The sequence below is a fragment of the Aquimarina algicola genome, from assembly GCF_006443095.1.
Classification (GTDB): Bacteria; Bacteroidota; Bacteroidia; order Flavobacteriales; family Flavobacteriaceae; genus Aquimarina; species Aquimarina algicola.
The window spans coordinates 634,385-692,055 of record NZ_VFWZ01000001.1; the positions used below are offsets into that span (position 1 = coordinate 634,385).

Annotated in this window: 60 protein-coding genes and 1 tRNA gene (2 of these 61 running past the window's edge); 10 read left to right on the top strand and 51 right to left on the bottom strand. The window is 31.3% G+C overall.

Annotation, left to right across the window (positions count from 1 at the left end):
* The 4 genes in view from FHK87_RS02890 to FHK87_RS02905 are tightly spaced (at most 11 nt apart) and all read right to left on the bottom strand, a layout consistent with a single transcriptional unit that may run on beyond the window.
* Window positions 1-390 carry the 5' portion of a nucleotidyltransferase family protein gene (locus FHK87_RS02890; protein WP_140589546.1) on the bottom strand. Its footprint begins 228 nt before the window's first position, so only the first 390 of its 618 coding nucleotides appear in the window; it begins with the start codon at window positions 388-390; its stop codon lies off the left edge, out of view.
* Window positions 374-1,426 carry an XdhC family protein gene (locus tag FHK87_RS02895; RefSeq protein WP_140589549.1) on the bottom strand — a complete coding sequence of 351 codons (1,053 nt, stop codon included), beginning with the start codon at window positions 1,424-1,426 and terminating at the stop codon, window positions 374-376. Before FHK87_RS02895 ends, FHK87_RS02890 begins: the two co-directional genes overlap by 17 nt.
* A 4-nt stretch (window positions 1,427-1,430) precedes the next feature.
* A complete protein-coding gene (locus FHK87_RS02900; protein WP_140589551.1) occupies window positions 1,431-3,587 on the bottom strand; it encodes a xanthine dehydrogenase family protein molybdopterin-binding subunit in 2,157 nt (718 codons plus the stop codon).
* A gap of 11 nt (window positions 3,588-3,598) precedes the next feature.
* Window positions 3,599-4,069 (bottom strand): (2Fe-2S)-binding protein, encoded by a 471-nt coding sequence (locus tag FHK87_RS02905; RefSeq protein WP_140589553.1) that lies wholly within the window; start codon window positions 4,067-4,069, stop codon window positions 3,599-3,601.
* A gap of 165 nt (window positions 4,070-4,234) precedes the next feature.
* Here FHK87_RS02905 and FHK87_RS02910 point away from each other — a divergent pair, with 165 nt between their 5' ends.
* The 5 genes from FHK87_RS02910 to FHK87_RS02930 all read left to right on the top strand — a co-directional run bounded on the left by FHK87_RS02910 (window position 4,235) and on the right by FHK87_RS02930 (window position 8,801).
* The gene (locus FHK87_RS02910; RefSeq protein ID WP_140589556.1) at window positions 4,235-4,789 is read left to right on the top strand and encodes an AAA family ATPase; all 555 of its coding nucleotides are present in this window, start codon (window positions 4,235-4,237) and stop codon (window positions 4,787-4,789) included.
* A gap of 6 nt (window positions 4,790-4,795) precedes the next feature.
* Window positions 4,796-6,694, top strand: coding sequence for a RecQ family ATP-dependent DNA helicase (locus FHK87_RS02915; protein WP_140589558.1), 1,899 nt, complete (start codon window positions 4,796-4,798; stop codon window positions 6,692-6,694).
* A 5-nt stretch (window positions 6,695-6,699) separates the two neighbouring features.
* Entirely contained in the window at window positions 6,700-7,647 is a 948-nt protein-coding gene (gene fmt / locus FHK87_RS02920) for a methionyl-tRNA formyltransferase (RefSeq protein WP_140589560.1), read from the top strand.
* Between the two features lie 187 nt (window positions 7,648-7,834).
* A complete protein-coding gene (locus FHK87_RS02925) occupies window positions 7,835-8,107 on the top strand; it encodes an HU family DNA-binding protein (protein ID WP_140589563.1) in 273 nt (90 codons plus the stop codon).
* 133 nt (window positions 8,108-8,240) lie between these two features.
* A complete protein-coding gene (locus FHK87_RS02930; RefSeq protein WP_140589566.1) occupies window positions 8,241-8,801 on the top strand; it encodes a YqgE/AlgH family protein in 561 nt (186 codons plus the stop codon).
* On the opposite strand, the gene FHK87_RS02935 is transcribed toward FHK87_RS02930, so the two are convergent.
* Together FHK87_RS02935 and FHK87_RS02940 are read right to left on the bottom strand one after the other, a co-directional pair.
* Window positions 8,798-9,646 (bottom strand): aminotransferase class IV, encoded by an 849-nt coding sequence (locus FHK87_RS02935; RefSeq protein WP_140589568.1) that lies wholly within the window; start codon window positions 9,644-9,646, stop codon window positions 8,798-8,800. The genes FHK87_RS02930 and FHK87_RS02935 overlap by 4 nt on opposite strands.
* Before the next feature lie 60 nt (window positions 9,647-9,706).
* Window positions 9,707-10,099, bottom strand: coding sequence for an START-like domain-containing protein (locus tag FHK87_RS02940; protein WP_140589570.1), 393 nt, complete (start codon window positions 10,097-10,099; stop codon window positions 9,707-9,709).
* A 145-nt stretch (window positions 10,100-10,244) separates the two neighbouring features.
* Between FHK87_RS02940 and FHK87_RS02945 the strand changes: the two genes are divergently transcribed.
* A tRNA-Met gene (locus FHK87_RS02945) sits at window positions 10,245-10,318 on the top strand.
* A 325-nt stretch (window positions 10,319-10,643) separates the two neighbouring features.
* Here the strand turns inward: FHK87_RS02945 and FHK87_RS02950 are convergent.
* The 6 genes from FHK87_RS02950 to FHK87_RS02975 all read right to left on the bottom strand — a co-directional run bounded on the left by FHK87_RS02950 (window position 10,644) and on the right by FHK87_RS02975 (window position 14,663).
* On the bottom strand, window positions 10,644-11,315 hold the full coding sequence (locus tag FHK87_RS02950; protein ID WP_140589573.1) for a hypothetical protein: 672 nt from the start codon (window positions 11,313-11,315) through the stop codon (window positions 10,644-10,646).
* Between the two features lie 55 nt (window positions 11,316-11,370).
* The gene (locus tag FHK87_RS02955; RefSeq protein WP_140589575.1) at window positions 11,371-11,739 is read right to left on the bottom strand and encodes an immunity protein Imm33 domain-containing protein; all 369 of its coding nucleotides are present in this window, start codon (window positions 11,737-11,739) and stop codon (window positions 11,371-11,373) included.
* Window positions 11,740-12,032: 293 nt separating this feature from the next.
* Window positions 12,033-12,689, bottom strand: coding sequence for a hypothetical protein (locus tag FHK87_RS02960; protein ID WP_140589578.1), 657 nt, complete (start codon window positions 12,687-12,689; stop codon window positions 12,033-12,035).
* Between the two features lie 154 nt (window positions 12,690-12,843).
* Window positions 12,844-13,284 (bottom strand): SMI1/KNR4 family protein, encoded by a 441-nt coding sequence (locus FHK87_RS02965; RefSeq protein WP_140589580.1) that lies wholly within the window; start codon window positions 13,282-13,284, stop codon window positions 12,844-12,846.
* Window positions 13,285-13,444: 160 nt separating this feature from the next.
* On the bottom strand, window positions 13,445-14,035 hold the full coding sequence (locus FHK87_RS02970) for an SUKH-4 family immunity protein (RefSeq protein ID WP_140589582.1): 591 nt from the start codon (window positions 14,033-14,035) through the stop codon (window positions 13,445-13,447).
* 124 nt (window positions 14,036-14,159) lie between these two features.
* The gene (locus FHK87_RS02975; RefSeq protein WP_140589585.1) at window positions 14,160-14,663 is read right to left on the bottom strand and encodes a hypothetical protein; all 504 of its coding nucleotides are present in this window, start codon (window positions 14,661-14,663) and stop codon (window positions 14,160-14,162) included.
* Between the two features lie 531 nt (window positions 14,664-15,194).
* Between FHK87_RS02975 and FHK87_RS02980 the strand changes: the two genes are divergently transcribed.
* Window positions 15,195-16,334, top strand: coding sequence for a DUF2891 domain-containing protein (locus tag FHK87_RS02980; protein ID WP_226294029.1), 1,140 nt, complete (start codon window positions 15,195-15,197; stop codon window positions 16,332-16,334).
* A 274-nt stretch (window positions 16,335-16,608) separates the two neighbouring features.
* Here the strand turns inward: FHK87_RS02980 and FHK87_RS02985 are convergent, their stop codons facing one another.
* The 4 genes from FHK87_RS02985 to FHK87_RS03000 all read right to left on the bottom strand — a co-directional run bounded on the left by FHK87_RS02985 (window position 16,609) and on the right by FHK87_RS03000 (window position 21,468).
* Window positions 16,609-18,705 carry a leucine-rich repeat domain-containing protein gene (locus FHK87_RS02985; RefSeq protein ID WP_140589587.1) on the bottom strand — a complete coding sequence of 699 codons (2,097 nt, stop codon included), beginning with the start codon at window positions 18,703-18,705 and terminating at the stop codon, window positions 16,609-16,611.
* Window positions 18,706-19,003: 298 nt separating this feature from the next.
* Window positions 19,004-19,777, bottom strand: a complete 774-nt coding sequence (locus FHK87_RS02990; protein ID WP_140589589.1) for a hypothetical protein — start codon at window positions 19,775-19,777, stop codon at window positions 19,004-19,006.
* A gap of 139 nt (window positions 19,778-19,916) precedes the next feature.
* Window positions 19,917-20,678 (bottom strand): nuclear transport factor 2 family protein, encoded by a 762-nt coding sequence (locus FHK87_RS02995; RefSeq protein WP_140589591.1) that lies wholly within the window; start codon window positions 20,676-20,678, stop codon window positions 19,917-19,919.
* 430 nt (window positions 20,679-21,108) lie between these two features.
* Window positions 21,109-21,468, bottom strand: a complete 360-nt coding sequence (locus FHK87_RS03000; protein ID WP_140589594.1) for a hypothetical protein — start codon at window positions 21,466-21,468, stop codon at window positions 21,109-21,111.
* Between the two features lie 383 nt (window positions 21,469-21,851).
* Between FHK87_RS03000 and FHK87_RS03005 the strand changes: the two genes are divergently transcribed.
* The 3 genes from FHK87_RS03005 to FHK87_RS03015 all read left to right on the top strand — a co-directional run bounded on the left by FHK87_RS03005 (window position 21,852) and on the right by FHK87_RS03015 (window position 26,461).
* Complete coding sequence (locus tag FHK87_RS03005; protein ID WP_140589596.1) at window positions 21,852-22,703, top strand: polysaccharide lyase family 7 protein; 852 nt, start codon at window positions 21,852-21,854, stop codon at window positions 22,701-22,703.
* Between the two features lie 686 nt (window positions 22,704-23,389).
* A complete protein-coding gene (locus tag FHK87_RS03010) occupies window positions 23,390-24,931 on the top strand; it encodes a polyamine aminopropyltransferase (protein ID WP_226294030.1) in 1,542 nt (513 codons plus the stop codon).
* Between the two features lie 9 nt (window positions 24,932-24,940).
* Window positions 24,941-26,461 carry an NAD(P)-binding protein gene (locus FHK87_RS03015; protein WP_140589601.1) on the top strand — a complete coding sequence of 507 codons (1,521 nt, stop codon included), beginning with the start codon at window positions 24,941-24,943 and terminating at the stop codon, window positions 26,459-26,461.
* Window positions 26,462-26,465: 4 nt separating this feature from the next.
* Here the strand turns inward: FHK87_RS03015 and FHK87_RS03020 are convergent, their stop codons facing one another.
* The 35 genes from FHK87_RS03020 to FHK87_RS03185 all read right to left on the bottom strand — a co-directional run.
* Window positions 26,466-28,001 carry a polyamine aminopropyltransferase gene (locus tag FHK87_RS03020; RefSeq protein WP_140589603.1) on the bottom strand — a complete coding sequence of 512 codons (1,536 nt, stop codon included), beginning with the start codon at window positions 27,999-28,001 and terminating at the stop codon, window positions 26,466-26,468.
* Window positions 28,002-28,022: 21 nt separating this feature from the next.
* Window positions 28,023-28,892 (bottom strand): DUF350 domain-containing protein, encoded by an 870-nt coding sequence (locus FHK87_RS03025; RefSeq protein WP_140589606.1) that lies wholly within the window; start codon window positions 28,890-28,892, stop codon window positions 28,023-28,025.
* Window positions 28,893-28,931: 39 nt separating this feature from the next.
* Complete coding sequence (locus tag FHK87_RS03030; protein ID WP_140589609.1) at window positions 28,932-29,636, bottom strand: hypothetical protein; 705 nt, start codon at window positions 29,634-29,636, stop codon at window positions 28,932-28,934.
* Between the two features lie 10 nt (window positions 29,637-29,646).
* Window positions 29,647-30,180 carry a DUF4178 domain-containing protein gene (locus tag FHK87_RS03035; protein ID WP_140589611.1) on the bottom strand — a complete coding sequence of 178 codons (534 nt, stop codon included), beginning with the start codon at window positions 30,178-30,180 and terminating at the stop codon, window positions 29,647-29,649.
* A gap of 2 nt (window positions 30,181-30,182) precedes the next feature.
* Window positions 30,183-30,986, bottom strand: a complete 804-nt coding sequence (locus tag FHK87_RS03040; RefSeq protein WP_140589614.1) for an ion transporter — start codon at window positions 30,984-30,986, stop codon at window positions 30,183-30,185.
* On the bottom strand, window positions 30,987-31,355 hold the full coding sequence (speD, locus tag FHK87_RS03045) for an adenosylmethionine decarboxylase (RefSeq protein WP_140589616.1): 369 nt from the start codon (window positions 31,353-31,355) through the stop codon (window positions 30,987-30,989). It lies immediately after the preceding gene.
* 244 nt (window positions 31,356-31,599) lie between these two features.
* Window positions 31,600-32,283, bottom strand: a complete 684-nt coding sequence (locus FHK87_RS03050) for a DNA alkylation repair protein (RefSeq protein WP_140589619.1) — start codon at window positions 32,281-32,283, stop codon at window positions 31,600-31,602.
* A gap of 15 nt (window positions 32,284-32,298) precedes the next feature.
* The gene (locus FHK87_RS03055; RefSeq protein ID WP_140589621.1) at window positions 32,299-34,680 is read right to left on the bottom strand and encodes a penicillin acylase family protein; all 2,382 of its coding nucleotides are present in this window, start codon (window positions 34,678-34,680) and stop codon (window positions 32,299-32,301) included.
* 284 nt (window positions 34,681-34,964) lie between these two features.
* A complete protein-coding gene (locus FHK87_RS03060; RefSeq protein ID WP_140589623.1) occupies window positions 34,965-35,363 on the bottom strand; it encodes a hypothetical protein in 399 nt (132 codons plus the stop codon).
* A 4-nt stretch (window positions 35,364-35,367) separates the two neighbouring features.
* Window positions 35,368-37,374, bottom strand: coding sequence for a hypothetical protein (locus tag FHK87_RS03065; RefSeq protein ID WP_140589625.1), 2,007 nt, complete (start codon window positions 37,372-37,374; stop codon window positions 35,368-35,370).
* Between the two features lie 44 nt (window positions 37,375-37,418).
* A complete protein-coding gene (locus FHK87_RS03070; protein WP_226294032.1) occupies window positions 37,419-39,794 on the bottom strand; it encodes a hypothetical protein in 2,376 nt (791 codons plus the stop codon).
* 169 nt (window positions 39,795-39,963) lie between these two features.
* Window positions 39,964-40,638 (bottom strand): lipocalin family protein, encoded by a 675-nt coding sequence (locus FHK87_RS03075; protein WP_140589627.1) that lies wholly within the window; start codon window positions 40,636-40,638, stop codon window positions 39,964-39,966.
* A gap of 92 nt (window positions 40,639-40,730) precedes the next feature.
* The gene (locus FHK87_RS03080) at window positions 40,731-41,093 is read right to left on the bottom strand and encodes a helix-turn-helix domain-containing protein (RefSeq protein ID WP_140589629.1); all 363 of its coding nucleotides are present in this window, start codon (window positions 41,091-41,093) and stop codon (window positions 40,731-40,733) included.
* Window positions 41,094-41,839: 746 nt separating this feature from the next.
* The gene (locus FHK87_RS03085; protein WP_140589631.1) at window positions 41,840-42,118 is read right to left on the bottom strand and encodes a hypothetical protein; all 279 of its coding nucleotides are present in this window, start codon (window positions 42,116-42,118) and stop codon (window positions 41,840-41,842) included.
* A gap of 103 nt (window positions 42,119-42,221) precedes the next feature.
* Window positions 42,222-42,680, bottom strand: a complete 459-nt coding sequence (locus FHK87_RS03090; protein WP_140589634.1) for an SMI1/KNR4 family protein — start codon at window positions 42,678-42,680, stop codon at window positions 42,222-42,224.
* An 83-nt stretch (window positions 42,681-42,763) separates the two neighbouring features.
* Window positions 42,764-43,144: a hypothetical protein gene (locus FHK87_RS03095; RefSeq protein ID WP_140589636.1), complete on the bottom strand. Its 381-nt coding sequence runs from the start codon at window positions 43,142-43,144 to the stop codon at window positions 42,764-42,766.
* Window positions 43,145-43,447: 303 nt separating this feature from the next.
* Window positions 43,448-43,717 (bottom strand): hypothetical protein, encoded by a 270-nt coding sequence (locus FHK87_RS03100; protein WP_140589639.1) that lies wholly within the window; start codon window positions 43,715-43,717, stop codon window positions 43,448-43,450.
* A complete protein-coding gene (locus tag FHK87_RS03105; protein ID WP_317133534.1) occupies window positions 43,714-44,160 on the bottom strand; it encodes a deaminase domain-containing protein in 447 nt (148 codons plus the stop codon). Before FHK87_RS03105 ends, FHK87_RS03100 begins: the two co-directional genes overlap by 4 nt.
* A 98-nt stretch (window positions 44,161-44,258) precedes the next feature.
* Window positions 44,259-44,648 (bottom strand): hypothetical protein, encoded by a 390-nt coding sequence (locus tag FHK87_RS03110; RefSeq protein ID WP_140589643.1) that lies wholly within the window; start codon window positions 44,646-44,648, stop codon window positions 44,259-44,261.
* Between the two features lie 63 nt (window positions 44,649-44,711).
* Window positions 44,712-45,071 carry an Imm3 family immunity protein gene (locus FHK87_RS03115; protein ID WP_140589645.1) on the bottom strand — a complete coding sequence of 120 codons (360 nt, stop codon included), beginning with the start codon at window positions 45,069-45,071 and terminating at the stop codon, window positions 44,712-44,714.
* 10 nt (window positions 45,072-45,081) lie between these two features.
* Window positions 45,082-45,462 carry a deaminase domain-containing protein gene (locus tag FHK87_RS03120; RefSeq protein WP_226294034.1) on the bottom strand — a complete coding sequence of 127 codons (381 nt, stop codon included), beginning with the start codon at window positions 45,460-45,462 and terminating at the stop codon, window positions 45,082-45,084.
* Between the two features lie 119 nt (window positions 45,463-45,581).
* Window positions 45,582-46,097: a hypothetical protein gene (locus tag FHK87_RS03125; RefSeq protein WP_140589649.1), complete on the bottom strand. Its 516-nt coding sequence runs from the start codon at window positions 46,095-46,097 to the stop codon at window positions 45,582-45,584.
* A 1-nt stretch (window position 46,098) separates the two neighbouring features.
* A complete protein-coding gene (locus FHK87_RS26010) occupies window positions 46,099-46,263 on the bottom strand; it encodes a hypothetical protein (protein WP_226294035.1) in 165 nt (54 codons plus the stop codon).
* 104 nt (window positions 46,264-46,367) lie between these two features.
* Window positions 46,368-46,796 (bottom strand): hypothetical protein, encoded by a 429-nt coding sequence (locus FHK87_RS03130; protein WP_140589651.1) that lies wholly within the window; start codon window positions 46,794-46,796, stop codon window positions 46,368-46,370.
* Window positions 46,796-47,224, bottom strand: a complete 429-nt coding sequence (locus FHK87_RS03135) for a hypothetical protein (protein ID WP_140589653.1) — start codon at window positions 47,222-47,224, stop codon at window positions 46,796-46,798. Before FHK87_RS03135 ends, FHK87_RS03130 begins: the two co-directional genes overlap by 1 nt.
* Window positions 47,225-47,382: 158 nt before the next feature.
* Window positions 47,383-47,964 carry a hypothetical protein gene (locus tag FHK87_RS03140; RefSeq protein WP_140589656.1) on the bottom strand — a complete coding sequence of 194 codons (582 nt, stop codon included), beginning with the start codon at window positions 47,962-47,964 and terminating at the stop codon, window positions 47,383-47,385.
* A gap of 102 nt (window positions 47,965-48,066) precedes the next feature.
* Entirely contained in the window at window positions 48,067-48,552 is a 486-nt protein-coding gene (locus FHK87_RS03145; protein WP_140589659.1) for an SMI1/KNR4 family protein, read from the bottom strand.
* Window positions 48,553-48,561: 9 nt separating this feature from the next.
* Window positions 48,562-48,753: a hypothetical protein gene (locus FHK87_RS03150; protein WP_140589661.1), complete on the bottom strand. Its 192-nt coding sequence runs from the start codon at window positions 48,751-48,753 to the stop codon at window positions 48,562-48,564.
* Window positions 48,754-48,812: 59 nt separating this feature from the next.
* Window positions 48,813-49,292 carry a hypothetical protein gene (locus FHK87_RS03155; RefSeq protein ID WP_140589664.1) on the bottom strand — a complete coding sequence of 160 codons (480 nt, stop codon included), beginning with the start codon at window positions 49,290-49,292 and terminating at the stop codon, window positions 48,813-48,815.
* Window positions 49,293-49,433: 141 nt separating this feature from the next.
* Entirely contained in the window at window positions 49,434-49,979 is a 546-nt protein-coding gene (locus FHK87_RS03160) for a hypothetical protein (RefSeq protein ID WP_140589666.1), read from the bottom strand.
* Between the two features lie 135 nt (window positions 49,980-50,114).
* Window positions 50,115-50,750 (bottom strand): hypothetical protein, encoded by a 636-nt coding sequence (locus tag FHK87_RS03165; RefSeq protein WP_140589668.1) that lies wholly within the window; start codon window positions 50,748-50,750, stop codon window positions 50,115-50,117.
* Window positions 50,747-54,799 carry a fibronectin type III domain-containing protein gene (locus FHK87_RS03170; RefSeq protein WP_226294037.1) on the bottom strand — a complete coding sequence of 1,351 codons (4,053 nt, stop codon included), beginning with the start codon at window positions 54,797-54,799 and terminating at the stop codon, window positions 50,747-50,749. The genes FHK87_RS03165 and FHK87_RS03170 overlap by 4 nt, the downstream gene beginning before the upstream one ends.
* Before the next feature lie 10 nt (window positions 54,800-54,809).
* Window positions 54,810-55,925 carry a hypothetical protein gene (locus FHK87_RS03175; protein ID WP_140589672.1) on the bottom strand — a complete coding sequence of 372 codons (1,116 nt, stop codon included), beginning with the start codon at window positions 55,923-55,925 and terminating at the stop codon, window positions 54,810-54,812.
* A 24-nt stretch (window positions 55,926-55,949) separates the two neighbouring features.
* Window positions 55,950-57,299 (bottom strand): PKD domain-containing protein, encoded by a 1,350-nt coding sequence (locus FHK87_RS03180; protein WP_140589674.1) that lies wholly within the window; start codon window positions 57,297-57,299, stop codon window positions 55,950-55,952.
* 21 nt (window positions 57,300-57,320) lie between these two features.
* A protein-coding gene (locus FHK87_RS03185) for a T9SS type A sorting domain-containing protein (RefSeq protein WP_140589677.1) crosses the window boundary here: on the bottom strand, window positions 57,321-57,671 show its final stretch. Its footprint extends 3,114 nt past the window's final position; only the last 351 of its 3,465 coding nucleotides appear in the window; its start codon lies beyond the right edge, outside the window; its stop codon occupies window positions 57,321-57,323.

A 57,671-nucleotide genomic window follows, 5' to 3' on the forward strand; every position in this document is an offset into this window, starting at 1 on the left:
TGTTTCATCCTTATAAAAATATTCTTTCATGATTTTATAATGCTCATAACCTAGTAATGGTTGATCAATGAGAGAAATTAAGATTCCTTGATAAGAAACACCTTCTTGTATACATTCTCGTACTGCACATCGTATTGAAGATCCCATTCCAGATTGCCAATCTTTATTTTGGACTATTTTTATAGGGTGATGATCAATATGATCACGTAAGGTTTTGTAATTAGCTCCCAGCACTATACAAATATTAGTATTAGCAACCTTTAAGGCTTCTTTGATCGCATGCTCTATAAAAGTGGTATCACCTATAGTAAGAAGTTGCTTAGGTGTACCCATCCTACTTGATGAGCCTGCTGCCAAAATAATATGCAAGATTTTAGGTATTGAGCGCATCGATATTAATACCCTTATTTATTCTGTCATCATGAATCGCTCCTTTTTTATTCGAAAGTGAAATAGGGTCTTGATTTCGTATTACTGACAAAATTTCTGCAATGATCGAAATTGCAATTTCTTGTGGGGTTTCTGCTCCAAGATTTAATCCCGCCGGTCCATGTATTTTATCTAAAAAATCATCTTGTACGTCTGGAAAGTACTCTATAAACGCAGATAGTAATTTCTCTCGTCTTCTTGCAGGTCCTAACAACCCTATATAAGTTGGACTTGTATCTTTTAACGCTTGTAGATACAATAAATCCTTTGCAAAATTATGTGTCATTAAGATGATTGCTGTTTGATCATCTATATTTTCAACATGTAATTCTTCTGGAGCTTGATATATAATATTCTCAGCTCCCCGAAAATCATCTATTTGTTTATTACTTTTTGAAGAGCAAACAACTTCTACCTGCCATCCTGTAGCATTGGCTAGTTCAGATAATTTAGATGCATCATGTTCTTCTCCTATTATAATGAGTCTAAAACAAGGCAACAATTCTCTCTGAAATTGTTTTGACTGACCATCTGATAAAACATTTTTCGAAAATGTAAAGGTTTCTTTATCAAATTTAATATAAGATCCTAAACCTTCATTGTGATTTTCAATTTTATTGTAGAAAGAAATAATCTCAAAAGGTTTCCTTTTTTTTAGATAGGTATCGATCGTATTAATAGTAGTTGTATTTATAGAAAAAGGTTCTATTAAAATATAGAGTAACCCTTCGCAACCTAATCTGTATTTACCATCATAAGTCATTATTTTTGGTTTTCCTGTTTTAAATACAGATATAGATTGTCTAAAAACTTCTTTTTCTACACATCCTCCACTTACAGCTCCTCTTGTTTGTCCGTTTTGTAACAGCAACATTCCTACACCCGGTCTTCTATACGACGATCCTTCTACATCAACAACTGTAGCCATTACAGCAGGAATCCCCTGCTGTTTGGCTACATGATATGCTTCTATAATTTCTTTGAATTCGTGAGTCATATTTTTACCCTAACGGAGCTTTTTCTTTCTTCATGTTTTCTATAAAAGGTTGTTTGTATAAACGTATCCCTTTAGCTGCTTTTATTGCATTAGAAACTGCTGCTCCTGCTGGTGGTAAAGTAGGTTCTCCTAATCCGGTTGGTGCCACATCACTTTCTATAAAATGTGTTTCGACAACAGGTGTTTCATTTATTCTAATCAAACGATAACTATTAAAGTTTTTATCTTTGGGTTCTCCATCTTTAAAAGAAAAATTACCATACATAGCATGACCTACTCCATCTATAATTCCTCCTTCAATTTGGTTTTTTGCTCCTAATGGATTTACAACAATACCACAATCTACCACACAGGTTACTTTTTTTACTACCGGCATTTCATTTTCAAGCACGACATCTGCTACTTCTGCTACATGAGTATTGTGACAGTAATAGGCACTAAACCCTTGAAAAACGCCTTCTTTGCTATTTCCCCATCCAGATTTTTCAACGGCTACTTTTATAACATTTTCTAGTCTTTCTGGTGAATATTGGATTCTCTCGTCTGTAGTACCTTTTACTTTTTGCAATAGATCCAATCGCAATTGTATTCTGTCTACTTCTAATATTTCTGCGAGTTCGTCAAAAAAACTTTGCTCTGCAAACGACAAAAAGTTAGTATATGGAGCTCTCCAGGCTCCTGTTGTGATTTTACTTTGATAACTGGCAACATCTACCTGATAATTTTCTATAGCACCTGCTGGAAAGAAATTAGGGATCAATCCGTACATATTAGAATTTATGGAAGCTTCTTTAAGGTGATATCCTGTGATTTTACCTTCTTTAATAGATGCACTTATTCTATATTTGATGGCAGGACGATAAATTCCTGCAGACATATCATCTTCTCGTGAGTATACAACTTTTACAGGTTTTTTTGCTACCTTGGAGATTTCTGCCGCTTCTAAAGCAAAATCACCATACAAACGTCGACCAAATCCACCTCCCATTCTTGTCATTTCTACAGAAACATCTTTTAGATCTCTTTCTAATAACTCTGCGACAGCTCCTGCTGTTCTTTCGGGAGTTTGTATAGGACCAACCAGCCTAACTTTTTCATCAGTAACATCTGCAAAGAAATTCATGGGTTCCATACAGTTATGTGGTAAAAAAGGAGACTCATAAGTACGCTCAATCACTTGATCTACATCTTCAAAAGCTTTTTTAATATCACCATCGCTTCGCATCGTGTCAAAATCTTTACCGTCTAAAAGTTCGATAAGTTTTTTATCATGATCTTCTGTACTCTCTAATGTTTCATCAGAAATCCAATTCGCTTTTAATGCTTTTTTACCTTTCATTGCTGTCCAGGTATCTTTTGCAAGTACTGCTATTTTATCTCCAAATTTTACTATTGATTGCACACCTGCAACTTTTTTAGCTTCGGTATCATCAAAGCTATCAAGTTTTTTACCAAATGCAGGAGGTCTAAGTACAGAAGCATATAACATGCCTTCTTCTTTATAGTCCATACCATAAAGAGGTTTTCCTGCTACAATTTTATCAATATCTACGTTATTTATGTCCTGGCCGATGATGGTAAAATCTTTTGGATCTTTTAATTTCACATTTTCCGGGACTTTAAGAGCTGCTGCTTCTTTAACGACTTCTCCATATCCTAATTTATCTCCATTAGCATTGAATATAAAACCTTCTTTTGTAGTACATTCTGACGCTTCTACTCCCCATTTGGCAGCAGCAGCATTAACAAGCATTTGTCGTGCTGTTGCTCCTGTTTGTCGTAGAGGTTCCCAACCTAAGCGAATAGATTGACTCCCTCCTGCTACTTGTCTCGTAAAATTCTCTGTATCAAGCTCTCCTTGAGCAACATGAACATTATCCCATAATACATCTAATTCTTCTGCAATAAGCATTGGCATAGCTGTTTTGACCCCTTGCCCTATTTCTGGATTAGGAGAAAAAATAGTGACTATTCCATTATCTGCAATCTTTATAAATGCATTAAAATCATTAAAATTAAGTTTGGATATATCTACAGGAGGGGCTGCTTCTGGTTTACACGCCTGAAATAAGTTAAACCCTATCAATAATCCTCCTCCGGCTAACGAAGACGTTTTTATAAATGACCTTCTACTGAATGAAGGTGAAACAATATTTTTCATTGTGATTTTTTTTAGCTGGTTTGATTGATTTTACTAGCGGCAAGCTCTACAGCTTTTTCTATTCTATTATAAGCAGCGCATCTACAGATATTACCGCTCATAGCATCCCTAATTTCTAACCTACTTGGATTATTGTTTTCTTCTAAAAAGGCTGCGGCAGACATCATTTGCCCTGCCTGACAATACCCGCATTGAGGCACATCTACTTCTTTCCAAGCTTGTTGTACAGGATGAGAAGCATCTTCAGACAACCCTTCTATTGTTGTAATCTCCATGTTTTCTACCATAGAAACTTGAAGAAGACAGCTTCTGGTTGCAGATCCATCCAAATGTATTGTACATGCTCCACATTGACCTATCCCACATCCAAATTTGGTTCCTACCATATTAAGATGGTCTCTTAGTACCCATAAGAGGGGTGTCTCTTGATCAGCCTCTACTGAGTGGGACTGTCCATTAATTTTTAAATTGTAAATAGGCATGAGTTTTAATTTTAATTAATCTAAATAAGGAAAAGATGAGTTTATTTTTCATTAAATTACTAAAAAATCAAAGGGTTGATCAAATTTTAACAGACCTTTATATCTTATGGAATTATCATTTTTGTAATCTCATATTAATTCCGAAATTTGTAAAAAATTATTCCCTTGACAAAAAAGAGAGTTGTAATTACCGGTGCTCCGGGAACAGGTAAAACTTCAGTAATTCATAAACTTGAAGCATCAGGATATTTTTGTTTTCATGAAGTGATAAGGACTATGACACAAGAATTGAAAAAAAATAATGGTTCTGAAATCAAATCTAACCCAATTGTTTCTACTACTGATCCACATTTATTTAATTCCAAAATCTTAGATGCCAGAGTACAACAGTTCAATGATGCTTTGACAAATGAAAATTCTATTTTATTTTATGATAGAGGAATCCCTGATGTACTGGCTTATATGAACTACTTTAATCAAAAGGATGATCATAATTTTATAACGCAATGTAAAGCTTGCGAATATGATCATATTTTTATTTTACCTCCTTGGAAAGAGATTTATACCTCTGATGAAGAGCGCTTTGAAACTTTCGAGCAAGCAGAAGATATACATCATCACCTCTTTAATATATATACTGATCTTGGATATGAATGCATAAACGTTCCTTTTGGTAGTGTTGCACAACGTACTGATTTTATTTTACAACGTGTTTTGTGATTTGATATGAATACGCCTCTACAAATACTGCAGCAGTATTGGAAACATGATCGTTTTAATCCAAAACAAGAAGAGATCATATCATCTTTGCTTGATGGTAATGATACTTTTGCTTTATTACCCACTGGAGGAGGTAAATCAATCTGTTTTCAAATTCCTGCTTTATTAAAAGAAGGTATTTGTATTGTGATTTCTCCTTTAATTGCATTAATGCAAGATCAGGTACAAAATCTAAAGAGTAGAAATATTAAGGCTATTGCGTTGCCCAGTGGTATCAAATACGCCGAATTAGATGCTTTATTAGACAATTGTATTTATGGCAATTACAAGTTTTTATACTTATCCCCAGAGCGATTACAACAAGATATCGTACAAGATCGGATCAAGCAAATGAAAGTGAATTGTATTGCAGTAGACGAAGCACATTGTATATCACAGTGGGGTAATGATTTTAGGCCTTCTTATAAGAAAATTAGAATCCTACGTAATTTACATCCTGCAGTTCCCGTTATTGCATTAACTGCTTCTGCTACGCCACAAGTCGTACAAGATATTGTATCTGAACTAGACTTATTTCAACCTAATATTTTTAGACAGACTTTTTATAGAGCCAATCTAGCCTATCATGTAAAACATACAGTTGATAAAAATTATGAGCTCATAAAAATCTTAAAAACATATCCCGGGTCGTCTATTGTATATGTAAGAAATAGAAAAGCTTCTATTGATATTAGTGATTTTTTGAATGCAAATGGCTATTCTTCTTCATACTATCATGGAGGGGTTAGCTCTGAAGATAAAACAACACGTTTTAAAAAATGGTTAGAAGAAGATATTAGAGTAATGGTTGCTACCAATGCATTTGGTATGGGTATCGATAAACCAAATGTAAGAACAGTAATACATTATACCCTACCAGAAAGTATCGAAAGTTATTTTCAAGAAGCAGGCCGTGCGGGTAGAGATCGAAAACCCTCTCTTGCTTTTTTATTGAAAAACAAAACAGATGACCGCAGATTATACGATCAATTTATAAAAGTATTACCAAATGTAGATGATATCAAAGTTGTGTATAAGAAGCTATGCAATTATTTTCAGATTTCTTATGGCGAAGGAGAGCAAAGTACTTTCAACTTTGATTTTAATACCTTTTGTAAGACGTATGAATTAAATCATCTGATTACATACAATGCATTACAATTCTTAGATCGTTGCGGAGTTATTAGATTTATACAACGTTTTACAAAGAAAAGTAATCTTTTAATTACTACTACCGGAAATCAACTTCTCAAATATCTTGAAACTAATACAGAATACGAACTTATTGTAAAAGCTATTTTAAGAACATATGGAGGAATTTTTGATGAAGAGACTGATATTAATATTCCATTAATCGCTTCAAGAACCAATACCTCTGAAAAAAACATTATTTCGACTTTACAAAAACTTCAAATCGCAGAATTGCTTACCTTTAACTATCAAGTTTCTGACTCTGAACTAATTTTTCTTGTTCCGAGAGAAGATGAAAGAACGATCAATAGAATTAAACACCATCTTATTGCTCAAAACAGTTCAAAAGCTAATAAAGTAAAAGCTATTCTTAATTTTGCTAATGATACCAATAGTTGTAAAAGTAGCGCATTGCTTTCTTATTTTGGCGAAAAAGATACTCAAGATTGTGGAATTTGCAGTTTTTGCATCACTAATCAAAAAAACATTTCTACTACAGATATAGAAAAAATAAAAAACGATATTATCAAACTACTAAAAGTACAAAAACTATCATCTAGAGCTTTAATCGACAAACTAACATATCCTGAAGAGCTTACACTGAGTATTTTGAGAGAAATGAATGAAAAAAAAATGATTACAATTGATCATTACAATAACTACCAAATTGTATAAAATAAATGAGAGACCTAAGAATCGTATTTATGGGTACACCAGATTTTGCTGTCGAAACCCTAAAAAATATAATAGATCATAAATATAAAGTAGTAGGTGTTATTACTGCACCGGATAGACCTGCCGGGCGTGGTCGTAAATTAAAAGCTTCTGCGGTAAAAGAATATGCATTATCCAAAGATTTAAAAATTTTACAACCTACGAATTTAAAAAGTGAAGATTTTATTAATGAGCTAAAGGAATTACAAGCAAATCTTTTTGTGATAGTTGCTTTTAGAATGTTACCAGAAGTCGTATGGAAACTTCCCGAATACGGAACGTTTAACCTGCATGCTTCTCTACTACCTGACTACAGAGGTGCAGCTCCCATTAATTGGGCTATTATTAATGATGAGTCCAAAACAGGTGTCTCTACATTTTTTATTGATGAAAAAATTGATACGGGTCATATTATTTTTCAAAAAGAAGTCGAAATTGAGAAAAATGATAATGCCGGGACTTTACATGATAAATTAATGAATACCGGTGCAACTCTAGTCATAGATACTATTAAAGCAATAGAAAACAATACTGTACAAACAACGCCACAACCAAAAGGAAAGATTACCAAAACAGCATACAAGCTCAATAGAGAAAATACTAAAATAGATTGGAATCAGGATATGGAAGTTATTGTGAACCTAATTAGAGGATTAAGTCCTTACCCTTCAGCCTGGTGTACACTCTTAAATAATGGAATATCTAATCAGATAAAACTATATGATGTTTCTGTTGTTGAAGAACCTAATACTTATGACATCGGAAAAATCATTATTGAAGAAAATATGATTAAAGTAGCTGTAAAAAATGGATTTATTATAGTTAATAAGTTACAACTTCCGGGAAAAAAAGCAATGGATTCTAAATCTTTATTAAATGGGTATACATTCTATAGAGATGCAAAAATGATGTAAGCCCTGTATATGAAAGAGGTTGCGAAATTAATAAAAAACAACATTGTTTATTAACAATCAGCTAGAGTTATCAACAAATCCTTGTATTTACTGGGCTAAACCTTGCATGAATCATAAATCCGTATAAATTTGTAAAGCGTTTAACATAAAGATTGGTTTAACCAACAATTAATTTAAAAACAGAATTATGAACAAAACAGAATTAATCGATGCAATGGCAGCTGACGCTGGAATTACTAAGGCAGCGGCAAAAAAAGCTTTAGAATCTTTCTTAGGAAACGTAGAAGGAACTCTTAAAAAAGGTGGCCGTGTTTCTTTAGTAGGATTTGGATCTTGGTCAGTTTCTAAAAGAGCTGCTAGAGAAGGTAGAAACCCACAAACTGGAAAAACTATCAAAATTGCTGCTAAAAACGTTGTGAAATTTAAGGCTGGAGCTGACTTATCAAATTCAGTGAACTAATCAGCTTGTTTTATATTAAACTTATTAAAAGCTCTCAATATTGAGAGCTTTTTTTATGGGTTTAAAATCAAAAAATAATGATCTATTTTGATTATTAAAAATAATTATTTAGATTTAAATGTAAAACCATCGTATGATTTCACTTAAACCTTCAAAAGGGCACCTACTTATTGCAGAGCCATCGATTATTGGAGACATGTCCTTTAATCGGTCAGTAGTACTCTTGGCAGACCATGGTGATCATGGTTCTATTGGTTTTATTATGAATAAGCCTTTGGACTTTTTTCTTTCTGATCTTGTACCCGAAATTGAAACCGAATTCAAAATTTATAATGGCGGCCCAGTAGAACAAGATAATCTATATTTTATTCATAAAGTACCTGATTTGATCCCTGATAGCGTAGAAATATCAGGAGGTATCTATTGGGGAGGTGATTTTACCGTCGTTTCAGAATTAATTGCTCAAAGTAAAATAACTCCAAACGAAATTAGATTTTTCTTAGGATATTCTGGATGGGGATCTCAACAACTCAATCAAGAATTAGAAGCTAACTCTTGGGTTATTGTAGAAAATAATTATGAAAAGAATATTTTTGGAAAATCATATGATACTTTCTGGAAAGATAAAATGATAGAGTTAGGTGGTGACTATGTCTTATGGTCTAATGCACCAGAAAATCCTTCATATAATTAATTCCCCAATCGAATCCTAGTATTCAATATCCCTAATAATCTTTTAGCAGTAGTTGCCTGATATTCCTTTTTTCTAAATTTGGTGATTGGCACAATACCTTGTATTACGTTAGTAATAAAGAGTTCATCTGCTTTTTGTAATTCAAAAGGAGAAATTGAAGCTTCTTCCACTGTATATTCTGGTAATTTTTCTAAAACTCTAAGTATTTGAGTTCTCAATACTCCTCGCAAACAACCATCTGATAGCGGAGGTGTTTTTATAGTAGTACCCTTAACCAAAAATAAATTGCTACTCAAGGCTTCAACAATCATTTTATTTGTATTGACTAAAAAACATGTATCAAATCCGTTTTCTTTAGCAAAAATACTTCCAAGAACATTAATAAGTTTATTGTTTGATTTTAAAGTAGACAAAATATCAGGAGAAACATAATGGTCTTTGAAGAGGGTTGCTTCATACTTCTTCTCATTAATAGTATAAAAAGGAGTCTGCAAAGCAGATGCTAAAATCATATATTCTACTTCATTTGAATCAGGTGTATACAAACCTCCTGCCTTTCTATTCACTAATATTTTAACCCTACAAGAAGTATTAATCAATTCATTTTTTTCAACAATTGTCAAAATTTCTTGTTCCAGAAACTCAGGAGTAAATTCCATAGGAATTTGCATTCTAAGCATACGCATAGAAGCCATTAATCTAAAATAGTGATCTTCCCAAAATAGGATTTTTCCAGAATTAACCCTAACCGTTTCAAATAGAGCATCTCCATAATTGATACCTCTATTTTGTACTGTTATTGTTGCACTATCTTTTTCTAAAAGATTTCCATTAATATTTATCATAAAAAAAGTCCCATAAAGCATCCTTTATGGGTAAAATATTGATTTTAAAAGTTATAGAAATTAAGCAGACCCTAAAACATGTTTTAGATTACCTATCATGTTATCCCAAAGCATCTTATTTTCATCTATTTCATCATCTTCAGAATAATCAGTAATGATAAGAGAAACATCTTTGGTAATTTCATCTACCTGGATACGCATTTCAAAATAATAATCATTCCCATCATCTTCGTCTGCGACCCATCTAAATTTTATACGTTCTCCGCTTTTTTTACTTAATAGTTTTGCTTCCTCTTCAGAATCATCCCAAATAAAAGTAAATAACTCTCCTCGAGAATTTACATTATCTGCAAACCACTCTGAAAGCCCAGAAGGTGTAGAAATATATTGATATAATAATTGTGGTGACGATTGCACCACAAATTCGAGTTCATATTTTGTTTTTTCAGACATATCATTAATTGTTGGATAGCCAATATATACATTAATTACATACTTTAAAAGTACATTGAAAAAAAAATTATTATGCATATTGTTTGTAGCAATGTATTTTGTTTTTATATTTGCACCCGAATTAAAAGGATGTAGCATCTAATATGGCGAGGTAGCTCAGCTGGTTAGAGCGTTGGATTCATAACCCAGAGGTCGGGGGATCGTGCCCCCCTCTCGCTACACTAATTCGCATAAGCCCTTTGTTACAAAGGGCTTATTTTATTTTCAATTAGTTGGATTATAGAGGCTTTTTGCTGAATTTTGGTTCTACGAATAGTGTTTATGTGTAGTTTTAGCTAGTTTAATTTCCGAGAATAGAGATCTCAGTTACTATTTTATTTATAACTCTTTCATCGATAAAGTACTTTTTAAGCATACCTATACAATATAAAAGAAAAACATTTTACATTTATCGCCTATAATGAGCTCATTACCTTTAAAATACAGAAAAGCAGCACGTTTTTATACAGTCTGACTTCTCGGGTATGTTGTAGTAAATTATTTTTTAAAAATCAGCTTCATATCCGTGTCCATTTCTTCCATAAAAAGTTAACCATTTAGCTAAAGAATAAACTATGTGTAATTTACTTTCTAAAGTTTCCTCGTCAGCATCTGGTGGTATTTTTTGGTCTTTTAGGTATTCCAAATTATTTTCTTTAGCAATTTTTTCAGCGACAGACATCAATCTATTTCCATAGTCTAATGCATCTTCGGCTGATTTAGTTTCCCAAGCCTCATTTGTGAGATCTTCTCCGATTAAATCAACACAATCTAAAAGAAATTGACCCCTGAAAACATTTTCATCTTGTCCCGAAGCTATATAGCAAGGAACACCATCTTGTTCTTTTGCAAGATGAATAACATAAAAACCTTGATATTCTTTAAAGAACTCTTCCCAAGAAGGCTTTTTTTCTAATTCTTCATATTTCTCTTTTAACCATTCTTCAGCTTCTCGATCTCTTCCAACCATTGGCGCTTTAATAGTTTCGTAAGTCGGGATTTGATTGTCAAACCATTCTTCGATCAATTCATCTTTGGTAGGCAACTTTTTACCTTTTAATTTATCCCAAAAACTGGTTTTCAGAACATTATCCGATTCTACCATTTTGAAAATTTCTAAAAACCTTTTTTCAAATCCTTTTTTGGGTTTTCCTAAAGGTCTCATATCTAACCCCATATTCTTTGTTTTAATTGACTACAAAGTTCTGTGTATGGTTTGTTACCACATGGTTTCATCTTAATTCCGTTATATTTTGATCAAACCAAACATCTTCATAACCTTTTTTATCCGTCAAAAAGCGAAATCCAACATCAAGTCCGAGGTATTTGGCTATTTTAGGTTTTAATTCAATTAGATGTTCCAGACATAAAGGTATGAAAAAGTCATCTTCGTCAGACCATTCACCGCTCCATATGTACCATCCATTCATTTTTCCATGTTTGGGGTGTCTTAAACCATTCAAAGGTTCAAGTTCAAGATTTGAAGAAACTCCAATAAAAAGTTTTTCGTCAATAGAAGTAAAGTCAGAATTATACTTTTTACAAATCAGTTTTTGCAATTTTATATGTTTTTTTAATTCTCCAATTTCTTGATTTTCCATTATTATCTAATATGTGGTATAATGATTTTCATCATTAGGAAATTATAAATCAAAACAAAAGCAACAGTAGGAAAAATAAAATTTTTCTTATTTGCAGTTTTCAAATTAATACAATAAGCAATCGCTCCGAATAATGGTGTAAATAAAGCAGATAATAACAATATACTATTTAGGGAATATAATTTTAAATTTTCCTTTGAATTCATTTCTGCAATATTTTAATTATTCATTTACTTATAACGCCTTATGTATGAATCGTTACGGCAAAGCCACTATGATTTCATACCACCTTGTTACCTGCTGGTTTTTACTTTTTCTATTGCTAGTTTCTGTTCGTCAGTTAATTCAATTTTATTAAGAGAAATAGACATTGTTATGTCAGATACTTTATCAAATGCAATGTTTTTAACTTTTTCCTTATTCAGTAATTTAGCAACTCTTTCAGTACAAAATCTATACATATTACTTTGACCATTTTCGTTTGGATTACACATAAATAAATCCGAACCATCCCAAAAATTGTCCTTAAAGTAGAGTCCTTTTACATGTGGCTCCATGGTAATTCCGATTTTATCCATTATAATAGAACTATTAGCATAACTTCTATATCCACATCGTCCAGTAATAATTAGTCCAAAGAATTTCTCATTAATTAATTCATCTTTTTTGGTAAGAACATTCACATCGTAGGTTTCCCATCCGGTTACAGAATTTTTTTCGAATATCCTGATAACTCTTTCACTAACAATTAAGGGAAATGCATTTGTAGTCCAAACTATATCATAAAGTTTTTTTCCTCCCATTGAATGTTTAACAGGAACGACTATATTTATTCTTTTCTCTCCTCTTGAAATTTGGGGTTCGGCAAGATCATAATTCTCAATTACTCCTCTAAAAGGTCTATTTGAATGTGATTCTCCAATTAAAAATATTCTATTATAATCAGTCATTTTTCTTCTTGCAGGTAACGGCTTCGTATAACCGTCAGTTACGGGTTAATATACGCAGACTTTTCGGTTAAGCACTGACGTTAGCAATTCCGAGTGGATTCGGACGTAGTCGAATCCGCCGTAATTGCGGTTATACATTGTTGTACATAGTTTTTTATCTATTAAAATTTGACTTTATTTTATTCCAGAAAGAGCTTTTTTCAACATAAAGTTTATTTATCGATTCAGCTATTTTTTCCACTTGTCTTGTTTCGTGATTCCAGAAATATAGTTCATTAGATAAATTTCCATTCCCGTTATGAGTTAAGATTAGTTGATTTCCATATCCGTCCGCCCCAATTGCAATTCCATTGTCAGGAAACCCATTCCATTTACGAGCATTTTTTGTTTCAAGTCCGATGTGATTACAAGTCCGACTTATTCTTTTTCGATCAGTCTTATCGAAAAATGGATGCAGTTCAAATTCAAACTCGTCCGAAATCAATAATTCTCCGCCATTTGATTTTATCATTCGGTTTTTAAATTCAGATGGGAATTTTACGTTCAATTCCGATTCCGTCTCTTTTATATATTTTTCGTCTAATGGAAATGGCATTTTGCGGTTTGGTTAAATTATGCACAACGGTTTCGGCTATGATTTCGTTGTGGAATCATACGCAGGATTATTCCGCCGAAATCCAGTCGTTTGATTTATACTTTTACTTTGGTGTGCCACAAAACCACAATGAATTATAGCCATTGTTAGGCACTGGCTTTTATTTTTCTTTATTAGCATCTTCTCTTAATTCCGAGTCCATTTCTAACTGCTGAAGCCAAAATCCGTCACTTTCCATTACCTCTGAATCGGCATTTTTTAAGTCCAATTTTAATTTTTCGAATTGTTCGTCCGTAAAATCAGAATTGAGAAACGCATCTTCTCCATTTTCTGTCTGTACTCTTTTCACAAAATCGCGATATGCTATTAAACATTTAGCAGTAGCAGAAAGATCAGAATTAAAAGGCTGCGAACTGAAATAATCTTCGTGGTCGAGACATTCTATCCTATCACTATTTCCTGTATTGATAACAATTGGGTCTCCGTCATTACAAGAGCCAATTACTATATACTTCTCAAATTCAGGTTCTAAAAAGCCATAAATTGTTGTTAGTCTTTGAACACTATCATAAACATCATTAGAATCTTTTGAGAAAGATAAAAAAGGGGCAGCACTATCTGGTAATCCCGATTTTACAAGGAATTCAATTGAACTTTCCGAAAGTCCAAGTCCATTCAGTTTTTCCTGACTGATTGAATTGAGATTATTCTCGTCCAAAGTCCATATGTTTTTAAATTCCTCAGGTTTCATTTTTCAGCTTGTGCCTAACGGTCTCGTATAACCAGTTACGGATTTAAAGTTACGTTTTTTTCCACTGGCTATGCTTTTTTGTAGGAAATTAAATTCAATTACTAGACTACCGCCGTAATTGCGGTTATACATTGTTGTGTGTAGTTTTTTTTAATCGGTTAATTATTTTTCTGGCTCTACCTTCCACGTTTTTCCATTCCCATAATTCTGGATTTCCGAATTCAGGATTTGTGCTTTTCCAATTTTCAGCTCGTTTTTTTGAGTTGACAGATACATTATATTCTATTTGGTTTTCTCCGTTTTTCAAGTCAAGCTGAACAAAAATTATAGCCCAACCATCAATTCGATAGCGGAAAGTCTTTCCATCACAATATTTTGGATTGAGCTTTATTTTCGATGTAAAGAACTTGCCTTTTGATTCAGGATTATAAATTCCAAATCCGAAATGTACTTTTCCGTTCGCGATTCCATTGTCAAAATAGTCTTTGAATTCAGAAAGTGTATTTATTTGAATAATTTCTTTTTCCATTTCGGAATATGATTCATAAAATTCAGTTTTTGAATCAGATAGAATATATTCAATCAGTTCAAAAAGTTGATTTTTATCTATAATTTCTCTTCTCTCCATTAGCCTTTTCTCAAATTACACCTAACGTTTTATATATGTGTCGTAGCAGTGTGAAATGTTACTTTGCTTTTTGATTTTTCTGTGCATTGCTTGCTAACTTTTGCATTTTACAAGCATGGTGCCTTACCAAAAATACAATAACCTTTCGATTCATCACTTTGCTGCTATGATATATATGTTATTGCAAATCGTTTTTTAATACACAATCTCAGTTACCATTAATCTTTTGATAAAATAATTCGAAAAATCCATTTCCATAAAATTTGATTTTCACAAAAAATGATAATAGCAAAATATTTAAATTTGGCTTAGTACCAATCCAAAAATTATCAGATCATAGTTCTTATCGAACAGTTTGTTTATTTATAATTAAAGTACAACAAACATAACTTATAAACTATTTTCTCTTCTTATCAACAATTCATGTAACGTACTCTCGGAAATCGATATTTTTAAATTTGTATTATTTTAAGAAAAAAGACATATTAAAAGTCTTTAGTCAAAATCTAGATTAAATCAAAATATTCTAAAATGTTACAAATATCAATGAGCCTTCGTATGTTTTTCTTGGGAGTATTCGTACTACTTATAGGATGTAAAAAAGAAAATACAACAACAGAAGTAAAGGTCAATCCTAAAGAAAAAAACTCAAACCCAATTCAAAAACCATTACAGCTTACATTAGATCAAGCAAATACACTAGCCGATTTGCCTTTGGCCTGCGTGCAAGTAGAATATCCTAATAAATTAAATCAAACGCTGGGAGGAAAAGAAAATCTTGGAGAGCCTAAGGCGTTACACCCTGCTTTTTACGGGTGTTTTGATTGGCATTCTTCTGTTCATGGGCATTGGTCTTTGGTTAAGTTGCTAAAAAAATTTCCCAAACTAGATAAAAGAGAAAAGGCACTTGAAAAACTAAATCAAAACATTTCAAAAGAAAATATAGCAATAGAAGTGCAGTATTTTGAAGATAAACACAATCAATCTTATGAGAGAACTTATGGTTGGGCTTGGTTACTCAAATTAGCCGAAGAACTACATACTTGGGATGATCCAGCAGCTCGAGTATTAGAAGAAAATCTAAAACCATTAACGGAACTTATAGCTCAAAAATATATTGAGTTTTTACCTCGACTAAACTATCCAATTCGTGTGGGTGAACATACTAATACGGCCTTTGGGTTGTCTTTTGCTTGGGATTATGCAAATACAGTTAGTGATCTGAAATTAAAGGAAAGTATTGAGCGTAAAGCTCGTGAATTCTATAGTAATGACAAAGATTGTCCTATAGGATGGGAACCAAGTGGTTTCGATTTTTTATCCCCTTGTTTTGAAGAAATTGATATCATGCGTAGAGTACTTACTAAGACCGAATTTGAACAATGGATTTCTGATTTTATGCCTCAGTTAAAGGCCAAAAACTTTAGTATAGACGTAGGAGAAGTTTCTGATCGTAATGACGGAAAACTAGTACATTTGGATGGATTAAATTTTAGTCGAGCCTGGGTGTTAAATGGATTGGCTAAACAATATGAAGGTTATGAACATCTTCTTTATGTGGCCAATACTCATATCAATTATTCTCTCCCAAATTTAATAAATGATGCATATGAAGGGGGGCATTGGTTAGGGTCGTTTGCCATTTATGCTCTTGATGTTAATACACTGTAAATGGAAAAGTATATAAAAAGAAAACTCTTTTTTCACAGCGAAAAGTGTACTAACTACAAAAATTGTTAACCATTTTCTGTTTTTGTTATAAACGTGTTTTCATCATTGAATAATTTAATAATTATTCAAACCTCTATTTTATGATTTTTTGATAAAATATATTCTGAATATCAATAAATTACATCTAAAAAAAATAGGAAAAACAAGATTTTTTTTGAGTAATAATTTTAGTAGAAGTATAGTTCTCTCATTGGTTTTGTAATATGTTTATTTATTATAATTCTATAGATAATAATATTGATTTCATATCAGCTAATGACTTCTTATATGGACCATCAAAAAAAGTATATTTTTTAGATCTGAAAATAATTTCATAACCATTATTTTCAATGATTTTAATGGTATTTATTGCTGATTTTAAGTCTTTTTTAAATTGTGTTTTATCCTCATCTTTAAGGTACGCAATAAGTATTTCCTCATGATTTTTAAAACTCTGACCGTTTATAATATTAGCTAGTACATACATATAGGCGTCATTCTTCTTTTTTAACGCGTAATACACTTCGGATAGGTCCTTTCTGATTCTTAAACGATCTTTATTAACTGTAGTACCACTAAAAGAATGATATGGAAATTTAGTTAATGCTAAATCCAAATATTCAATAGCCTTGGGATAGTTCTTATTCGATATATAAGTATCTGCCAAAGCATGTGCTGCAAGGTGGCTTATATTTTTGTAATCGTTTATCTCTCTATCCGATAAATAATATTTGGTTTTGTAGTTATCAGGTATTTCTGAGAGATACATGATAAAATTTATAGGAGTTATATATTTTGAAACGTTATATCTATCAATGCTTTCACTTAAACTGTTTACGGTTTCCTTATATTTTGAGTTAGACTTAAAAGGTTCTAAATCTGACAATTCTTTTGCATTTCTTCGTAATGCATCAGTTAAAAAATCGTGGTATAGTCGAAATTTTTCTTGCTCTTTTAGTTTTTTTAATCGTATTTTTTCTAATTCGGCAATACGTTCTTTTTCTTCGGGACTACGCTCTGCTTCTCTCTTTTTTACTCTATTTTTAATCCGCTCCCTATCTTTTTTCATCAACTCTGCTCTAGAAGGATAGTATACATGTTTGTCTTTTTTAACATTAAAACACCCCATATCTATTACAGATTGAGGAAGTTCTTTAATTAGATTTTCTCTAATATCCAGACTACTAAGTTGTAAGCTACCTAACGAATTAGGAATGCTGGTAATTTTATTGCTCTTAACATTGAGCCTTTTTAAACTCTTCATGTCACCCATTGCTATAGGTAAACTGGTAAGTTGGTTCTTGTCTAAGCTTAATGATTTTAAATTTTGCAGTTTGGTAATAGTATTAGGAATACTTTTTAAACTCATATATCCAGCGCTTAAATCCTGCAATTTTGATAGTTTACCTATTGAGTTAGGTAATGTGGTAAGTTTGTTTTTATTGAGCCAAAGACGTTCTAAATTTGATAAATTTCCTATTTCTTCAGGTAATTTTGTTAATGGGTTGGATTGTAGTTGTATTGATTTTAATGAAGTTAAATTTTTGATGTTTTTTGAGATTGTAATAATTTGATTATCCGTGAGATCAAATTCTTCTATTGCTGGAAGGTCATAAAAAGATTTTGGTAACTCAACTATTTGATTGTTCCTCAATTTTAAAGTTTTAAGCATTGTTAATGCTCCGATTTTTTTAGGAAGCTTTGTAAGTTGGTTACTTGTTAAATCTAGGGTTTCTAGTGCACTAAGTTTGGAAAACGATTCGGGTAAGGTTTTTAGATGATTCTTGAGTGCGTTAAAATATTCTAGACGGGTACAGTTACCGATAGACTCTGGTAATTTATTGATTTTGCATGTTTTAAGATCTAAATAGCTAAGATTTCTTAAATTACCGAAACTTTTAGGAAGTTCTGTCAGATTGTTTTCAGATAAGGATAACATTGTAAGTGCTTCTAAATTACCAATGGAATTAGGTAATTTATTAAGCTGATTTGACTTGATACTTAAATACGATAGGGATTTTAAATTTCCTATACTTTCAGGTAACTCTGTGAGTTTATTTTTATCTAATGTTAACCGTTCAAGATGTTTGAGATTTCCAATAGTATTGGGTAATTTGGTGATATGATTTCTACTTAAAATCAGATTTTTAAGATTTATCAATTTGCCAATACTACTCGGTAATTCGGTTAGGTTTTTTGATGATAGATCTAAAAATTCGACACTTTCCGGGTTTTGTAATGCTTCTTCTAACGAACGACTTCTTTGTTGAGCAATGACTATATTGATTGAAATAAGTAAAAAGAATAGTATGTAATAAAGTTTATTTTTCATTTTTTAGTGGGGATCAAAATTTTTACTGATATCAAATCATTCATATTCAAACAATTAATTTTTTTTAGCCTTTTCCCTCGTTAACTTAAGAAATTAATTGTATTCTAATTAGAAAAACGTATTACAACGTTTAATATATGATATATGTGTCTTAACAGGACAAAACGTTACCTTGCTTTTCGGTTTTTATACACAGTAATTACTAACTTTTTCCCTCTACAGACATTACATTTTACCAAAATACAACAACTATTTGATTGATCACTTTACTGTTATGACATCGTATATTGTATTGTGATTAGTTTTTAAATCCAGTAGCAAATAGGTTTCTAGCCCCTTTTATTCCGCATTTTTGATATTTGTGATAAGCTTGAGCAGCCCTTTCGTCGATTTGTTTACCATTTTCGTTATTCACCCATCCATCAATTGCTGCTTTTAAAGTGTATGCTTCTGGAGCCATTAAATGTGTTGTCCACAAAATGGGATTAGCATTTGCTTTTCTTATTTCGGGAGAGAAATAACTTCTACTAAAACAGGCTAAGATTATTACATCTCTTTTCTTTTTGTTAATTTTATTATAGGTAATATTTACTTCAAAATCCATTAATCCATCATGTCCGACATAGGCTATTAAGTCAGAATCTCCTCCAAAATTAAGTGTTAAATCGTTTTCTTTTATCGCGAATCCATTTTGCGAATTTGAAGCTTTCAAAAAATCTTCTGTACAGGTTTTTATTTTCTCTCCGTCATAAGCATCAGCTAATAAATAAACATCTTTCGTTGAATGCTTAAACAGTAATCTGTCTAAAATAAAAGGATTCGAGGAATTAAATTGTTTTACAAATTTCCAATCTTTAGTTTTTAATTTGAAGAAAGATTTGACTCCATATCCGGCTCCCCAATATAAATTTAGCTTAGGATCCTTACCATTTCCAATCTTTTCAGGTACAGGTACAACACCCTGAAATTCATTGTCACATAATGCTACAAAAACATGAATTGTCTTAGTTTCAGCATGAGTTTTACTAAATAATGTAAAAAAGAATAATAGTATTATTAAATTTTTTGTCATATAATTTTATAGATTACTCACAACATCTCATTTATGATTTGTGGTGTTGTAAATCAAGTTAATAAAAAAGGAGAGAAAAGTGGTTGAATTTCGTTAGAAAACTGCAAACCAACTTTAAAACCAATAACTATAAAGGTTTTTAGAAATTAAAGTCTAATAATAATTTCCAAGTGTCAGCTTCTTTTTTCCAAATAAGAGTATAAAGCCCTTTTCCCCCAACTTCGAACGTTCCAATATCATAAATAATATTATTACTTATTTGTAATACTTTCGAAGATTCTAGTTTGATTTTATATGATTCATTATTCATATAGGAATATGCATCAATTATTTCTTTTCCTTTGTACAAGGTCCCTCGATTAAAGTATTTCCCATTTTTTGAAAAAACTTTATCAACTATTAAATCAGGTCTATGCTGGTTAGAATATTTTTCCCAACTTTCTCGTGCCTGATTAACTAAATTCACTTCGAGATTAGAATAATCCGTATTTATATATATTACTTCAAATTCTTTTGTCCATTTACCTTTATTTTTCCAGCCAATAATTGTACTTAAGGTTTTTCCATTTAAGGTTTCATAAGTTCCAAGCACGAATTTTTGATTCTCTCTTAGTTGATAGACTTCCAAAGATTTATAAATATTTAACTGCCCAACATTCTTTATTAGGGTTAAAAGTTGTTTGTTTATATCTTCTAAACCTATAAACAGCTCATCATTAATCATAATTCCACTATTTTCAGAATAAAAAGATTCTAGATTTTTAGAACTTTTTAGTGATTCAAGCCAAGACCTTTGTATTTTTTCTGATGATTCATTTTCTAATTGTTGACCAATTGTATTATTAGATATAGAAGTGATCAAAAGAAATATTAGAAATTTAGTCCAATGTTTTTTTTTCATAAGAGCATAGTATTGTATCCAACGACTCTTGTATGTTACGTTTGCGCCCCGTAGGAAGCATATGTACTATACAAATTGTTGTGCGTTCGCTATTTTGTTTATTGGTTTTAACTTTTTAATCCAGTATCCCTTTCCTCCACCTTCAAAGCTAAATCTAATCATATTTTTAGTTTTTAAGTATATTAGAATTGGATATAAATCATCATCATAAATTATATTATAATCTAGGTAATCATTCAGGGCTCCCATGGACTATAGACTGAACTCCCATTTGATTATTTTAACAATAACGCACAGACGTTACCTATTTTGTGTTTCTCAAATTAAGGGTTAAAATAATAAAATTTGTAACGTATACTTGGCAAATACATAACTAACTTTTGGTGTGACATTAAAAAGCATTGGGTTTACATTGCATTATCAATAATTTTTACATGATCTCCTCCCAAGCCCCATTTTGAGGATCAAACTTGAGAAATTCTCCTGTGTCTGTAAATTCAGAAGCAGTCATTTGAATCTCAAATAGATCTTCTTCACTGTAACTTGAGATAAAAGAAAGACAATTACTACGCAAATTCGCCCGAACTGAAGAATCAATTGTTTTGAACGAAAAAGAGGTTTCGGTTTCTGCTTCGTTAGTTATTATAAATCCATATCTCAATAGTCGCTCTCTTAAGCTTTGCTTTTGATTTGGTTCGAAATCTTGAATTAAAGATTCATTTTCAAGAAATTCTAGTCCAGAATTGTTCTCTTTTACTTCTTTCCGGTATAGGTAAATGTGATATCCCATTTTTTGATATTATTGCTAACGTTAAGTTTAAAGAATAGTTTCGTTGACTTCTCTTGCTAATTTATAAATATACCCAAACTTTATGTTTTGTGATTGATTTTCTTACTTGGGAAAATTGCTAAGCAATATTTTTTTAGATTTTGCTGTGCTTAGTTTTTATCGTATCAATTTGTGATCTCAACATTTCTATCCACCAATTTTTTCTTGTGTATTCATCATACTGACCTTTAATAAAGAGTAGTTCTTCTCGCAAGACTTTAATCGTACGACCTACTATAGTTAACACTCTTTAATACATTTTAACAATTATTTATTTAGGGAGATGTATTGGTGGTGTGTTTCAAGAACATATTAATTTAAACTAAAATAAAACACAAAAAATTATGACAATTAAAAAAAGAGAAGAAAGACTTATGAATAAGTCTATTAGAGTAAGTTTTAAATTTATGTTTTTTGTTTTTTTACTTGGAGCTATTTCATGTTCGAAAGATGATCCGGTTAATGAAACTGAAATTAATGAGGTTTTAGCAAGAAAAAAGAGAACCCCTGTACCTTATGATAAATTTTCTAAAGCTCTAAATAAAGCAAAATTACAAGGACCAGGAAGTGGAATCATTAAAAGGAAGATTAAAAAAAATAAAAAAGACATTTGGGTTAATGTAGAGAAAGGAAATTTTAGTGGATATAAGAGTAGTAACTTTTATATGAAAGATAACCAAATGTATTTTAAAAGTCCAAAAGGAAGTAAAAAAAGAACTGAATTAAGAAGGTTTGGTGATTATAGTCCATCAACTAGTTTGACTTCTACTGGAAATCTAAAAGTTCATACTACTAGTCATAAAGAATTTACTGTTATGCAACTTCATCATAGTGGTAAAAACAGCCCTTTATTAAAAATAGAATACAAAGCAGAAAGTGGTAAAAATGCTGCTGGTTTTTATGCCGTAAATCGAAGTAAACCTGGCGCTTCAACTAGTGGAAGAACAAAATTTTTAAGAGGTGGTAGTGCTGCTAAGTTTAAGATTAGATATCGACCTTACAATAAAAAACTTAAAAATGGTAAACTACAAGCAAGAGCAAAGGTTTCAGTAGTTGTTAATAATAATTCAAAAAGCCCTGTCCAAATTGCTGATATTTTGCAGAGTGATTGGGGAACAGGTTTTTATTTTAAAGCAGGAGCTTATAATCAAAAATCAGGTAGTGCAAAGGTATCTTTTCTTTCATTAGATTGGTAAAATTATAGTAGAGTAAATTTCTATAGTACAGTTTTAGGTTTAGCATTACAAATAGATTTTGTTATTGTAATATGATACAAAAATTTTATTTGAAATTTATTCTATAAATGAAAAAGAACTTAAACTTCATATATGGCTCTAGTGCCAAGTAAAATTTAAACCTTTACTTCATTATAATTTTGATGATAATCATATTAATAGGGGGGCTATTATTATATCATTGAATTATAAACTAGAGCCATTGTATGACAATAAATACCTAAAAAAATATTTTTTTGATCATATCATTAACATCATGTATCTACAATGATCTGATGATGAAAAAGAAATAATTATTTAAAAAAATGGGCACAAATAAAGAGAGGAGTTTAAAGAAGTAATACTCTTTTACTATGAATGCATTTTACTTTATGATCCAGGTAAGAATTTCCAACAATTACTTACTTATAATTACAACAGATATTCATTATTTAAATACTATTTTTAATCAAACAAATCAACAAACTGTCTAATACTATATATTACTTCTACATTTAAAGCATGATAACGAATCATACGATCATTTCATAAATAATCAACATTCTATTTTTTTTAAGATGTAATTGCATCTCTGATTTTATTTTTTCTATGTAATTTTGAAAAATATAACGGTTACGTTATGATAAACTTAAATTAACACATTACCCTTGTCACAAAAAAAGTCCAGAATTCTTAAACTAGCTTTATTTGCCACCGGACTTTCAGGAATTGTTGCAGAATATATTTTATCTACATTAGCAACTTATTTTTTGGGTGATTCTGTTTTTCAATGGACGATGATATTGTCTATTATGTTATTCGCTATGGGAGTTGGAAGTAGATTGAGTACTTTTTTTACTACCAAAATCCTAGAAAAATTTTTGATTGCAGAGTTTCTATTATCGCTACTTACATCTACTGCTGCGCTCGCTACTTATTTTCTAGTTGGTTTTACAGAAAACATTGGTCTCGTTATTTATAGCTTCAGTATTGCTATAGGATTATTAATAGGAATGGAAATTCCTCTGGTAACACGTATTAATCAAGATAATGAGGAGCTAAGAACCAATATCGCCGGAGTGATGGAGAATGATTATTATGGAAGCCTCATTGGTGGTTTATTTTTTGTTTTTGTAGGTTTACCTTTCTTAGGGTTAACCCATACACCTTTTATACTTGGCGGAATCAATTTCTTAGTTGCTATTGCTCTTTTTGTAAGACTAAAAAAGTATATAACTGTATCTTATCTAATCCCTTTTAAAATTACAATTCCTGTTGTATTATGTACCATATTGTTTTTAAGCTATAATGCTGATGAAATCGTATTGTATGGTGAGCAAAAGAAATTTAATGACAAAGTTGTTTTCTCTAAACAAACACGTTACCAAAAAATTACCATCACACAATGGAAAGAACATTATTGGTTATATCTTAACGCTAGCAAACAACTATGTACTTTTGATGAATTTTTATATCATGAGCCTTTAGTCCATCCCGTAATGAAACTTACCAAGGATCCTCGCAATGTATTAATTCTAGGAGCCGGAGATGGTTGTGCAATACGAGAGGTATTAAAATATCAGGAAGTACAAAATATCACCTTGGTTGATATTGATCCCGAAATGACAAAAATCGGGAAATCAAATGAGATTTTCACTACTATGAATGATAGTGCGTACTATAATCCCAAAGTAAAGGTAGTCAATCAAGATGCATTTCAATTTTTAGAAAATTCTACTGAATTCTATGATGTAATGATTCTTGATTTTCCTGACCCTAAAAGTATTGATTTAAATAGAGTGTACACCAAAGAGTTCTATAGGCTTTGTCATAAAAGGCTTAGACCTTTGGGGAATATTATAACCCAGGCAGTTAGCCCCTACTATACAACAAAAGCTTTTAGATCTATCGAAAAAACAATTGATGCTTCTGGGTTTACTGCATTACCTATTCACAATCATGTATATTCATTTGGAGAATGGGGATGGGTTATCGGATCCAAACAACAAACCAAAAGCGAACTTAAAGAAGACCTTTTAAAAATGACTTTTGATGATCTCGATGTAAAATGGATTACAAATGAATCAATGAATCTTATGACTTCTTTTGGTCGAGACCTTATAAAGGTAGATAGTGTAGAAGTAAATACTGTGCGCAACCCTGTTTTATATAAATATTATTTAGATGGTACATGGGCTAAATTCTTATAATCATTATAAATGGATAGACGTCAATTTTTATATCTAAGCGGAGGAATCATTACTTTGGGAGCTTGTAAAAAAAGTAATCCTGAAATTTTACAAAAAAAACTAACATTTCCCATCCATATTGATTCGAATAGCAAAACAGGACATCTTGTAAAATCAGCAATTGAACTACCCATAACATCTAACCTGAGAACAGAAACTCTCATTGTCGGAGGAGGAATTGCAGGGCTATCGGCAGCATGTTCATCACCTTCTAAAGATTTTATGGTATGCGAACTAAATACAAGATTGGGAGGCACATCGAGCGCTTTATCCATCAACAATACACTATATTCACAAGGAGCGCATTATGAACATACATATTTACAAAACTATGGTAAAGATGGTCTGAAATTATTAGAAAAGTTACAGGTAATTAAATTTAATTCCTATACCAATTTGTGGGACTTTGTAGATCAACAACACCTTATCTCCTCTGAACAAGAAACTGCTTGTTACGTACATGGAGAGATGAAACCTTCAGTTTTATTGAATTCTGAATTACGCAAAAACTTTTTTGATCTGCTTAGTCAATTCAAAGGAGATTTCCCATTACCAAGTACTTTAATCCCTTCTGAGCTTCATTATCTGGATCACATTACATTCTACGATTACCTCAATAAATATCTACCTATCGATGGTTCATTTATCAATGCAATAGACTATCAAATGCTGGATGATTATGGTGGTACTTCTAAACAAGTTTCAGCATTGGCAGGTATCCACTATTATACATGCAGACCTTATTACTCTAATCAGAGCATTGAATTATTCTCTCCTGTTGAGGGTAATTATTATTTCATAAATAAAATGGCAAATCAGATTCCTTCTGAAAATTTACACTGTAATCATCTCGTATTTGGATTAAAAAAAGAAATGAACAGATGGCATATCGATGTTTTGGATACCAAAAACATGATCCGAAAGAAAGTGATAGCCAATACCGTTGTCTATGCCGGCCAAAAACATGCATTACGATATGTTTATCCTTTAGCTTTTCCTCAATTCAAAGATGTCTCTTATACCCCATGGGTAGTTATTAACATTGCTGTTTCTAATGATATAAAACTCCCTAATAGTAAGTGGCAAAATGATTTTATCTCCACAGATACTACTTTTTTGGGTTTTGCTGATTCCAAGATTCAGAATCCAAATAATAATAGAGTACTTACTGCTTACTATTGTTTTCCTGATATGCATCATTACAGTGTACAACATCTGGAAACTTCTTATGAAGCTATTGTGCATGAAACGATCAAAAAAATATCTGACTATTACAAAAAAGACATTAGTAGTGCTGTACAAGAAGTATATATTAAATTATTAGGCCATGCTATGCCAATGCCAAAGACAGGTTATTTAACAACATCAAGAAAATTATCAATAGATGGTTTAGCTTTTGCAGGGGCTGATACAGGTCGTTTACCACTTTTATTTGATGCATTAGACTCTGGCATACAAGCTTCAAAAATGATATCTAATACAGAAATATGATTTTTTAATACATATCCCAATTGCCATCTAAATAGTATTTATAAAGCATGGGTGAATTAATCGTATTAATTTCTACGAGAGATGTATCTACCAATGGTTTTCCGAAAGATGTGATTAAATTTATAGCCTCTTTATTGAACCATTTATTATTAAGATGTTTATACGAAGCTTGTTTTAATCGTTTTATCATTTGTGCTTTGGTATTTTTCTTACTTCCTAAAATCCAACCCCATTCTCCCAAAGTCAGTACTTGATTGTGCAATGGTAAACACGAGAAACCGGCAGCTTTCATCGTTTTGTCAATACAATAAAATGCTTTTGTTGCATAATAAGGACTACCAGCCTGAGTAATAATATGTCCGTTAGGGCGTAATGCCTGATATGCCAAATGGTAAAACTCTAGAGAATACAGTTTATTGATATCAATAGTTTTGGCATCAGGTAGATCTATAATAATAACATCATAAAAAATCTGGTTCGTTTCTAAAAAAGTAAAACCATCATCATTAATAATTGTCACTTTGGGGTCATGTAATGCAGCCTCATTATATTTTACAATTCCTTGAAATTCTTTTCCTAACCTTGTCATAGCCGGATCCAAATCTACAAGTGTAATTGTATTTACATCATCATACTTCAATAATTCTTTTACATTAAATCCATCTCCTCCACCGATAATCAATATATTTTTATGTTCTGGTGTTAATGCCATGATAGGATGTACCATAGGCTCATGATATAGAAATTCATCAAACGTGCTGAGCTGTTGGTTTCCATTAATATAAAGCCAATAATGTTCTTTCCATTGAGTGACCGTGATTTGTTGATATTTAGACTGTTCTTGATAGACTATTTTATCTTTATATCTGGATTGTTCGCTATGCAGCACTATATCATCTGATACTGTAAACCCTACACTTAATATGAATATCAATACCACTATTGAAGAAATTACCCATTTTTTTTCTGTAATCAATTCACTTTTATAGTTCCAGAAAAGTAATCCTGCAGCAATAAAATTCAACGTTCCAAAAACGAATGCTGTATTTGTTATCCCTAACTCTGGCAATCCCCAAAAAGCAAATAACAACCCTCCTATTAAACTACCAATATAATCCCAGGACATTATATTGGATATGTTTTTGTTTAAGGGCTCATATTGTTGATTTAGCCTTGTTGCCAGAGGGATTTCAAACCCTATACAAAAACCTACCAACAATGCTAGTGTATAAATAATTATGGATATAAATTCTGTTTTTGCAGCAATGGCATAAACAAATAATGGCGAAAAACTGATGAGAATCGATAGTAAGAACTCTATAGTAAGAAATGTGAGTAATATATGTTTGGTAACCAATCTACTGATACGGCTTCCTATCCCCATAGCAAAAAGCATGATTGATAACACAACAGTCCATTGTACAATTGCATTTCCTATAAAATAGGATCCTAATGTAGACAAAATAAATTCTGAGGTTAATCCAGAAATTCCTGTTGCAAAAATGGCTGTTTTAAGCCAAAAGCTCTTTGTTTTGATCATGAGCTTAGTAAAATAATGCTTTTACGAAAAACTAAGGCAAATTAATATTGATCCACCGATATAAGAAAAAGCTTCGATAACAGCTACTCCACTATTTGGTTTTTCTTGATTTACAATTTCGTCTGTTAATTTTCTTTTTGGTAATAAAATTTTATCCGTAAGAAATCTAGCAATTGGTAATAATAATAATCCTATTCCAGTTTCTAATAAAAGGTTTTCTCCTACGATAATCCAACTATCTGCTTCCATTTGTGTTCCAAAACGTACTAAATTTGCAACAGCTATGATTGCTCCCGAAAATCCGATACCAACGGCTACATTATCATTTTTGATATGCTCATGGATATCGTAAGGAGTTATTTTATTATAAACAATCCCAACCAGAATCAATACAAACTGTGCTATTACCCACAGAATAAGAATTTCTAAAAAATTGTCTTGATTTTCTGCAATTACTCCATAAATCACTAGACTATTTGCAATACAAATAGCAGCTTCTAATATACCAACTCCCTCATTTTGATCTTCTATAATTTCTTTTTTTATCGAAAATTTTCTTAGGATTAACTTATCAGAAATGATCACAGAAACATTTAGCAGAATAATCGATATGATACCATAGATCCCAACTTCGATAAGATCATCTACGATATGCCCGATCCCTTCGCCAGAATAAACAGCAGATATCACAATCACCAAACCTATATAATACCCAACATTAGCAAATGAAAAAGCAAGATTATCTTTCTCCACTAGTTCTTTGTCTATATCAAAACTCCTATTGACAAGTTGGTATATCTTTTTACCTATAAAAAACAAAAGAAAACTTACAACTAAATAAATAGAAGCTGTAATAAGGTTATCAAGAGTTCTAAAAAAATCGAATTGCATATCGTGTTGATTTAATATCTAAATATTTATGAAAAAAGATTACTTCCCAAATCCTGTACTTCTGGATCGACTACCTGATCGACTTCTAGAAGAAGACCATCCTGTTTTAGAAGCTCTTCTTCTAAAAAAATTTGGTTTATCTTTTCTTGTTTGAGTAGAATTTGTTCCATAGCGGCTACTACCTCCGGCAGTTCTGGGTCCATAATAACTTTTTCTACCATAATACCCTCCATCACGATACGTGCGATAATCACTTTGGTATATTGGCCTGCTGATCATGCCGAACATTTGATTCATGAACATATAGCGCCCATAGAACCCCCAGAATGTAGAACCATTATGGGTTCTCCACTCTCCATACCTACTATCTCCCACATAACCATACCCGGGAGGTGAGGCTACTTTAGAGATTTCTCCTTGTCCTTTTTTTTCCAGAATTACCATTCCAAGATTATCAACGTGTGTATCAAAAAAACCTTCTTCTACTTCAATCCAATCCGACACTTCCTCATATGGAGTGTCATCTTCTTTATGTTTAATAACCTTATATTTATGTAAATATGTTTTGAAAAAAGTACCTTCAACATTCATATCCTCTAAGATCACAGAGAATTGTTTTTCTTTACTGTTTTCAACAATGTAATTATCGAGTGGTGTTTTTTTGAAATCCTTGGTTCCGCAACTCACAATGCTCAAGATCAATAAACTTAGCATTGTAAGATTTACAAAATTTAATTTGTTCATTTTCATACTTTTATCTTGGAAGAATATTTGAAAATTCATATTCTTTTACATAATTTCCATGAGTTGCTTCAAACTCTTCTTCACCTACTCTATTTACAGAAATCAACTCTTTGTTGTCTTTGTTTTGATATGTCCAGCTAATCAATTCATCATATTCATCTTCATTTCCTTCTTCTGCACAGTTTCCTAAACTCGAACTTATTTTAGTAAAAGTACTATTTTTATAGGTTATAGTATTTGGTGCATCATCGTTAGCTATGGTAATATCAATAATATTAGGGTCAATATCAATGATATCTATTTTTTTCCAAACCGAGCAGATTAATTCATCGTCTTCTTCTACATAAAGGTATAATTTTTCATTACCAGCATCAAGAAAATATTCTCGAGCAAAAGAATTATTACCCCAATCGTATAGGTATACACTTTTGACCTCCCAGGTTTTCATAAAATAATCCAGAATATAACCTTTTTTGAGTTCGTTTACTGTAAAATCAATTTTACTTTCTTTTTTGTCTTTCTTAAAAAAATTAAATATCCCCATAATTATTCATCTATATTTTTACCACAATGTTTACAAACTTTGCTTTGATTTTTACTATCCAAATTATCGCCAAATCCATTGGCTAAAATACCTGCCGGTAATGCAAATAACCCTACTCCTAAAATAGCCATTATTCCTGCCATAAATTTTCCCAATACAGTAACAGGATATACATCACCATACCCAACAGTCGTAAGTGTAGCAACTCCCCACCACATTGTAGCAGGAATACTCGAAAATGCTTCGGGCTGTGCCTTATTTTCAATAAAATACATTAGGCTTGAAGCGACAACCAATAAGGTTAATACTGCAAACAGCGAAATTACTAGTTCTTCTTTTTTTGATCGGATTACATTTCTTATAAGACCAAAAGCTCTGTTATACCTTGATAATTTTAAAATTCTAAACAATCGTACCAATCGTATACCTCTGATCACTCTAGAATCTACAGTTGCTAATAGTGGAATATAAGCCGGTACTATTGCTAATAGATCAATAATACTAAAAAAGGAAAACAGATATTTTAACCGCCCGCTTATTGGTTTCGAATATTCTTCTTTTTCTGTAATAGACCATATTCTAAATACATATTCGATAGAAAAAATACATATAGAAAATAGCTCTATAAAATCAAAAATTAATTGATATTCTTCTTTTAATGATCGAACTGATTCTAAGATTACAGCAAGAATGTTTAAGAAAATTAAAAAAATTATAAAAAAGTCAACTCTTCTACTCCATGTATCGTCCGGAGCTCCTTTTTCTAGAATTTCGTAAGATCGCTTTTTTAGTTTCTTATAATTCATTTAATACCCTTCTATATTAGTATTTATTAAACCTCGTTCTACACTTTTATAACTGTGTTTTTGAGATGTTAATGCTTTTGCCAGCAGTTCATAAGCAATATGATAATCCATATTTGTATTGCAGGTAAAAAAATCTACTGCTGCATATCCATGCTCTGGCCAAGTATGCACTGCCAGATGGCTTTCTGCAATGACCACAACACCGGTTACCCCTTGAGGTGCAAATTTATGAAATATCGATTTTATAATAGTCGCTCCAGAGGCAACTGCAGCTTTATTCATCGTTTCTTCTAATGTTTCTAATGTATTGAGTGCATCAAAAGAACATTCATGAAACTCCATAAGTATGTGTAATCCTAGTCCATTCATTATAGTAATGAGACGTTTTTTATAAATTTTTACTCTCGCTTTTTATTGCAAGATAAAATTATTAAGAATCAGTTTTTATATTTTGAAGATTCTTTTTTTTCAAAATGATTGGATATGCCATTTATCGTAGCATTTTGAATACATTAAAGAGTTGTGCAACATCTAGAGTATAAAAGTTGATATTAGTAACAAATCAACACCATCCTTTTCTTATTTTACGAAGATATTTTGTCTTTTTTTATAGTCAATCCAGTAATCTTAGGGCTTCTCTTTGACTCAAAGCATTTAGTTTTGTAGTACTCACAAACGTTTCAACCCATGTTGGATTTGTACGACTATATTCTCGCAATACCCATCCAATCGCTTTATTAATAAAAAACTCATTAGAGCCTAATAAATGATGAATACATGCTGTTAAAATAGTTTTGTCTAGTTTCTCTTTATATTTTAATTGAAAAAGTAAAGTAGTTCTTTGCAACCAAATATTATTAGAACATAACCATTTATCAATGTGCTCTTCTTTTTCTGAAGGAAAGAGAATGAAATAATTTCCGACCAATTTATTGGCAATAAGATCCACAGTATCCCACCATGAGTTATGAGTAATCATGTGCTCATAAAGTATAATATCTTCTTTTCCTGTAGTCTTTAGATACTTTAATAAAAGTTCTTGTGCAAAATAATGATATTCTCTTTCTTTTTTATTCCACAACGTATATACTATATCATGCAGTTCTTTTCTAGAAGGCAATGTTGTCTTGTGTAAAAAAGGTTTTTGAATTGTTCTTCTTTGCTGGGTAGTAATCCCAAAACATTTGAATTGATTGCGTAAGTATGCTTCTTGTTTTTGTGCGAGCAATGGATCAGCATTTTGGATAAATTCTTCGGTTAACGTACTGATATATTCTGATGTTTCTTTTGACAGCATTTTGTGTGATAATTTTTAGTCCAAAACCAATTTAAACTTAGAATATTCTAATACTCTTTCTTTAGAAATCCAATAAGGAACCCATTTTTCTTCTTTCCAGGTTTTTAATTGCGATTTATAGTAAGGATGAAAAACTCTAGATGAAGTACCCCCTGATAATGAACCAATCATTTTTTCATTATCATTAAGATCTGCAACCATTCTAAAGGTACTAAACCAAGCGGTTTCAAAGTTAAGATCATTAGTTTTGTTATATCCTCCTCTATTAATCGTTTGATTGGAACCGTTTTTAGGAAATTCTTCAAAACCAAGTATTGATTTCCCTATACCTTTCTGTCTTAGTGGGCTGGCAAAATATACAGTATGAATTTCACTCCAAGTCCATTTGTCTTGATTCTTACCTATTTTTTTTGTCAAATAATCTTTTGTTTGGATTCCGGCTTCGATAATTAAATCTTCTAAAGACTCTCTTTCAGGAGTAGCTGTATTATCTATAAATTGATGATCAGAAACAATAAAATCATCTATTCTTTGCATCCAATAATACCCATTATTCCAAAACGATTCTTCTAATTCGTCTGGTAGCTCATCATTCAAAATTAGACTACAAAGTATCGTATACAATACATTATATACTGCTGCACCACGTTCATCAATGGTATCTGTATAATTCCATTCATCTAATATCATGGCCAAATCACGTGTATGTTCTTTTTTATGTAAAGCAGCTACAAATAATGGTGTCAATAGCTCTGCCTGTTTATTTTTGCAATCCAAAATAAGTTCCCATAGATCATTAGCATCAAATGTATCAGACTTGTTCAGTATCTCTTGGATTCTGGTATAGCGATAATTTGGTGAGAAATGAGACGAGTAATAATATGGGTAATCATCTGGTCGCGTATCATGATTGGCAGTTCCTACCCAACCTTTTTTAGGATTTATACTGTGAGGCATTTCTTTTTTAGGAATAAAATCATTGATTAACTGATCGGGAAACTGTGGTTTTGCTCCTTGACCATTACTTCTTATAGGGACAAGACCGGTAGTTTGATGTGCAATATTACCTTCTACGTCCCCTATCACAAAATTGAAAAACATATTGTCTATCTCCATTAATGCATCTCTAAACTCAAATACATTTTTGGCTTCCAAAGCACGCTCAATTCCTAAAGATTTGTTTTTAGAAAGTGCTTGAGACCATCTTAAACTAACTATATCCTTGGTTTTAACTCCAAAAATTTCAAAGTCTGAAAGTATAGGTCCTTGAGCAGTAGAACGTACTTGTATCTCTACATTTGTACTATCTTTTATTTGAATAATCTCTTTCCTTATTTTCATAGGAAGTTTATCATTATTTTTGAAATAATAGTCGCCTTCAGTTTTTTCGATAAATAGATCTTGACTATCGCCATAAGCATTGGTAACCCCAAAAGCAACATATTCATTTCGACCAACGATTAAGCCCGGAACGCCCGGAATAGATAAACCAACACTTTTAAACTCAGGACAAAAAATACCTACGGGATGAAAAATCCCTGGTAATAAACGTGCATCTAGATGAGGATCATTACAAACAATCACTTTACCAGATTTTGATTTTGATGCCGAAATCGCCCAGTTATTTGACCCAAATTCTGGAGGAGTGACCAAGTATGAGGGCAATTGAGACGAACTCATAACATTTGATTTTTCTGAAAAGCCTATAGAAAGTGAATCTATTGGCAAGGGTAAAGGTTTTTTTCTATCCGGATTTATATTATAAGGGAACAAGTCATTTTTCCAATCGATTTGAGTTGATAAATTCAAACTCAGAATTTCATCATCTAAGTTCTTACCATGGGTTAATCCAATGAAATGAATAATATTTAAAATATCTAAAGGAGTAAGCGGTATAGGTTCAATATTAAGTAAACCCAGTTCAAAAGGAAATTCATCTTCAGCAACATTCAAATATTCATTAAAACCTTCACAATACCATTGAAGAAAGTTTTTGGTAGTATCATCAAGGTATTTATAACTGTTTTTTGAATTTTGAGTTATATTCAATACTCGCATTTTGATATCTGATTGTAGCATAGATGTACCAATAACGCTTGCCAATTGTCCTTTTATCAATCGTCTAAAGTATTCAATTTGAAAAAGGCGGTCTTGTGCAGTCACAAAACCTTGCCCTCGTATAGCATCAGCTTTATTTTCTGCTATGATGTAAGGAATACCATTTTCGTCTCTATGGATTTCAATAGGAGCTGTGTTTTTTGAAATTTGAAATGTACCTTCTCTTTTAAAGTTATTGATGTTTGAGACATACACTACAATAGAGGTGATAAATAGTAGTAAGGTTAAAAAAAAGTATTTAATAACTTTTCTCCTGCGATTTTTCTTCTTTAATAACATACAAAATTGTGTATAGAAATTAGGTTTTATAAGTTGAGAAGTATTTTCACTTACAAATGTAGCAGATTTTCAAAAACTTTAAATCATTGATAAATAATCTATCAAATTCACTCTTAAATTTATATGTAATACGTTATTTATTATGGTAAAGAACCTCGGAGCAAGCTCACGAGGCATTCTAAGGGAACTGAATTTTGATTTCGAGGCAAGCCTCAAAGCATTTAAATCTCGATTATCGAGTAAAAAAGGTATCAAAGGAGATATTTTTTATTTACAAGATTTTGTCACTCTATATAAATTGATGCAGAGATACTCTCAAAAGTATAGGTAGATAGATCAACTCTTGTATCTTTTATTACAGTTGTTCCGGGATGAATCTTGTCGAATATCCTTTCATAATGCCCTATTTCTTTTCCTGATGTTGTGGTTATAATAAAAAAGGCAAAATATTTCTTTTTGGTTTGTGTAAAGATTTTATCAGAATTATTGACAAGCTCGTAATCAATCTTATATTCTCCTTTACCTTTATCTCTTTTGTTTACCTCTAAAACATTGATGTCAATCTGAAAATCTTCTGAAATCTTCTCTGAAGCATTTCTATTCACATAACTACCATTATACACAAAAGAACCACAACTTGTTGATATGATTACTAATATTAGAATATATGTATATTTTTTCATCTTTTTATTTTAAGAAAAGCATTAGCATATCTAATGCCCTATCCTGATTATAAACATTTTTGAATTTTAAATTTACATTTTCGACATCTTCTTTGTATATCCCTTCATAGAATTTAAGAATCTTCTTGAATTTTGCTCTCTCTCGGTGATGCATATATTTTGTAAACTCATTGTTTTCAAAAAAGACAGTTGCATAAATGTTTTTGAATCTTTTATATATATTTTTATATAGTTTTTCGTTGTCAGCATAACTAAGTTTTCCTTCAGAAGTTAATTCGTCTACCAACGTTTCTAGAAAAGGTGTTTTTTGTAATATCGGGCTATTGATTACAAAAACTTTATCTGTCAGGAGTTTAATATCTTCTGTCAAGGCTTCTCTTGCTCTTCCTTCGGTATTTGCTATTCTATTGAGCAGAACATCTTGTCGATCAAAGAGCACTTCCAGTTTCTTAAAAAGGCTTGATACTTTTTTGTCAGTTCTTTTGTCAACAATAGAGTCTTTAGCAATAAAATAATTATTATCAACCTTTAACTCATCTATAATAGGTTCAAATAACTTATTAATATTGGTCGTAATTTTGGTCACAAGTATTTTTTCGTCTTCATTAAAGATCTGTAAATCCTGAAGTTTTAATTCCTGTGTTTCTTGCCCCAAACGAAAAACCAAACTCACAAAAAACGGGTCTTTTTCTGCAAAACCAATACGCTCATCTCCTCTATCGGTAAATGATTTTGCCAGTTTTTTTAATTCTTTATGATAAGCATTAATAGCTAAGATTTTATACAGGAATTGTGCTTTGGCTCTCTTTTGTTTATAGGCCTCATACGTCCGAAAAGCGTTTTGAACAGTTACTTGATCTCCTATATTAAGATATTGTATAAAATCCGGATTATGTGTATCTCGAAAATCTATATTCAAATACTCTTTTGCAGGTTTACCATCCTCATTTAGATATGTTTGCTGAGCCTTTAATTTCTTCTCAGGTAAGGTATATAAGTACGTATAATCTTCTTTATACTTTACAGACTTTAGTTTTTCTGCAACTTCGAGAGCTTTTTTATATTCACCTAGTGCATAATATGCTCCCGATACATTGGCTAATAAACCCCAATATATTTTCTTTTCTTTTTTATCCTCAGGATTATATTTTGATGCTTCTGCTTGCCAGAACTCAATTTTTGGAGTCAATAATGCTCTTAATCCATTTGTGTTTTGTTCTGCTTTTCTTGCATCAAATAAATCTTCTAAACTCTCAACAGATTCTTTTATTTTTTCAAGTTCAAATCCTTTCTTTTTATTAAAAGAATATAAAAAGAATCTTTCTTTATCCTGGCGAACATCTAATGTTTTTTGTATTACTTCTATAACCTTATTTTCTGTATCATTTATAAAAATATGCCTGGCTTGACTGTTGTATGCAGGCACATTAGCAAAAAACTCATCCTGGATACTTTTTAATGCGATATCAGGAGTTGGGATAGGAACACCGTTTAGTTCTTCAATACGCAATAAATCTGAACGATTTTTTATAGTCTCTTCAAAAAGCACTGTGCTTTCTCCCTTCTTTATGGTTACTTTGATGCCGCTTATATGTTCTAAATTTCCTGAAAAACGATGTATTGGTGCACTCAGAGGTCCTTCAGTAAATTTTGATGTTGATAGGATAAAAGAAGGTGCTATCGGAGTTAATTCTAAAAAAATACCTGCTTCTTGTATAGGAACTAACTCAAAAGTTCTTAAATCTAGTTGATCCAATATAAAGGTAGAAATTTCAGTATCCGCAATTATGATATTATTCTCTACAGTTTCTTTACCATTAGGTCCATCGATTATTACGGAAGTTGGCAGTGGTTTTTCATCTATAATAATACCTAATTTGGTACTTGTTGTAGTTATCTCAGGAAAATTCCAACTGTAAAAATAGCAAGATTTTTGTTTGGGTTTTTGAGCCCATAAAAGGATTGGGACTATTGCTATACACAAAAAACTAAGTCTCTTTCTGTAGTTCATCTTTTATATTATATATGATTTGATAGTATATATTATTGGTGTTTTTATTCTTTTAGCAATTTATGAAACATATCCGCTAATCGAATCTCTATGAATTTAATAATTTTTTCTTCGGGTTTTTCTGCCTCATACATGGCAAATACCTTTGATGCATTACGTTTTTTGAGCATCTTGATAGCTCCTGTTGGGTTTTCTATATCTTGTAATTCAAGATTCCATTTAAGCAATGAGGTTAGCAGTTCTGTATGGGCTTCATATCGCTGTTCAAGAACTTTTTGTCGTTCCAGATCTTCAGGATCCTTTTCTTCTGCACTATTGATTTTTGCACTCAGTACTGTATACTCGTCTCTTATCTCTCGGTCGATCTGTTGCGCTTCTCTTACCAACTTCAAATATGCTTCATATATCTTTTGGTTATAGAATTCTGCAAAATCAAAATACGTATTCATGGCTTTGAGATAGTTTATGGCAATCTCTTTGTATACTTTTTTATCTTTTTCTTCAGTTTCTTTAAGCTGCTCGCCCAGATCACTCAATTTTCCTTTTCGATCTTTGATCAAATGTGCAAAACCTTCTTTTTCTGGTAAGGATAATAATTGTGGAGTAATCTCTTTTGGCAACCCTAAGTATTGGTACTTTCTATATTGAATTTTGATTGAATCACTATCTTCTTTAGGCTTTTTTTCTTTCTTTTTAAAATTGATTTTTGGTTTTTTAAGTCCAAAGGCATAGTTGTATCCAAAGGTAGCAGTAAATTCACTCAATCTACCATTGGCAGCTCCTTCTCGAAACAATTGTATTGCATTAAGGTTAAAATTATGTTTTTCTTTTAATGTATAGGTAATGGCTCCTCTTAAGTTGGTGACGTTGGTCTTGGCTGTAGCGCTGTTTGAACTATTGTATCCCGCAGAGATTCTTGTGTTTAGTGTTTTTTTGAAATATCGTTTTCCTACACTTATAGTTGGCCCCCAAGTTGTGGCTTCATCTCTACCGATAGTATTATACGTACCATTGATAGCAGTACTGATGTTTAGGTTTCTTTCAGAAAAATCTATCGTATGCCCCACATTCATATTATGAAATGTAGAGGCATCGCCAAGTCGTACGATCCCTCCTTGCTCGTTTACAACATCATTCAAAGAATAATTAAGGATTAGGTTTTGTCTGGATGCTTTTTTATTAGACAATACATAACTTGCGGTCAGCGTAGCGGTTTGAGAGAGTTGTCTAAAGTCTAAGGCTTCTACTTGTTCATCGAGAAGGTCTGCATCATTAATTTCGTCAAACTGATTTGGTTTTATATTGGTAAATGTAGAAAAGTTAGAATATGATCCAGAAATATTCAACCGATCTGAAACCACCAGAGTGGCATTAAGTGACCCTACCGTACGATTGGTATTATTGGCTTTTAAGTCATCGAGATCATCTCTTTGATAACCAATATTTATCGCCAAGGTTAATCGATCTCTAAAAAAGGAGTTAGAGGCATCGAGGGTAATATTTTCAAAATCATTATTAAAAAAGTATGCTCCCAGCGTCTCATATCCCGGATCTATGCGCTCGTATCCCAAACCAAGGCTTACTCTACCAAAGGCATACCCAAATCGAGTACGTACCGCATTATAGTATTCTGTAGACTCCCTGTTATTGAAAATTGCCGAAATCGGAGAAGCTTGTTCTGCATCGATTTCTTGTGCTCTTGTATCTCTTGAAATCGCTGTAGATGCATATTCTGCCTGTAGGCTAAAGCTTTTGCCTAGTTTTACCTCTCCTTCTACACTTACAACCAGGTTTTCTTGTGGTAGTACTCCTTTGGCTTCGGGTATTGAGTCTATTGAATTTTGATCATCTTTTGCATAAAAACCGATGACTCCTATTTTGTACCGTTCTTTTTCGTAACTGGTTTTGATCCCATATCCCATCCGGTTAAAAGCCGGCACAGTTCGCGGGTCATCATCATCGTTGGTTGCTTTGAGCAATCGACCTGCCATGGCACTTACTTTGAAAGCTCCCGGTGGGGTGATATCGACTCCTCCTCCTGTAAATTGATGCCCACTGAGTGTGTAGGGAGAAAACGTCATATTTACATTACCAATATGCCCGGTAACCCATTTGTACTTTGGGTGTAAACTGATACGATTAAAATCAAAAGGTAATTGATATCCCAAATCTTCTCCCTGATTAGAAAAACTATAAGAAATAGGAATTGAAAAACTGTAAATATTAATATTTAGAGCTCCTTGCAAGAAATACGTATATGGGGCTCTGTTTTCGTTTTGATTAGAGTTAAAATACACCCCACTAGCAGATATCTGCCCACTGACCTTAAAAGGTTTACTTTGGGTAATAGTGCCATAATCCAACGTCTGCGAGATGGATACAAAAGGTAACAGTAAGAATACTAGTAATAGTCTCTTCAAATACTTTGCATTAGTAGGTTAAAAAAATAATTTGGGCCAATTTTTCCTTCAAACTCTTTTGGGGAAGAATTTGAATGCGCGAATTAACAAAAAATTAAGAAGCTATCCAAAGAAAAACCACCCTAAGACAAGGGTGGTTCCATATTTTAACAGTTATGTGATATCAAGACTATTTTACATAAACAGAAGAGTCTTCTCTACCTGTGATTGTCAATGTGTTTCCTTCTATTGATACAGGTATTTCGTTTGTCGTTGTATCAAACTTAAACCTGTAGACATTATTGCCAAGATTCTCCCATGTACCATTGGTTTCATTATCAAATATACATTCGTTATTTCGATCTTCAATGTAACTTCTTGTTATATATGTTCCATCTGCTTTAAAGTCTACAAATCCTGTTTTTTCACAAGGCGTACCTTCTTCTAGAGTACCTACCACACCATCTACTACTTCTGCACTAGAAAAAAAGTTCCAATTTGATATAATCGGATCTTGAATTGTAAGTTCATTACTAGTTGAAGTACCTTCATTTCCGTCTTTTGCTTCTACTTTAATTGTAAAAGGATATGATAATCCTTCTATCTCAGAAAACAGTAATACAAATTCTGTACTTGCATTGTCAGAATCTACTTTTTGATCATTTACATAAAAATCATAAGTAACAGTATCACCATCGGCATCTGTTGCCGCGCTCCATGTAAAAGTATAACTAATGTTAGGCATACTCTCTTTGAGTTCTACAATTGCTTTTGATGGATTTGAATTTGTATTGTCATCATCACTACTACAAGAAGTAACTAATACTGAAGCAAATATTGCCAAAAACAAAAATAAATTTTTCATGTTCTTAAATTTGGGTTAAATTAAAGAGGGCAAATATAGATAATATTATGAATATTTAACAAGTACCGTTGATTTATAGCTTCTTTCTCCAGTTACTCCTTCTTCTTTGCTTGTATAAACTGTTCTATTTCTTCTAGTTTGTCTAAGGGTATCTCGTTAATCATCTTGGTCAGTCGTATTTTTATTTTCTCGTCTTTACCTCTGATTTCAAATAATGAATGTTTTTGATCTAATGTATTTAACTCATCTTCGGTAGGGTACCACTCAATAACATCATTTGGAGTACAATTGAGTGTAATAAGCACTTTTTCTAGCATATCTAATCGCATCGAACGCATTTCACTATTGCTAATTGTTGTGGCTGCTCGTGCCGAAAATCCTTTTTTTACCAAATAGGTGAAGGGTTTTTCTATTCCTCTGGCTACAAATATTTTTTTGAAATTAAATTGTAACATATCATATTCTTTATTATGGTTTACAATACAAGTATATAAAATTTGTATTGTATTTATAAGTAAATACTCTTCATTTTTATACAATCACCATTCATTATTGTATAATCATTCTTCATTGTTGTGTAATCATTCTTCATTATTGTGTAATCATTCTTCATTGTTGTGTTTTGTACCTTCGGTACAAAATATATGTATGTTTATTATTCGTAAATGGAAACACTTTAAATTCATAAAAACATAGCACATATACAGTTAATTGATTTGAAACAAGCTATTCAGTTTTTAAATCTCGCCTATGAAGAGTAAAACGAGTTGTCAATCTGAGCCTGTCGAAGATAGTTTGAAAACGGTATGAGTTAAAGACTTCGATAAGCTCAGTCTGACAATAAAAGATTATAGATAACAAACCTCATCCTGAATTCGATTCAGGATCGCATAAGAAGTCAAAACATAACCAGTGAGATGCTGAATCGAGTTCAGCATGACGAAATGAAAAGAAGAGATCAAAAGTAAAGAAACAGAAAAAACAAAATACTTCGATATGTAGAATATACAATAAAGCGAATTGTCAATCTGAGCTTGTCGAAAATAGTTCGAAAACGGTATGGGTTAAAGACTTCGATAAGCTCAGTCTGACAGCAAATAGTTCTCCTTTTGCATGATCTTGTGTTTACAATGATAATAAAACAAAATCCACAACGGCTGCATCTCTATTATTGAGGTAAGGATCGATGATAAAAAATAACTTAGAAAGTTTGTGGTGGAAACTTTTTAACAAACTCTACGACAGATTCTAAATCATACTCTTCTAGGTTTTCTTTTAATAGTTTAAACGCAAAATTACCTTCAAAACGTATATAAGATACTTTCCATTCATCTATAAATTCTATATAAATCAGATCAATCATAATTAAACCTCCTTCTTTAAAAAGATTGCTATATCCTAGACAATGTTTATCAATTTTTTTTAGTACAGGTTTGTAACGATGAGAAAAACCAGCACTAATCAATTTTTCTTTTTCCATAATTAATGCGTAACTAAACCTTCAATCAAAGTAATGTTAAAAAAAAATAATTAAAACTTTTCTTGATGTACTTGTAACCAAACTTAAAATACGGTTACTAACTTTAAGATAAATTCTCTAACAAAGGTTTTAATCCCTCATCTCTCAAGAACTCTGTAAAGCTATCTTTATACTTTGTTATTTCAGGAGTATCTGTTAATATGTATATTGGAGGGTCATCTTCTTTAGTAGAACAATCAAAAAAGAAAAAATTATACCCTTGCCATTGAGCAAAGAAAAAATAACTGTTTTTAACTTCAACTTTTATATTATCTATTTCATCATAACTAGCATCTAAAGCGGATTCTCTATTATTTCCTAATTTATCAATAGTCACTAAATAACTACTCAAAAAGTAGCCACTTCTTTTACCATATTTAGATAAAAAATCAACATATACAGTTGGAAACTTAACATTAAAATCTTGTTCTAGTTGGTTGATCTCGTTAATTTCTAAACCGATAGTTTCATCGATTTTGTTTGAATAATCATCTAAAAAAGAAATATAGTTTTTTTCATTCATGCCCTAGTTTTAAACAACAAAATAGAGCAAGTAAAACAGTTACTCCCTCTTGAATATATATCCTTTGCCTAGTGAATTAAAAACTAAGATTCTTCATTCGTAGATTCCCAATATCGCTGTTCTTTGGGAATTAGATCAAGAAAACTATTTATATCTTCAACCCAAGTACCATTCCATAACCTGGGAACTCTATCTTCTAGTGCTTGATCATAATAATTATTGATTAATCTTTTATTATCAAAATCAATCAATACTTGAGGAAGGTTATTTTTTAACACATTCGTCGCATATAATGGCACATCTAATTCAAACTGGGTTAAAAATTTAAAATAACTTTTGTCATTGATCTCTCGTTCCCAATCATCAAGTAACCAAGTAGAATTCTCAGAATAATAAAAAAAACCGTTTCCCTCTTTAATTACATAGGCTACAATGCCTCCACTTAAAGTTAAATTATTACTCATACATTATTATTTTATTACTTTAACACTACCTTTTATATAATTTTCCTCTATTAAAGTTTGCCAAGATTCTTTAATTCCAAAAGGATTGCCTGGTTGATTATAGTCTACTATTTGAGGAGAATTATTATTTAAGATGTTTGCTCCAGATTTATGTTGTGGAATTGCATCTTTCTTAAGTTTATCATCTAAACATTTAGGAACTTCAAACTCTATTATTGTACCATTAGGTCTATTAGAATGGGAGTTAGTTATACTTTTTTCATTAATAATTTTACTTATTCCATAAAAGCGTATGCTAAGTAATTAACTCTCTTCTTCTTTTGGAGGCAACGGGTATTGACCTATTGGAAGCAAAAGTTCTCTACCAGTTCTCAGACCTTCCTGAAGTTCTCCTATTTTATACATAAAACTAAGAGCTAAATCAATATGAGTGTCACTAAAATCTATCGTTACAAAAGAAATTCCTTCTTTACTTTCTGTAGATATTTTTATAGTTGTATTGTTTTCTCTATTAAAAAAATAAGCGTATTGTTTTGCAGCTAATCCTGAAAACATAATTTCTGTTATTTTCATCTTAAACCGTCTATTAAAATTACATCTAAATTAGGAAACATATCACTAAAATCTTGTATTACTCCTTGGCAAGATACACAATAAGGAAGCTCTGAGGATATAATAATTTCTCCTTTCACTTTTGGATATACACCACCTTTAACCGCTCCTTTACTTTGTGCTATTTCGGATAACATTACATATTCTGTATCCCACTCACGACTCCAAGCCCCATCAACATCAATATTTCCTTGTTTATCTACTTTGTAGGTATCAAAAATAGGATTTCCTTCAAATTCGTCACCACTTCGTCTAATTTTTCCAGAATATTTTTTATTTCCTACATTTCCTTTTATTGAAGCTAAGTTTCTTTTTCCAAAAGATTTTTTAAATTCCTTTAATCTTTCTTTTGGAAAAATTTTACTTTGTTCATATATATCACTCCTTGTCGATACTCTTTGAATAACTTTTTAGCTAGACTGTATTCTTGGGATGACGCTCTAAATATATTTTTGCCTTCTACAAGCCTAGTAGGAAGTTTACCCCTGCGTTATTGATTTTACTAAGAAGTTTCTCTTGAGTTTTCTATCATCACTCGTAATCTTATTAGGACATTTTTTATTCTATAATAATCTACTTTTTCACTTATCTCTTCATCAATTAGTTTGGCAAATTCTTTTAATGTTAATTCATTCATCTTATCTTCAGCATTTTTTAAAAACCCTATTGCCCAATCTTCTTTTTCTTTAGAATTAAGTATTTCTTTATCAAAAATATATTTATATATGTCTATTTCTAAATTCATTTCCCATTCTTCAATTAATTCATCCATCCATAAGTCTCTATCGATTACTGAACTAAGTAAATTAATCAAAAATAATTGAACCCAAGTAATCAAATGTGGATTTTCTTCAAAAGACTTATTTCTATACCTTATATCTACATGTGCCATATTATTTAAATTCTATTAATTTATCTACTAAACTTTTCTATACTATTAATTTCAGTATTAGATTTAAAGAAATATAATATTAGTTGTTTTAATTCTTTCTTGTATATCTAAAATAGACAATTTAATAAGATCAACTTCAGTATTATCTAACTCTTTATAAAGTAATTCATCCGTGATTAACTTTAATTGGTTTTCAAATACTTTTATAGTACCTTGATAAACACCATTCATATTTTCAATACTTAAATCTAAAACTTGAATAAGTGTTATTAAATTAGTAACTATATTTTCATCTTCCGGATAAAACCAAAAGTCTTCAGACACTCCCGCTATAGATTGCTGTATTGAACGATTTTGGTCTAACCCTAATAGATAAGATTCATTTATAGAATCAACCAACTCTTGATATTTCCAATATCTCATCTCTTGTAAATTAAAAATTAATCAACATTACTCCTTTATTATGGATAATTTCAACATCTATTAAAGGATATTTTTTACTAAATAGATCTATGACATTACTACAACTATTACAAGGGGGACGTTCTGTAAACAACCTAACTACTCCCTTTGCTTTATTATTATTACCTAATTTAGTAGCAATTTCTGTAAGTATCTTATATTCAGTATCTATATTTCTTGCTATAGGAACTCCAGCAGCACTAACTTCAGTTGAATAAGGAAATATTTCATCTTTAGGCTTTAAAGATATATCTGGAACTCTATCAGGTAATCTTCCTGTTAATTCGACTTTAACTATACCTACAGTATCTAAATCAAATAGTATTTTACCTTCATTAGATAGAATTAACACTTTGATTTAAAGCACTAGTTATAAATCATTAAAAAGAAAATAAATCTTTTATCTATAATCTTTTTGATATGGATCTTAAAGGAATGAAAGCGAAAAAAACATATATATAGATAAGTAAACTAATTTGAATCTAGATCAGAATTTCTTGTTTTCCTTATTACTAGTTCATCATACCAGTTATCATAGTATCCTCCTTTTGAAAGAGTTTCTTCAATATCTTTCCACCCGAACCAAATATACTTATTTATATAAATATATTTTTCTCTGTTCAAATTTAGATATTCTTTAAAAAAATCATAAACCAACTTGTAGTCTAGATAGCAATTACATGTAACAATAGTAAATAATTTTTTATATCCTCCTATGTTTGGATTAAAAACAAAATATGGAATCCTATCTTCTGATTCTGATTTTGAAGAAGGATATTCTTTATAATACCAATTTAAAGATTTTTCGCTTTCAATTTCCAGAATTATGCTTGATTCTGAATTTTTATAACTCTTATGAATTTGCACTTCATCTTCATTAACATAAAAATCTCCATTGATTTTCAAACAACTTAATTTTAAATCAGCAAGAATTTTTGATTCATCTTCCCATTCTTTATATAAGATATCTAAAGTTGATGCAGCCATATTATTTTATTAATTTAATTAATTCTTCGAGAGAATTAACCACCTCTATCCCTTCTGATTTCAGCTTGTTAATATAAGATTGATCAGAAGGGAACAACTTACCTTCTGGTGTTCTCGGAAGCACTTCATCAATATATAATATTGGCTTCTTATTATTGGGATTCACAAAATCAGCAGCACTTTTATTTACTAATTTCCCTGCTTGACCAACCTTACCTTTTTTTCCTGTAAGTACGAATTTTACTTTAAGACTTTAAATGGTTAGTAAAATTAAGATAGTGAAGTAAAACACCAGTCTTCAAAATAACCTCTATCAGCATCTATCTTTTCTAAATCTTCAAGAAAAAAGAAAGTTTCCCCATAAAAAGAAATACAGTGATCAGGGTTCAATCTCAGATATTCTAACGAAAAATCATACATTAATCGATCATAATCTGCTTGATCGGTTATACCTAAACGATAAAACAACTGATTTTTATGGGTAATTTCAATCTGATCATTTTCTAATCCTAAATAAAAATATTGCTCATCTTCATTTTGGTCATATCGTTTAGCTAGATATAAGTCAATATAATTCTTAACAGTTTTATCTCTTTCCTCTAAATGAAATTTCAAGCCTTTTTTTAATGATATAACAGCAATACTCCCTATTATTTCTTCAGGTTTTAATAATCGTTTTGATAATATTAGTAGCCCCATTATTTTATAATTTTCATAAGTTCATCAAGTGAATTAATCAATTTTACATTACTAGGTATTTGTGATAAAACTTTTGCTTTATCTGCGGCAGTCAGTAATTCATCTATGTATAAAATCGGTTTTTTCTGCATAGGATTTAGGTAATTATCTAAATTGCTATCAATAAACTTATCCAACTGACCTTCTTTTATTGATTTAAAAGATTTCTTTACTTCTATAATATGAGATTTAGTCATTATATCAATATCACCTGCTAAATTGTTAGTAGTTGAATTATTAATTTTCAAACCAAAAGCTTCTATTTCTAAATCTTGTTTCTGTATAAAATCACCTACTTTCCCTTCAACTGCTTTACCTGGATTAGCACTTGATAAAGAACTTTCAATCGACTGTTTAATTGAGCTAGGATGCTGCTCTGTCCACTTCAAAAGCTTACCTGCAGGATTAGTGTATTCAACTTCGTTACCGTTTCTAACAATCGAACCTAAAACATCATCCCATGCATTATTGATATTTTTAACGTAATAATACGGTAAATCTTGTTTTAATATTGCATTAGCTTGGTCAAAATCTTTAGCGAGAATTATTATTTATAAGAATAATAAACAATATTGTCTGAAATAGCATAGATACCGCCAAAGCTTTTAAATTGAAACATGTATTCTCCTGAATAATTTAATTTTGTTAAAGGTTCAAATAAATATAATCGATAATCGAAATCATTTGTTAAACCATAAAGAGCATCATCTAAGGCATACATTGCCTCTTTATCACTTATCTTATAGTTGAAAAACTCTTGGGATAATTCATCATCTTCAATCATTTCGGCTACTTTAACAAAATCCTTCTCATAAATAAAAGTCCACTTCTTTAATAAGTAATCGAATTCATTGTGTGCCTGAAATAGAGTTTTCTTCTCTTCAAAATCTAATTTTATTAGAACTTCAAGTAATGCTGGTGTAATTTTTTTTTCGAATTTTAGATCCTGATAAATTAAATATTTCTTTGTTTTTAAAATTAGTTTATCTGAATTCGGGAAATGCTTATAAATATAATATAAATCGTTAAAGGTAATCTCCATAAAAAGAGAATAAAAGTAACCATCACTGAATGATTTTTCTTCCTTACAGAATAGATCCCAATATTCTAATTGTTTTATTTTTGTCATTATCTATTTAATTAGTGGTGGTAAAAGTTTTGGGTCTATTTGCCACCTTTTCAATAAATTACCTGTACCTCTAATAAGAAAAAAATCCAATTTATTTTATAATTAAATAATTATATCATCTTCATAATAATGCCCTTCTTTATCAAATCGAATTAAAAATTCTTCTAAAGAGTCTGCTATTTTCTCATTAAAATAATAAATAGCATTCTTACCATCAATATCTTGCTTACTTATCAGTAAATAAACACTCTCGTTAACTTCGAAGAAAATAAGTTTATCTTGATATTCTATTTCTTCATAAAGATCTAAGTCCGGATCAAATTCATAAAAATCTTCCCGTAAATTAATCATTTGAAAAGTTTCTGGTCCCATAAATCTATTAGTAGATAAATCAACATGTTTATGAAAAAAACCATAACCAATAGTTTCCCAAAACTCTTGTAGTTCGATTGGAATATGTAACTTTTCTTGAATACTTTTAATATAATTTTGGTTTATAGGATAAAAATAATGTTTTAACCTTAATTCTTGATTTTGTTCACCAGAGTTATTTAAAACATACTTCTTTAAAAAATCATATTTCTTCATAGTTATTTTCTATTTAAACAATTCTCTAGCAGGAGAACCTTTCCCATGTATGCCTACTTGATGTTGATCAGGAAAACGAGCAGGGTGAATATTCCACCACTTACTGTCTCCACCATAATGATTTTCTATAATATGATGAGCATCATAAGGGTCTCCTAATTTCTTTGTAAACTTCTCCGTGATTGATGCTTTTATAGCCAAAAGGAAAATTCAATCGATTTTGTGACTTTCGGATAAGAGTAAACCTAAAAAATAGTGGTTTAGATTTGATCCATTAAATCTTCTTCATGTACCTGCCAACTATAGTCAGTTTTAAATACTATTTTTTCCTTTAATTCTCGATGGTTTTCGTAAAAAACTTCTCGGTATTCTTCTAACTTTTTATTCTCATTTAATACAATACTTGATAATTGTTTTTTATTATCATCAAAATTGAAAATTGTAGTGCTTTTTAAAATTTGGTTATCAAAAGATTCTAAAATTACAGTATTTTTGAAGTGCTTTACTGTAAACATAGGTTTATTCAGATGATTCAGCTTATGGTATTCTTTAATTGAATCCATAGAAATTACATCATGATAATAGATACCGTTTTCGTCATTCATATCATAACGTTTTGAAATATTGACGGATAGCGATTCTTCAAAATAAGTTTTAAAATAGGTATATGGATTATCGCTTAAATTAATTTCATCTTCCTTATCCAGAAAGAAAAACCATTTGTGATATAAGTATGTCATAGTATTATTTCAGTTTTAAAAAAGGACCAACATCCGAATTACCAGAATCTCCAATAATTGATATTTGTAGTTTGTCGATTTTTTAAACAGCCCTACAAATTTTTGCCACAAGCTTGCTGTTTTTACAGCTTTGCCAAATATTTAGCTCCTAACTCTCCAAAAATCTTCTCCCCAGTTTTTATATAATTGTGAGTATTTGTATCCATATAAACTTTCTTCATTTAAAATCAATTCTAAACCATTAAAAAAATCAAATATATTGTTAGAAATTGGAATATTTCTTTCTTCCGAATCCCAAATATCTAATATTACATTATCTTTCAATTCATTTTGCATTCCTATATAAATGCCTCCACCAATATCAATCTGAGCAATTCTTAGTAAATGATTTGTATACCAATCCTTTTCATTTTTTTTGATTTCCCAATTATTTGTAATTTCATCTAGGGTATCAATTTTATCTAATGTTATTGGCCACTTTTTTAATTGCTCAAATACTAAATCTCCAATATAATACTTAGATTCATAAATTGGATGATAGAATTCTGGTATAGAGAATGATTCACTAAAATCAAAACTTTGATAAAACAACTTCATCATAGGTGGGATTTCCATACCTATAATATTCTCATAGTGTTTAAAATCAATATATGTTTTTTGTGATTCTAAAAAAAATAATCCTTTCATACTTTAATATTTAAATAGTCCTTGTAAATATTTTGCAATAATAGATGCTCCTCCCGTATGTGCTATATGTCAGAATGAATCGAACTTAAAATAGGCTCCAGAGTTTTCCAGTTAGATTATCTAATATAGCTCTGTTTAGGTAAGCCTTTTCCATTCTTTATAAATTTGATCTATTTCTTCTTGAGTAGGGATTTTGTTATTTTTAAATGATTTATCCACATAATTCAAAAACCCTTCTTCAAGTGACGGTAATAATAGGGTTACTTCCCCTTCTAAATAACTACTAGATACAAATATTGAACCGACAAAAATTGTACCTCCAGTTTTACTTTCTTTATTTATAAATCCTCCTCTTTTATATAATATTATAATTGGTTCATATGGATTTAGTAAATTATTATTGTAAAAAGTTTTTGGGTTAACATCCTTATTTTGTTCCCAATAAATATATAATGATAGAAATAAATGAATAAATTTTTTCATTCGAGGGGAACTAAGTAATTGAATTTTCCCCTTTAAATCATCCCTAACCAAATCTATTTCAAAATTATTTTCTTCTCCAAATACTATCGGTATAAGATTAAAACTTCCTTTAAAATACATTGGATCTACTTTCATATTAGTCTTCCATTCATTAATTTGAGTAAAAGCATGTGCAAGAAGACAAGCATTAGCTATGGAAAAATCTATTAACCCATGTTTAGTGTGATTAAATTCCGTTATGAAAATAAAATCATTAATAAATCTATTATATAAATCATTCTTAATCATTTCAATTGATAAATTTCTTTAAATTGTGTGACGATTTCATCAAGATTTGATAAATCATTTTTATCAACATTTTTAATAATTATGTTTGTATTACGACCAAAATTATTGAATCCTCTCCAGCTAAATCGAGGAGCTAAATCATGTGCTCCTATATCAAAAACATCAGTACCATTTGAAACATTCATACTAGTATAGCTCATCCCACTTTTCATTAACTTAGATTCTATATACTCATGAGCAATTAAATTTTTAAAATCACTAATCCCATCATTAATTTCTATATATTCATATGCTTTAAGATCTGTATCATAATATTTTTTTCTTTTTTTAAATCCTTCTTCTGCCATTTCCCAAAGTGCTATATCGTAATCATCTTTAGCAAACCTTCCTCTATAAAGACCTAGATTCGTATTTACTAAATGTTCTTTTACCCATAAATGTTCCTTTACTTCTTTTATTATGTTTTTATCTATTTTTATATTATTTGCAATATTCTCAATGTCATTAGTTTTATTTGCTATGATTTTGGATTTTTCAACAAGCTTATCAGTCATATTTGTTATATACCCTTTCCTACTTCGTAAAATTTGCTTTCCAAATATATCAGCAACTTTACTATAATCTCCTTTAATTATTGATTTTCTAGCCTCAATATGCTTCAGCCAAATATTAATATTATCATAAATCAATTTTTGCGCCTCAGAAGTATGATTAGACCATATTGTTACACTCTCAGGATACTTTCCTAATCTTTTAATAATATCATCTGATACATCAGCAAAATCATCAAGAAACTTAGTTCTGGCTGCATCTCCTATATCTTCAAGTCGTTTTGCTAGATTAGGAAAATCATCAAGTCGTCTTGTTAGGTTGTTCCCAGTATTGCCAACATCTTCTACAAAGTTAACGTATTTATTGATATCTGCTGGAGCTTCATCTTTAAGTTTTTTCCCTAATGAATTAAGAGGAACTTTAATGTTATCTACTTTTGCTAATCCTTTAAAAACTATCAAATTTGCTGCTTTTAAGCCTCTCTGTGATAATTTTAATGCTTGTGATAAAAAGTAAAACTCATCAAAAGGAGTAATTACACCAACGATAGCAACTAATCCATTAATTATTTTTTCCTGTTCTTCATTATTAGCAGCTTTTATTAAAAGATAATAAGCCAAAGCAGGCATCATTATTTTTTCTTTTTCTCCAAATAAACTAACATTATCATCTGCAATAGAGACTGCTAAAATATCGCTTGCTACAAACGAATGCTCAATTTCATTTCCTCTATCTACACAGTGACCTGTCTTACCTAAATTTACATCAAAAACTCTGGGCTGTTCTTTAATAATGAGTAAATTTTCTCTTTTATCTACAGACAGGGTAAAATCACAGTCATAATCAAATCCATAAAAGAAAAATTTATTCTCTTCAGGAAACTGTTTTGATGAATACAAATTCGCTAATTCATCATTCGAATATATCCTTTTAAATAGTTTAAAATATTCCTTTGTAAAACGAGAAAGATTATTCTCATTCCCTACATCATAAAACAGAACTGTGGTTATATCATCAATATCATTGATAATAAGTTCTTGTAGTTTAGTATCTGCATTTATCCGATCATAAAGGTCTTTCGCTTTTTGTTTTGTGTCAATAGTAGCAATTATATCTAAAACAAGGTCTTCATAATATTCATTGCTATCATATAGTAAAACAGCTTTAATCAACTTATATCTTTCTTCCTCATTTAAAAACTTTGTACCACAAGATGCTATCTGCTTTAGTTGATCAATTTCTTTCCTTTCTAATTTTATATTATTATTAATTTTAGTACTAATTCCAGAATTCCATACATAGTCAAAATCACTACGTACAGATGTTTCCGTAGGAAATAAATAATCCATAAAATGGTCTAAAGGATCTACTCCTCCAGTTTCTGTATATTTAGGGTTTGTCACTAAAATATCAAAACCAGTAAACGATATTTTACCATCTGAGCTTTTATTCCTTATTTTAGCATCTTGAATCCCTGAAATCATCTTAGCACCAGAAATTGGCCTTACAGTTGCTATAGAAATTCTCTCTCCATTTATTTTTTCTTTCTTATCAACTCCATACGTAAAAGACCCAATTGTTAATTTGTCTATACTTAAATATTTTTCAGGAATATTAATAGCATCTTCACCTGAAATAAAAGCACAACGAATCTGTTGCAATAACTTTTTAAAATATTCTTCATCATCATATAATACAACCTCTTCTGATTCTTCTGTAGATATATCTTTAAAGTTTGAAACTAAGTTTTCTTTTATCAAATCATTCGTGCTCCCTTTTTTAGACTCCTCTTTAGCTCTTTCAACTATCGTTTTTACCTTTTTTCTATCATTGGCTAACTTGTATAGTTTATCCCTATCTTCTTTAGTTAAATTATTGTTTTGATCATTTGCAATATCTCGATAAAACTCTTGAGTAAGTTTTGTTTGTTGACTTGTATCAATATTGTCTTTTATAATTGCAACAAGATCGTCCAATCTTTCTTTTATAACTCTAATAGCCTGAGTGCTTATCACAATAAAATCTTGTAAAGCTGCAACCTCATCCCCAACATCACTAACCCCACCCCAATTCTGGTCATAATCAGTATAGACAACGCCCTCAATCAATTGGTAATCGGTATTGATCTGTATGCCTTCAAAATTTACTTTTAGTTTTGTGTCTTCTAGATAAGGTACAACAATAAATCCCCAACCGGTGTAGGTACCTCCAGTACTGGCAGTACCACTACCAAAGGCCAATTCTTTAACCGTTACCGGGAAATCTCCTGCAGTAAAGACTTCGTTTACTCCCAATGTAGGTAGTAACTCCTGATTGGTAATCACAATCTCGGGAGTGATCCCGCAATTGTATGTAGGCTCATCACTAGCCACAATAGTGGTCGTAAACTCATATACCTGAGAATACGTATATCCAGTATTTTCGGTACACTCGCCCCCTACTCTAAACTCGTAAGTAGTACCGGGTTCGAGATTGTATATTGTGGTAAATTCATTAATCGTACTGGTTTCAAACCAAACCGCATTTTCTGCATCTTTTTTACGATACTGGATATGATATCGGTTATGATCAATCCCTTGCCATGTAATTTTTTGACTGGTCGGTCCCTGCGAAACGCCCAGTATAAGCTCCGGCTCTTTACAGGCATCGGTATAGGTGAAATAGAAAATCTCACTGTAGCCGTTGTTTTTGAACACTGATGTTTCACTAATCCCATCGGTAGCAGTTGCTTTTACCCGCCATCCATATTTTTTATTGGGCAATAACTGAGTTTCTGCCGGACCATATAACACCACATTATTAGATGTTGTGGTTTGATACAACGGCCTACTTGCCAAAAATGCGGCTTGTGGATCGATCTGCGTATCCCAAAGTTCTGCAAGGGTAAACTCATATTCTACTCTCGTACCCCCCGGTGTACTGGGTGACCAGCTAAAAAAGATATTCTGTGGGTCTTTGACCGGTACAAGTTCGCCATTAATCGGCTGGATTAAAAATGGTGGGTTGGATAGTGCCAAAAACACTCGTGCACAACTTTTTCTTGAAATCTGTCTGCCGGATATGGCATCAAAAACTTCAAAACAAAAACTATATACGCCCTCGGGCAAAGGTCTGCTGTATTGCTGTGGGCTGATGCCTCTTAAGTTTTCTAAAGAAAAATAGGGTTGCAGATCTACATTACTGAGGCGTAAGGGTACGCCCCCATCCAAAAAGATAGGATTTGCACCAATGACCACATCATTACTTTGTATTGCTAGTCCGCCGGAGTTACTCTCGATAAAGAGTTTAAGCCGTACTTGCCGATTAGACTCTGTAATATCGGTAAGCAACAGATTAAGAAAAAGCTTATCTGAAAACGAGGTACTATACTCTGATAATTTGAGGCTATACGGAGGCACAAGCTGTGGTGTAGCCTGTACCGGAAAAACCTGAGCACTTGCTATATTAGTAAATAACAGTAACAGTATTATAGAATAATATATAATGTTTTTGTGCATAGACATTTTTTTACGGCAGTACAAATTCTATTTCATTAGTTTCAAAGAAATCTGTAGCTGTATTCGAAAACGTAACCTTCATTTTATATTTTCTTCCTGAAGTAAATACTACTTCTCCATCAGTTTTCAGGTATTTTATTGTTAATTGCGACGCCGAATGAATAGAAGATAATCCTATACCTGATAACGTAATAGATTCTTTAGCAAAAAACCTTTTGTAAGATATACAACTGCTATTATTATCTTGAACAAGGATTATTTCTTTTCCTGTTTCGACATCAGTCATAAATAAAGTGCTTGATTCATAATAATAAGGAAGATTATCTCGAAAATTATTCATAAAATGTCCTCTAACAATTATTTCGTAAGCTATATTAGATTGACAAGAAACTGTACTAATTGAAGAAATTTCATTTATTTGAGGAGTTGGGTTTTGAATTACAAAAACTAAAGGATTTCTTCCGTTTTGAAATTGCTCTATATAACCAATCTCAGAATCCCCAATCTGATAAGCAAGCAAAAAGCTTTTGAATAACGAATATGGTTCTTCTGGGACTAGATCATTAGGCATTTCAAAATTGATTTTATTATCTTTAATTTCATATGTTAAAGGGATTTTTCTACTATCATCAGATTTATCTACTAATAATAGATTGTAATTATCTTTTTCGTTAAAGTTTATCAACCCCTCCTCATAGTAGCCTATAGTACCCTCATGTTTAAAACTCAAAGCTGAATTTACATACTCTAATGATGTTTCAGAATTAAGGTTAAATAAATAATCAAATGGTTTTGTGGCAATACTTCTAATAGGAAATAACAAACTATCTTGACCTCTTACGAGAATAGTGACTTCATATTCTTGGGCTGGCGAAAGTCCATCTATCAACTGAAAAATACTAAATTCTTTAAATTCTGATTCTCCTTTTCTCCTTAAACCAATAGCTAAATTTTCGGTAGATTTGGCCTCTACAGTAACACTTATATTAGTCGCTTCAATATCAATTTCTGAAATTTTGGCAGTACTATCATACTCTACAGCCATTTCTAAATCATTATCTCCATCACTAGAGCATGAAAAAACTAAAATACTGGTTAATACTAAAAATAGGTTTTTAAAGTTCATTGCTTTGTTTTAATTAATATTTATTTATCTAACTTCTTTTTGTACTTTGATATCGATCAGGGTGTATGAATCCGGTCCTTGATTTACATATTCTTTAATTTTAATAGCGCCTTTTTTCCCTTCTTGTGTTTTGAACAATACTATTCTCGGCACTATCATATTATCAAAATCTTGTAATCCTGATGGTTTCTCGATGATATTTAAACTTTGTAAGCGCAAATCGTTTTCCATTGCATCATATTGCGCTACAGTTAAAACAGGCCTACAATTACATAATTCTTGTGAATTGATAAAAATAGTGTTCTTTGGATTTGATAAAGGCACAAAAGTAGTTTCATCCAGATCATCCGGGGTTACAAAACTGTTGGTATTGAACATGCTGTTTAACCCATAAAAAACAAGGTCTATATTTTCACTAATTTGTGGAATAATCTGATCGGCTGTATATACCTCTCGGGTTGCAATACTATAAAAACTACCCACTGTATTTGTATTGTGAGCAGTATTAATACCAAGTTTGATATCGTTAAGCTCTCTCATGTTGGTATTTGGGAAAATTTCTATCTGTTTGGTAATCCTTTTTGTGTCTTTTCCATTTGTGGCAGTAAGGGTTACATTTTGTATTCCTGTTGTTGTAAAGGTTACCTCGGGCTCTTTTTCACTAGAAAAATTTGGTATTGCGCCTTCAAAATTCCAGCTATATGAAGTACCGCTTACAGAGGTGTTATTAAATTTTGCCTTGACCGGAACTTGAAAATCATCATCTTCAAATGCAACAATATACTCAAAATCTGCTACCAAAAATGGGGCGACTGTAATTGTTTTTTGCAGGTCATAGGTTTCTCTACCATTACTGATCTGCAACGTGATCATATGATCTCCAGGGGCTTCAAAAACAACTTCGCCAGGGTTTTCTTCTGTAGAAGTTTCAGGTACACCTCCTTCAAAAGTCCATAAGAAGCTATTTGCTCCCGAAGCGTTATTTTCTATTTTGAAAGTGGCCGGAGAAAAGTTATCGACCTGGTTAATCGCATCAAAATCTATAAGTACAGGTGCATCGATTTGTATCTCTACTGTTTTTGTATCTATTGATCCATCAATATTACTGGCAGTAAGTTTTATAACATAAGTACCGGCAGTATCATATTTTATTAAACCGGGATTACGCTTAAGCGATCTAGAAGGGACTCCGCCTTCAAATTGCCATTCGTACTCCTCTGCTCCTTCGGTATTGTTAAAAAATACGATTTGAACCGGTATAGAATAATCTTCATTAAATACTTCAAAATCAAAATCGACAATAACAGGAACTGCTTCTTCTTTGGCACATCCTAATACCAATGTTAGCAATATGATCGTTATTATTCTTTTCATTTGTTATTATCTATCCGTTTCTTATTCAAATATCAGTTTACGTGTTTCTGATCCTTTTGGTGTTTCTAACAACATTAAATATACTCCTGTGGGTAAGGCTATAGAATAGTCTAGTAATAGCTCTTTTTGATTCTTCTCAGTTCTTTCATCCATAACAGCACCAGACATTAGGTTGACTATTTTTACAGTAACATTTGTGTCTTCGGCAAGACTGATTTTGGTTTTAAATGTACCATCATTTGGGTTTGGGAACACAATAAACTCTTCTATAAATTCTCCTGAAGCGTTAAAATCTTCGGGGGATTCTATTGCGGGTTGTACAACGATTGTTTTTGTATATTCTTCATAACAATCTCCTTGATGAGACGTTAA

What these genes read in the sequence shown, in the direction of transcription:
- FHK87_RS02895 (WP_140589549.1), bottom strand. Translation starts at nt 1,426, where the DNA reads ATGACTCACGAATTCAAAGAAATTATAGAAGCATATCATGTAGCCAAA.
- FHK87_RS02900 (WP_140589551.1), bottom strand. Translation starts at nt 3,587, where the DNA reads ATGAAAAATATTGTTTCACCTTCATTCAGTAGAAGGTCATTTATAAAA.
- FHK87_RS02905 (WP_140589553.1), bottom strand. Translation starts at nt 4,069, where the DNA reads ATGCCTATTTACAATTTAAAAATTAATGGACAGTCCCACTCAGTAGAG.
- FHK87_RS02915 (WP_140589558.1), top strand. Translation starts at nt 4,796, where the DNA reads ATGAATACGCCTCTACAAATACTGCAGCAGTATTGGAAACATGATCGT.
- fmt (WP_140589560.1), top strand. Translation starts at nt 6,700, where the DNA reads ATGAGAGACCTAAGAATCGTATTTATGGGTACACCAGATTTTGCTGTC.
- FHK87_RS02925 (WP_140589563.1), top strand. Translation starts at nt 7,835, where the DNA reads ATGAACAAAACAGAATTAATCGATGCAATGGCAGCTGACGCTGGAATT.
- FHK87_RS02930 (WP_140589566.1), top strand. Translation starts at nt 8,241, where the DNA reads ATGATTTCACTTAAACCTTCAAAAGGGCACCTACTTATTGCAGAGCCA.
- FHK87_RS02935 (WP_140589568.1), bottom strand. Translation starts at nt 9,646, where the DNA reads ATGATAAATATTAATGGAAATCTTTTAGAAAAAGATAGTGCAACAATA.
- FHK87_RS02940 (WP_140589570.1), bottom strand. Translation starts at nt 10,099, where the DNA reads ATGTCTGAAAAAACAAAATATGAACTCGAATTTGTGGTGCAATCGTCA.
- FHK87_RS02950 (WP_140589573.1), bottom strand. Translation starts at nt 11,315, where the DNA reads ATGGGGTTAGATATGAGACCTTTAGGAAAACCCAAAAAAGGATTTGAA.
- FHK87_RS02955 (WP_140589575.1), bottom strand. Translation starts at nt 11,739, where the DNA reads ATGGAAAATCAAGAAATTGGAGAATTAAAAAAACATATAAAATTGCAA.
- FHK87_RS02960 (WP_140589578.1), bottom strand. Translation starts at nt 12,689, where the DNA reads ATGACTGATTATAATAGAATATTTTTAATTGGAGAATCACATTCAAAT.
- FHK87_RS02965 (WP_140589580.1), bottom strand. Translation starts at nt 13,284, where the DNA reads ATGCCATTTCCATTAGACGAAAAATATATAAAAGAGACGGAATCGGAA.
- FHK87_RS02970 (WP_140589582.1), bottom strand. Translation starts at nt 14,035, where the DNA reads ATGAAACCTGAGGAATTTAAAAACATATGGACTTTGGACGAGAATAAT.
- FHK87_RS02975 (WP_140589585.1), bottom strand. Translation starts at nt 14,663, where the DNA reads ATGGAGAGAAGAGAAATTATAGATAAAAATCAACTTTTTGAACTGATT.
- FHK87_RS02980 (WP_226294029.1), top strand. Translation starts at nt 15,195, where the DNA reads ATGTTACAAATATCAATGAGCCTTCGTATGTTTTTCTTGGGAGTATTC.
- FHK87_RS02985 (WP_140589587.1), bottom strand. Translation starts at nt 18,705, where the DNA reads ATGAAAAATAAACTTTATTACATACTATTCTTTTTACTTATTTCAATC.
- FHK87_RS02990 (WP_140589589.1), bottom strand. Translation starts at nt 19,777, where the DNA reads ATGACAAAAAATTTAATAATACTATTATTCTTTTTTACATTATTTAGT.
- FHK87_RS02995 (WP_140589591.1), bottom strand. Translation starts at nt 20,678, where the DNA reads ATGAAAAAAAAACATTGGACTAAATTTCTAATATTTCTTTTGATCACT.
- FHK87_RS03000 (WP_140589594.1), bottom strand. Translation starts at nt 21,468, where the DNA reads ATGGGATATCACATTTACCTATACCGGAAAGAAGTAAAAGAGAACAAT.
- FHK87_RS03005 (WP_140589596.1), top strand. Translation starts at nt 21,852, where the DNA reads ATGACAATTAAAAAAAGAGAAGAAAGACTTATGAATAAGTCTATTAGA.
- FHK87_RS03015 (WP_140589601.1), top strand. Translation starts at nt 24,941, where the DNA reads ATGGATAGACGTCAATTTTTATATCTAAGCGGAGGAATCATTACTTTG.
- FHK87_RS03020 (WP_140589603.1), bottom strand. Translation starts at nt 28,001, where the DNA reads ATGATCAAAACAAAGAGCTTTTGGCTTAAAACAGCCATTTTTGCAACA.
- FHK87_RS03025 (WP_140589606.1), bottom strand. Translation starts at nt 28,892, where the DNA reads ATGCAATTCGATTTTTTTAGAACTCTTGATAACCTTATTACAGCTTCT.
- FHK87_RS03030 (WP_140589609.1), bottom strand. Translation starts at nt 29,636, where the DNA reads ATGAACAAATTAAATTTTGTAAATCTTACAATGCTAAGTTTATTGATC.
- FHK87_RS03035 (WP_140589611.1), bottom strand. Translation starts at nt 30,180, where the DNA reads ATGGGGATATTTAATTTTTTTAAGAAAGACAAAAAAGAAAGTAAAATT.
- FHK87_RS03040 (WP_140589614.1), bottom strand. Translation starts at nt 30,986, where the DNA reads ATGAATTATAAGAAACTAAAAAAGCGATCTTACGAAATTCTAGAAAAA.
- speD (WP_140589616.1), bottom strand. Translation starts at nt 31,355, where the DNA reads ATGAATGGACTAGGATTACACATACTTATGGAGTTTCATGAATGTTCT.
- FHK87_RS03050 (WP_140589619.1), bottom strand. Translation starts at nt 32,283, where the DNA reads ATGCTGTCAAAAGAAACATCAGAATATATCAGTACGTTAACCGAAGAA.
- FHK87_RS03055 (WP_140589621.1), bottom strand. Translation starts at nt 34,680, where the DNA reads ATGTTATTAAAGAAGAAAAATCGCAGGAGAAAAGTTATTAAATACTTT.
- FHK87_RS03060 (WP_140589623.1), bottom strand. Translation starts at nt 35,363, where the DNA reads ATGAAAAAATATACATATATTCTAATATTAGTAATCATATCAACAAGT.
- FHK87_RS03065 (WP_140589625.1), bottom strand. Translation starts at nt 37,374, where the DNA reads ATGAACTACAGAAAGAGACTTAGTTTTTTGTGTATAGCAATAGTCCCA.
- FHK87_RS03075 (WP_140589627.1), bottom strand. Translation starts at nt 40,638, where the DNA reads ATGAAAAATTTATTTTTGTTTTTGGCAATATTTGCTTCAGTATTAGTT.
- FHK87_RS03080 (WP_140589629.1), bottom strand. Translation starts at nt 41,093, where the DNA reads ATGTTACAATTTAATTTCAAAAAAATATTTGTAGCCAGAGGAATAGAA.
- FHK87_RS03085 (WP_140589631.1), bottom strand. Translation starts at nt 42,118, where the DNA reads ATGGAAAAAGAAAAATTGATTAGTGCTGGTTTTTCTCATCGTTACAAA.
- FHK87_RS03090 (WP_140589634.1), bottom strand. Translation starts at nt 42,680, where the DNA reads ATGAATGAAAAAAACTATATTTCTTTTTTAGATGATTATTCAAACAAA.
- FHK87_RS03095 (WP_140589636.1), bottom strand. Translation starts at nt 43,144, where the DNA reads ATGAGTAATAATTTAACTTTAAGTGGAGGCATTGTAGCCTATGTAATT.
- FHK87_RS03100 (WP_140589639.1), bottom strand. Translation starts at nt 43,717, where the DNA reads ATGAAAATAACAGAAATTATGTTTTCAGGATTAGCTGCAAAACAATAC.
- FHK87_RS03110 (WP_140589643.1), bottom strand. Translation starts at nt 44,648, where the DNA reads ATGGCACATGTAGATATAAGGTATAGAAATAAGTCTTTTGAAGAAAAT.
- FHK87_RS03115 (WP_140589645.1), bottom strand. Translation starts at nt 45,071, where the DNA reads ATGAGATATTGGAAATATCAAGAGTTGGTTGATTCTATAAATGAATCT.
- FHK87_RS03125 (WP_140589649.1), bottom strand. Translation starts at nt 46,097, where the DNA reads ATGGCTGCATCAACTTTAGATATCTTATATAAAGAATGGGAAGATGAA.
- FHK87_RS03130 (WP_140589651.1), bottom strand. Translation starts at nt 46,796, where the DNA reads ATGGGGCTACTAATATTATCAAAACGATTATTAAAACCTGAAGAAATA.
- FHK87_RS03140 (WP_140589656.1), bottom strand. Translation starts at nt 47,964, where the DNA reads ATGACAAAAATAAAACAATTAGAATATTGGGATCTATTCTGTAAGGAA.
- FHK87_RS03145 (WP_140589659.1), bottom strand. Translation starts at nt 48,552, where the DNA reads ATGAAGAAATATGATTTTTTAAAGAAGTATGTTTTAAATAACTCTGGT.
- FHK87_RS03155 (WP_140589664.1), bottom strand. Translation starts at nt 49,292, where the DNA reads ATGACATACTTATATCACAAATGGTTTTTCTTTCTGGATAAGGAAGAT.
- FHK87_RS03160 (WP_140589666.1), bottom strand. Translation starts at nt 49,979, where the DNA reads ATGAAAGGATTATTTTTTTTAGAATCACAAAAAACATATATTGATTTT.
- FHK87_RS03165 (WP_140589668.1), bottom strand. Translation starts at nt 50,750, where the DNA reads ATGATTAAGAATGATTTATATAATAGATTTATTAATGATTTTATTTTC.
- FHK87_RS03170 (WP_226294037.1), bottom strand. Translation starts at nt 54,799, where the DNA reads ATGCACAAAAACATTATATATTATTCTATAATACTGTTACTGTTATTT.
- FHK87_RS03175 (WP_140589672.1), bottom strand. Translation starts at nt 55,925, where the DNA reads ATGAACTTTAAAAACCTATTTTTAGTATTAACCAGTATTTTAGTTTTT.
- FHK87_RS03180 (WP_140589674.1), bottom strand. Translation starts at nt 57,299, where the DNA reads ATGAAAAGAATAATAACGATCATATTGCTAACATTGGTATTAGGATGT.